The 56,780-nt window shown below is 71.4% G+C and carries 53 protein-coding genes, 1 rRNA gene and 1 pseudogene (1 of these 55 running past the window's edge); 16 read left to right on the top strand and 39 right to left on the bottom strand.

Annotation, left to right across the window (positions count from 1 at the left end; translation table 11 throughout):
- Positions 1–1,560 (top strand): annotated as a pseudogene (gene ctaD / locus POF73_RS18245) (aa3-type cytochrome oxidase subunit I) (its annotated part extends 126 nt beyond the left edge of the window); the annotation flags it as partial.
- Here the strand turns inward: ctaD and POF73_RS18240 are convergent.
- The 4 genes from POF73_RS18240 to POF73_RS18225 form a co-directional block, all read right to left on the bottom strand.
- The gene (locus tag POF73_RS18240) at positions 1,448–2,488 is read right to left on the bottom strand and encodes a helix-turn-helix transcriptional regulator (RefSeq protein ID WP_272116494.1); all 1,041 of its coding nucleotides are present in this window, start codon (positions 2,486–2,488) and stop codon (positions 1,448–1,450) included. The pseudogene ctaD and the gene POF73_RS18240 overlap by 113 nt on opposite strands.
- Positions 2,489–2,495: 7 nt before the next feature.
- A complete protein-coding gene (locus tag POF73_RS18235; protein ID WP_334313610.1) occupies positions 2,496–2,945 on the bottom strand; it encodes a hypothetical protein in 450 nt (149 codons plus the stop codon).
- Between the two features lie 69 nt (positions 2,946–3,014).
- Complete coding sequence (locus tag POF73_RS18230) at positions 3,015–4,307, bottom strand: ABC transporter substrate-binding protein (protein ID WP_272116491.1); 1,293 nt, start codon at positions 4,305–4,307, stop codon at positions 3,015–3,017.
- Positions 4,282–4,848 carry a hypothetical protein gene (locus POF73_RS18225; protein ID WP_272116489.1) on the bottom strand — a complete coding sequence of 189 codons (567 nt, stop codon included), beginning with the start codon at positions 4,846–4,848 and terminating at the stop codon, positions 4,282–4,284. Before POF73_RS18225 ends, POF73_RS18230 begins: the two co-directional genes overlap by 26 nt.
- A 156-nt stretch (positions 4,849–5,004) precedes the next feature.
- Between POF73_RS18225 and POF73_RS18220 the strand changes: the two genes are divergently transcribed.
- The 3 genes from POF73_RS18220 to POF73_RS18210 are packed head-to-tail and all read left to right on the top strand — an operon-like array spanning position 5,005 to position 9,284.
- Positions 5,005–5,481, top strand: coding sequence for a hypothetical protein (locus POF73_RS18220; protein WP_272116487.1), 477 nt, complete (start codon positions 5,005–5,007; stop codon positions 5,479–5,481).
- Between the two features lie 12 nt (positions 5,482–5,493).
- A complete protein-coding gene (locus tag POF73_RS18215; RefSeq protein ID WP_272116485.1) occupies positions 5,494–8,610 on the top strand; it encodes a branched-chain amino acid ABC transporter permease/ATP-binding protein in 3,117 nt (1,038 codons plus the stop codon).
- A complete protein-coding gene (locus tag POF73_RS18210) occupies positions 8,607–9,284 on the top strand; it encodes an ATP-binding cassette domain-containing protein (RefSeq protein ID WP_272116483.1) in 678 nt (225 codons plus the stop codon). The genes POF73_RS18215 and POF73_RS18210 overlap by 4 nt, the downstream gene beginning before the upstream one ends.
- Here the strand turns inward: POF73_RS18210 and POF73_RS46250 are convergent.
- Both POF73_RS46250 and POF73_RS18200 read right to left on the bottom strand, forming a co-directional pair.
- Entirely contained in the window at positions 9,217–9,627 is a 411-nt protein-coding gene (locus POF73_RS46250; RefSeq protein ID WP_443049540.1) for a transglycosylase family protein, read from the bottom strand. The genes POF73_RS18210 and POF73_RS46250 overlap by 68 nt on opposite strands.
- Positions 9,628–9,891: 264 nt before the next feature.
- A complete protein-coding gene (locus POF73_RS18200) occupies positions 9,892–10,560 on the bottom strand; it encodes a LysM peptidoglycan-binding domain-containing protein (protein ID WP_272116481.1) in 669 nt (222 codons plus the stop codon).
- A gap of 540 nt (positions 10,561–11,100) precedes the next feature.
- Between POF73_RS18200 and POF73_RS18195 the strand changes: the two genes are divergently transcribed.
- Together POF73_RS18195 and POF73_RS18190 are read left to right on the top strand one after the other, a co-directional pair.
- Entirely contained in the window at positions 11,101–11,883 is a 783-nt protein-coding gene (locus tag POF73_RS18195) for a hypothetical protein (protein WP_272116479.1), read from the top strand.
- A gap of 161 nt (positions 11,884–12,044) precedes the next feature.
- Complete coding sequence (locus POF73_RS18190) at positions 12,045–12,395, top strand: hypothetical protein (RefSeq protein ID WP_272116477.1); 351 nt, start codon at positions 12,045–12,047, stop codon at positions 12,393–12,395.
- Between the two features lie 50 nt (positions 12,396–12,445).
- Here POF73_RS18190 and der read toward each other — a convergent pair whose 3' ends face one another.
- From der to aroH, 5 genes are all read right to left on the bottom strand, one after another.
- Positions 12,446–13,924, bottom strand: a complete 1,479-nt coding sequence (gene der, locus POF73_RS18185) for a ribosome biogenesis GTPase Der (RefSeq protein WP_272116475.1) — start codon at positions 13,922–13,924, stop codon at positions 12,446–12,448.
- Between the two features lie 80 nt (positions 13,925–14,004).
- Complete coding sequence (locus POF73_RS18180; protein WP_272116713.1) at positions 14,005–14,592, bottom strand: lysophospholipid acyltransferase family protein; 588 nt, start codon at positions 14,590–14,592, stop codon at positions 14,005–14,007.
- A gap of 53 nt (positions 14,593–14,645) precedes the next feature.
- Complete coding sequence (cmk, locus tag POF73_RS18175) at positions 14,646–15,332, bottom strand: (d)CMP kinase (protein ID WP_272116472.1); 687 nt, start codon at positions 15,330–15,332, stop codon at positions 14,646–14,648.
- Positions 15,333–15,441: 109 nt separating this feature from the next.
- Positions 15,442–16,527: a prephenate dehydrogenase gene (locus POF73_RS18170; protein WP_272116470.1), complete on the bottom strand. Its 1,086-nt coding sequence runs from the start codon at positions 16,525–16,527 to the stop codon at positions 15,442–15,444.
- The gene (gene aroH / locus POF73_RS18165; protein WP_272116468.1) at positions 16,524–16,892 is read right to left on the bottom strand and encodes a chorismate mutase; all 369 of its coding nucleotides are present in this window, start codon (positions 16,890–16,892) and stop codon (positions 16,524–16,526) included. The genes POF73_RS18170 and aroH overlap by 4 nt, the downstream gene beginning before the upstream one ends.
- A gap of 241 nt (positions 16,893–17,133) precedes the next feature.
- On the opposite strand from aroH, the gene POF73_RS18160 reads away from it, so the two are divergent.
- The 4 genes from POF73_RS18160 (at position 17,134) to POF73_RS18145 (ending at position 19,675) form a co-directional block, all read left to right on the top strand.
- Positions 17,134–17,808 (top strand): hypothetical protein, encoded by a 675-nt coding sequence (locus POF73_RS18160; RefSeq protein ID WP_272116466.1) that lies wholly within the window; start codon positions 17,134–17,136, stop codon positions 17,806–17,808.
- Between the two features lie 106 nt (positions 17,809–17,914).
- Entirely contained in the window at positions 17,915–18,499 is a 585-nt protein-coding gene (locus tag POF73_RS18155; protein ID WP_272116464.1) for a DUF6529 family protein, read from the top strand.
- Entirely contained in the window at positions 18,496–18,900 is a 405-nt protein-coding gene (locus tag POF73_RS18150) for a Rieske (2Fe-2S) protein (RefSeq protein WP_272116462.1), read from the top strand. Before POF73_RS18155 ends, POF73_RS18150 begins: the two co-directional genes overlap by 4 nt.
- A 22-nt stretch (positions 18,901–18,922) precedes the next feature.
- Positions 18,923–19,675, top strand: a complete 753-nt coding sequence (locus POF73_RS18145; RefSeq protein WP_272116460.1) for a nucleotidyltransferase domain-containing protein — start codon at positions 18,923–18,925, stop codon at positions 19,673–19,675.
- On the opposite strand, the gene POF73_RS18140 is transcribed toward POF73_RS18145, so the two are convergent.
- The 13 genes from POF73_RS18140 to POF73_RS18080 all read right to left on the bottom strand — a co-directional run bounded on the left by POF73_RS18140 (position 19,601) and on the right by POF73_RS18080 (position 34,099).
- Positions 19,601–20,350 carry a nucleotidyltransferase domain-containing protein gene (locus POF73_RS18140; protein ID WP_272116458.1) on the bottom strand — a complete coding sequence of 250 codons (750 nt, stop codon included), beginning with the start codon at positions 20,348–20,350 and terminating at the stop codon, positions 19,601–19,603. The two genes, POF73_RS18145 and POF73_RS18140, sit on opposite strands and share 75 nt — an antisense overlap.
- 3 nt (positions 20,351–20,353) lie before the next feature.
- The gene (locus tag POF73_RS18135) at positions 20,354–21,376 is read right to left on the bottom strand and encodes an ADP-ribosylglycohydrolase family protein (RefSeq protein WP_272116456.1); all 1,023 of its coding nucleotides are present in this window, start codon (positions 21,374–21,376) and stop codon (positions 20,354–20,356) included.
- The gene (locus tag POF73_RS18130; RefSeq protein WP_272116454.1) at positions 21,373–22,110 is read right to left on the bottom strand and encodes an NUDIX hydrolase; all 738 of its coding nucleotides are present in this window, start codon (positions 22,108–22,110) and stop codon (positions 21,373–21,375) included. Before POF73_RS18130 ends, POF73_RS18135 begins: the two co-directional genes overlap by 4 nt.
- A gap of 176 nt (positions 22,111–22,286) precedes the next feature.
- Complete coding sequence (locus POF73_RS18125; RefSeq protein WP_272116452.1) at positions 22,287–22,844, bottom strand: maleylpyruvate isomerase family mycothiol-dependent enzyme; 558 nt, start codon at positions 22,842–22,844, stop codon at positions 22,287–22,289.
- A gap of 238 nt (positions 22,845–23,082) precedes the next feature.
- Positions 23,083–24,210, bottom strand: a complete 1,128-nt coding sequence (locus tag POF73_RS18120; RefSeq protein ID WP_272116449.1) for a pseudouridine synthase — start codon at positions 24,208–24,210, stop codon at positions 23,083–23,085.
- A gap of 11 nt (positions 24,211–24,221) precedes the next feature.
- Entirely contained in the window at positions 24,222–24,866 is a 645-nt protein-coding gene (gene scpB / locus POF73_RS18115; RefSeq protein ID WP_272116447.1) for an SMC-Scp complex subunit ScpB, read from the bottom strand.
- Positions 24,863–26,017 (bottom strand): segregation and condensation protein A, encoded by a 1,155-nt coding sequence (locus tag POF73_RS18110; protein WP_272116444.1) that lies wholly within the window; start codon positions 26,015–26,017, stop codon positions 24,863–24,865. The genes scpB and POF73_RS18110 overlap by 4 nt, the downstream gene beginning before the upstream one ends.
- Before the next feature lie 18 nt (positions 26,018–26,035).
- Complete coding sequence (locus POF73_RS18105) at positions 26,036–26,668, bottom strand: hypothetical protein (RefSeq protein ID WP_272116442.1); 633 nt, start codon at positions 26,666–26,668, stop codon at positions 26,036–26,038.
- Positions 26,653–27,789, bottom strand: a complete 1,137-nt coding sequence (locus POF73_RS18100; protein ID WP_272116440.1) for a ParA family protein — start codon at positions 27,787–27,789, stop codon at positions 26,653–26,655. Before POF73_RS18100 ends, POF73_RS18105 begins: the two co-directional genes overlap by 16 nt.
- A 399-nt stretch (positions 27,790–28,188) precedes the next feature.
- Positions 28,189–29,313, bottom strand: coding sequence for an alanine dehydrogenase (ald, locus tag POF73_RS18095; RefSeq protein WP_272116438.1), 1,125 nt, complete (start codon positions 29,311–29,313; stop codon positions 28,189–28,191).
- 135 nt (positions 29,314–29,448) lie between these two features.
- The gene (locus POF73_RS18090; RefSeq protein ID WP_272116436.1) at positions 29,449–31,536 is read right to left on the bottom strand and encodes a tetratricopeptide repeat protein; all 2,088 of its coding nucleotides are present in this window, start codon (positions 31,534–31,536) and stop codon (positions 29,449–29,451) included.
- Between the two features lie 170 nt (positions 31,537–31,706).
- A complete protein-coding gene (locus tag POF73_RS18085) occupies positions 31,707–32,333 on the bottom strand; it encodes an NUDIX domain-containing protein (protein WP_272116433.1) in 627 nt (208 codons plus the stop codon).
- A 98-nt stretch (positions 32,334–32,431) separates the two neighbouring features.
- Positions 32,432–34,099 (bottom strand): CTP synthase, encoded by a 1,668-nt coding sequence (locus POF73_RS18080; protein WP_272116711.1) that lies wholly within the window; start codon positions 34,097–34,099, stop codon positions 32,432–32,434.
- 496 nt (positions 34,100–34,595) lie between these two features.
- On the opposite strand from POF73_RS18080, the gene POF73_RS18075 reads away from it, so the two are divergent.
- Positions 34,596–36,398 carry a glycoside hydrolase family 15 protein gene (locus POF73_RS18075; RefSeq protein ID WP_272116709.1) on the top strand — a complete coding sequence of 601 codons (1,803 nt, stop codon included), beginning with the start codon at positions 34,596–34,598 and terminating at the stop codon, positions 36,396–36,398.
- 67 nt (positions 36,399–36,465) lie between these two features.
- A complete protein-coding gene (locus POF73_RS18070) occupies positions 36,466–37,848 on the top strand; it encodes an FAD-binding oxidoreductase (protein ID WP_272116431.1) in 1,383 nt (460 codons plus the stop codon).
- Between the two features lie 88 nt (positions 37,849–37,936).
- On the opposite strand, the gene POF73_RS18065 is transcribed toward POF73_RS18070, so the two are convergent.
- The gene (locus POF73_RS18065; protein WP_272116429.1) at positions 37,937–38,458 is read right to left on the bottom strand and encodes an LLM class flavin-dependent oxidoreductase; all 522 of its coding nucleotides are present in this window, start codon (positions 38,456–38,458) and stop codon (positions 37,937–37,939) included.
- Between the two features lie 10 nt (positions 38,459–38,468).
- Positions 38,469–39,974: an APC family permease gene (locus POF73_RS18060; protein ID WP_272116427.1), complete on the bottom strand. Its 1,506-nt coding sequence runs from the start codon at positions 39,972–39,974 to the stop codon at positions 38,469–38,471.
- Between the two features lie 175 nt (positions 39,975–40,149).
- On the opposite strand from POF73_RS18060, the gene POF73_RS18055 reads away from it, so the two are divergent.
- Positions 40,150–41,835 (top strand): PucR family transcriptional regulator, encoded by a 1,686-nt coding sequence (locus POF73_RS18055; RefSeq protein ID WP_272116425.1) that lies wholly within the window; start codon positions 40,150–40,152, stop codon positions 41,833–41,835.
- 15 nt (positions 41,836–41,850) lie between these two features.
- Here POF73_RS18055 and POF73_RS18050 read toward each other — a convergent pair whose 3' ends face one another.
- The 6 genes from POF73_RS18050 to POF73_RS18025 all read right to left on the bottom strand — a co-directional run bounded on the left by POF73_RS18050 (position 41,851) and on the right by POF73_RS18025 (position 48,662).
- The gene (locus tag POF73_RS18050) at positions 41,851–42,987 is read right to left on the bottom strand and encodes a glycosyltransferase family 4 protein (RefSeq protein ID WP_272116423.1); all 1,137 of its coding nucleotides are present in this window, start codon (positions 42,985–42,987) and stop codon (positions 41,851–41,853) included.
- Positions 42,988–43,553: 566 nt separating this feature from the next.
- Positions 43,554–44,321, bottom strand: a complete 768-nt coding sequence (locus POF73_RS18045) for a hypothetical protein (RefSeq protein ID WP_272116420.1) — start codon at positions 44,319–44,321, stop codon at positions 43,554–43,556.
- A 298-nt stretch (positions 44,322–44,619) separates the two neighbouring features.
- A complete protein-coding gene (gene recN / locus POF73_RS18040; RefSeq protein WP_272116707.1) occupies positions 44,620–46,338 on the bottom strand; it encodes a DNA repair protein RecN in 1,719 nt (572 codons plus the stop codon).
- Positions 46,339–46,550: 212 nt separating this feature from the next.
- The gene (locus POF73_RS18035; RefSeq protein ID WP_272116417.1) at positions 46,551–47,456 is read right to left on the bottom strand and encodes an NAD kinase; all 906 of its coding nucleotides are present in this window, start codon (positions 47,454–47,456) and stop codon (positions 46,551–46,553) included.
- A complete protein-coding gene (locus POF73_RS18030; RefSeq protein ID WP_272116415.1) occupies positions 47,453–48,268 on the bottom strand; it encodes a TlyA family RNA methyltransferase in 816 nt (271 codons plus the stop codon). Before POF73_RS18030 ends, POF73_RS18035 begins: the two co-directional genes overlap by 4 nt.
- A 7-nt stretch (positions 48,269–48,275) precedes the next feature.
- Positions 48,276–48,662, bottom strand: a complete 387-nt coding sequence (locus POF73_RS18025) for a hypothetical protein (RefSeq protein WP_443049537.1) — start codon at positions 48,660–48,662, stop codon at positions 48,276–48,278.
- Between the two features lie 42 nt (positions 48,663–48,704).
- Here POF73_RS18025 and POF73_RS18020 point away from each other — a divergent pair, with 42 nt between their 5' ends.
- Complete coding sequence (locus POF73_RS18020) at positions 48,705–49,052, top strand: SCP2 sterol-binding domain-containing protein (RefSeq protein WP_272116414.1); 348 nt, start codon at positions 48,705–48,707, stop codon at positions 49,050–49,052.
- On the opposite strand, the gene POF73_RS18015 is transcribed toward POF73_RS18020, so the two are convergent.
- The 4 genes from POF73_RS18015 to POF73_RS18000 form a co-directional block, all read right to left on the bottom strand.
- On the bottom strand, positions 49,036–49,956 hold the full coding sequence (locus POF73_RS18015) for an ABC transporter ATP-binding protein (protein WP_272116412.1): 921 nt from the start codon (positions 49,954–49,956) through the stop codon (positions 49,036–49,038). The genes POF73_RS18020 and POF73_RS18015 overlap by 17 nt on opposite strands.
- Entirely contained in the window at positions 49,953–51,020 is a 1,068-nt protein-coding gene (locus tag POF73_RS18010; protein WP_272116703.1) for a FecCD family ABC transporter permease, read from the bottom strand. Before POF73_RS18010 ends, POF73_RS18015 begins: the two co-directional genes overlap by 4 nt.
- Positions 51,021–51,052: 32 nt before the next feature.
- The gene (locus POF73_RS18005) at positions 51,053–52,096 is read right to left on the bottom strand and encodes a FecCD family ABC transporter permease (RefSeq protein WP_272116411.1); all 1,044 of its coding nucleotides are present in this window, start codon (positions 52,094–52,096) and stop codon (positions 51,053–51,055) included.
- 105 nt (positions 52,097–52,201) lie between these two features.
- Positions 52,202–53,230 (bottom strand): HAD hydrolase-like protein, encoded by a 1,029-nt coding sequence (locus POF73_RS18000; RefSeq protein ID WP_272116410.1) that lies wholly within the window; start codon positions 53,228–53,230, stop codon positions 52,202–52,204.
- 72 nt (positions 53,231–53,302) lie between these two features.
- On the opposite strand from POF73_RS18000, the gene POF73_RS17995 reads away from it, so the two are divergent.
- Positions 53,303–54,595 (top strand): DUF1015 domain-containing protein, encoded by a 1,293-nt coding sequence (locus POF73_RS17995; RefSeq protein ID WP_272116409.1) that lies wholly within the window; start codon positions 53,303–53,305, stop codon positions 54,593–54,595.
- Between the two features lie 83 nt (positions 54,596–54,678).
- Here POF73_RS17995 and POF73_RS17990 read toward each other — a convergent pair whose 3' ends face one another.
- Positions 54,679–55,434, bottom strand: coding sequence for a hypothetical protein (locus POF73_RS17990; RefSeq protein WP_272116701.1), 756 nt, complete (start codon positions 55,432–55,434; stop codon positions 54,679–54,681).
- Entirely contained in the window at positions 55,326–56,012 is a 687-nt protein-coding gene (locus POF73_RS17985) for a hypothetical protein (protein WP_272116723.1), read from the bottom strand. The genes POF73_RS17990 and POF73_RS17985 overlap by 109 nt, the downstream gene beginning before the upstream one ends.
- On the opposite strand from POF73_RS17985, the gene POF73_RS17980 reads away from it, so the two are divergent.
- Positions 56,002–56,493: a hypothetical protein gene (locus tag POF73_RS17980; RefSeq protein ID WP_272116721.1), complete on the top strand. Its 492-nt coding sequence runs from the start codon at positions 56,002–56,004 to the stop codon at positions 56,491–56,493. The genes POF73_RS17985 and POF73_RS17980 overlap by 11 nt on opposite strands.
- Positions 56,494–56,580: 87 nt before the next feature.
- Here POF73_RS17980 and rrf read toward each other — a convergent pair.
- Positions 56,581–56,697 (bottom strand): 5S ribosomal RNA (rrf, locus tag POF73_RS17975).
- Positions 56,698–56,780 lie beyond the last annotated feature (83 nt).

Below are 56,780 nucleotides of genomic sequence, written 5' to 3'. Positions count from 1 at the left end.
TCGTTCGTGTTCTTTCTGGCCGGCGGCGTGATGGCCCTGCTGATGCGGGCCGAGCTGGCCCGGCCGGGGCTGCAGCTGCTGACCAACGAGCAGTTCAACCAGGCGTTCACCCTGCACGGCACGATCATGCTGCTGCTGTTCGCGACCCCGAGCTTCGCGGGCTTCGCCAACGAGCTGATGCCGCTGCAGATCGGCTCCCCGGACGTGGCCTTCCCCCGGCTGAACATGTTCTCGTACTGGCTGTTCCTGTTCGGCGGCCTGATCGTGATGGGCTCGCTGATCGTGCCCGACGGGCCCGCCGCCTTCGGCTGGTTCGCCTACGCCCCGCTCAACAGCCCGGAGCACTCCCCCGGCATCGGCCCCGACCTGTGGATCATGGGCCTGGCGCTGGCCGGCTTCGGCACGATCCTCGGCGCGGTCAACTTCATCACCACGATCATCGGGATGCGCGCCCCCGGCATGACCATGTTCCGGATGCCGATCTTCACCTGGAACACACTGTTCACGTCGATCCTGATCCTGATGGCGTTCCCGGTGCTGGCGGCGGCGCTGCTGGTGCTGGAGGCGGACCGCCGGTTCGGCTCGGTGGTGTTCGACGCGGGCAATGGCGGGGCCCTGCTGTGGCAGCACCTGTTCTGGTTCTTCGGCCATCCCGAGGTCTACATCATCGCCCTGCCGTTCTTCGGCATCATCAGCGAGATCATCCCGGTCTTCTCGCGCAAGCCGATGTTCGGCTATCTGACGCTGGTCGGGGCGACGATGGCGATCACCGGTCTGTCGATCGTGGTGTGGGCGCACCACATGTTCGTCACGGGCGCGGTGCTGCTGCCGTTCTTCTCCTTCATGAGCTTCCTGATCGCCGTACCCACGGGTGTGAAGTTCTTCAACTGGACCGGGACCATGATCAAGGGCTCGCTGTCCTTCGAGACCCCGATGCTGTGGGCGACGGGCTTCCTGGTGACGTTCCTGTTCGGCGGTCTGACGGGGGTGATCCTGGCGTCGCCGCCGATGGACTTCCACGTCTCCGACTCGTACTTCGTCGTCGCCCACTTCCACTACGTCGTCTTCGGCACGGTCGTCTTCGCGATCTTCGCCGGATTCCACTTCTGGTGGCCCAAGTTCACCGGGAAGATGCTGGACGAACGGCTCGGCAAGATCCACTTCTGGACGCTGTTCGTCGGCTTCCACACCACGTTCCTGGTGCAGCACTGGCTGGGCGCGGAGGGCATGCCCCGCCGGTACGCCGACTACCTGGCGGCCGACGGCTTCACCACCCTGAACACCATCTCCACGGTGGGCGCCTTCCTTCTCGGCCTGTCGACGCTGCCGTTCCTCTACAACGTCTGGAAGACCACCAAGTACGGCAAGAAGGTCGAGGGCGACGACCCCTGGGGCTACGGCCGCTCCCTGGAGTGGGCCACCTCCTGCCCGCCCCCGCGGCACAACTTCACGACACTGCCGCGGATCCGCTCGGAGTCCCCGGCGTTCGATCTGCACCACCCCGCGCACGCGGAGATGGGCTGGTCCCCCGCTCCAGCGAGCGGGACAGCAGATCCCGAGCGCCCCTGATCGCCTCGATGAACTCGGCCGGCTCCAGCACCTCGAACTCGAAGCCGATCATCATGATGTGCAGCACCATCACATCGAGGCTCGCGGCCCCGGTGCGCAGCACGCAGGCGGCGTCCCCGTCGGCCTCCAGCGTGCCCGCGGAGGGCGAGATGCGCTCGGCGGCCTCATGCAGGGGCACCAGCAGCCGGATGACGGCGTGCGAGGCGTACGCGCGCGTGGAGACGCCCCGGGAGACGTAGGCGGCGAGATCCTCGGCGGGCGGGGTGCGCGGGGCGAAGCGCGGGCCGTGCGGCGGCCTGGGGGTGATGCGGTCGACGCGGAACGTACGCCAGTCGTCGCGGTCGAGGTCCCAGGCGACCAGATACCAGCGGCGCTCGCTGCACACCAGGCGGTGCGGTTCGACGGTACGGCGGGTGGGGGCGCCATCGTGATCGCGGTACTCGAAGCGCAGGCGCTCCGCGTCTCGGCAGAGGTTCGCGAGCTCGGTCAGGACGGCCGGGTCGACGGCCGAGGGCTGGGGGCCGCGCAGCATCGGCACGGTGAAGGCGTGGAGGGCGCCGACCCGGCGGCGCAGCCGGTTCGGCAGGACCTGCTCCAGCTTGGCGAGGGCCCGCACCGAGGTCTCGCCGATGCCCTCGATGCCCTGTCCCGCGGCGGTGCGCAGGCCGACGGCGACGGCGACCGCCTCGTCGTCGTCCAGCAGCAGCGGGGGGAGCTCCGCTCCGGCGCCGAGCTGGTAGCCGCCGCCTGTGCCGGGGCTGGCGTTGACCGGGTAGCCGAGTTCGCGCAGGCGGTCGATGTCACGGCGGACGGTGCGTGGGGTGACGCCGAGACGGTCGGCCAGGTCGGCGCCGGACCACTCTCGGTGGGCCTGGAGGAGGGAGAGCAGCCGCAGGAGTCTTGCGGAAGTGTCCAGCATGCGGCGCCTAACAGCTCGGGGGTACGGGTTCTGTGCGCGAGTGCAGGTCCATCGTGGCTGATCGCGCAGTTCCCCGCGCCCCCAAGGGCGTTGCAGCTAACCGGCATTCGACGCTGAGGTTTCCCTGTCGCGTCTCGTACGGGACTCGATCTGCGAGGGGGTGTACGTCCATGGCACCCGGAACCAGACGGTGGTCCGACTCCTCCTCCGTCACGCTGGCGTACGCGTCCCAGTGGCCCTCCGGCAGGGCGACGCTGCTGGGGAGGGCGGCGCGCAGGCGGCCGCGTGCGGCAGGGGTCAGCGGGAGGTTGACCTCCTCGCGGCCCTCGCGGTGGCGCAGCACCAGATGGGCCACGTCGGTGGCGCCGGACGCACTGACGTCGAAGGTCAGTCCGCCGGCCGAATCCGCGATGCAGTCGGCGCGCAGTGGTGCGGCGTGCGACACGTGCGTCGTCATGCGGTGCGGTTCCTCCTTCGGCGTTCTGCTCCGTCAGTTGGACCGGCGATGCGACCTTTTGGTTGCCCCTCACGGCTGATACGACAGCTGCGGGACGTCGAAGCACGTGGTGTTCATGTCTCCCTGCGAGATCCAGCCCCGGCCGTCCTCCCAGCGGGCCACCGACAGACAGGTCCGGCGGCTCTCCGGCGGCTCGGGCAGCCGCTCGAACCTGACCGGGATCAGCAGGCCGTCGGCGGTGTAGCCCTGGCTGCGGTTCATGTGGTCGTCGACGCACGCGCGCGTGACGCCCTGTCCGGCGCACGCCTTCGCCGCGTCCGTGAACCACGTCGCCGCCGCCCAGCCCTCCAGCTGCCACTGGGAGTGCGTCCTGAGCCCCTTGGTGGCATCCCGGAACCCGCGTACGGCGTCCTCGTCCGTGTCCTCGTAGTTGCGGGACGACCCGGTCGCCCACAGGGCGTTGCGGCAGCGCGGGGAGTCCTTGTAGTCCTCGGCGACGGTGGACGTCCAGTTCTGTATGTTCGTGACCTTGGCGGTGACCTCGGCGCCGACGTCGTCCATCGCCTCGCACAGCCGGGCGTTGCCGTGGGTGTCGATGGCGTCGAAGACGAGGTCGGCACCCTGATCCTTCAGATCGGCCGCCACCGCGCGGAAGTTGGGCAGCGCGAAGTCGACCTGCTCGGTGACGACCTTGTAGCCCTCCGCCTTCAGCCCCCGCTCGACGAGGCGGGCGTAGGCGGCGGAGGCGGGCTGGTTGTACGAGACGACGGCGGCCGTACGGGCGCCGTGCTCGCGCTTGAAGTACCGGTAGACCTCGGTGCCGCCGTACTGCTTGCCGTCCCAGCCGGTGGTGCCGTCGCGGGGCGCGAGGCTGCCGTAGATGCCGTACAGGTGCGGGTAGGTGTCGTAGGCGGCCCCGATGGGCTGGCCGCCGATGTCGGGCACGCGCGCGTGGGAGACGCGTGCGGCGCCCGCGTAGTCCAGGGCGGTGGTGGCGACCAGGGCGACGACCCGCTCCTCGTCGATCAGCTCGTGCACGCACTCGTTGTTGCCGACGCCGCTGCCGCCGTCGTCGCACTCGTGCACCTCGACCGGGCGGCCGGCGATACCCCCGCGCGCGTTGAGGTGCTCGAAGTAGGCCTTGGCGCCGTCGCGCGGGCCGGTGAAGGCGTTGCCGCCGACGGGGCTGGTGGCGCTGGTGATGATGCCGACGCGGATCGGGGCGCGGTCCGCCGGCTCCGAGGGAGCGCCCCGGTCGCGGTGCTCGAAGTCGCTCTCCGGCAGCCGGCTGCCGCACGCCGTACTCAGAGCCAGCACCACCACGGCGATCGCCGCCTCAGCACCCCGGGATCGGCGACCCATTGCCGCTCATCTGGACCAGCGCGCACAGGGTCTTCGCGGACACCTTCCAGGTGCCGTCCTGCTCGACCGCGGTCCCGGAGGCGTTCGGCAGGGCGGTCGCGCCCTTCAGGGTCAGGTCGTACGTCACGTTCGCCTCGGTCGGCGAGGTGAACTCGACCTTGGAGACCTTCGCCTGGACCTGCCCGCCGCGCTCGTCACCGCTGAAGGCCTGCAGGACCGGCGCCATCCGCTCGCCGTTCTCCAGGACGGTCTGCTTGTCCTGCATGGACGTGGCCGGGTCGAAGAACTTCTGCCAGTTCTGCTTGATCTCCGTCTCGGCCGCCGCCGCGTCGGCGGGCGCCGAAGCGGCCGGTGAGGTCTGCTCGACGGTCGGTGTCGGCGGGGTCTCGTTGCCGCCGCCTCCCTCGTCGTCACTGCAGGCCGCGAGGGCCGGGGCGAGGAAGAGGAGCAGGGCGGCCGCCAGCGCGGTCCCCCGTCCCGCCGCCCGTGGGCCACGCCCCCTGTGCGCGTTGCTCCGCCTGACGTCGCTCCCGAGAACCATCTGGCTCACCACCGGGTGTCGATCCGGGCCGTGTGCGCCCGGTGCTTTCAGGGTCAGCTTGCAGGAGGCATAGTGCAAGCCATTGGCTGACATGGACAGGCACATGCGCAGAAACCCGCTGTGCATGCACCGAAACCCGACGTGTGGGAGCCGGCGATGCGGACAGCCCGACTACGGACCGTGCACCCCGTGCTGTGGGCCGGCTGGGCCGCGCTCGCGGCCGGTGCGGTGCTGTGCGTCATCGGCTGGTACGGCATCTCCGGCGAGCGGTTCGCCGAGCGGCAGCTGCCGTATCTCGCCTCCTGCACGGTGCCCGGCGCCGCACTGATCATCGCCGGGTCGGTGCTGCTGGCCCATGGCCGGAGCGCGCTCGCCGCCGAGCGCGTGGAGGAGCTGTACGGCCTCCTGGTGGCCGCCGAGCCCGCCGACGCCGAGGAGTCCGGGCAGAGCGCGGCGGCGCCGCTCGCGGTCAGCGGGGACCTGCTGATGGTGCCCGGCGGCACCCTGTGGCACCGTGCGGACTGCCCGCTGGTGGCGGGCAAGGTGGAGGCCGTCCCCGTCGATGCGAAGCTGGTGAGGAGCGGCGAACTGGGCCCGTGCCCGATCTGTGAGCCCACCGAAGCGGACGACTGAGGCGGACGGCTGATGTCCTCCCTGACGTACGACCTCACCCTGGCCGGTCTGTCGGTCGGCAGCGCCGCCGCGCTCACCGGGATCGGCCTGATCGTGACGTACCGCGCGACCGGCGTGCTGAACTTCGCGCACGGGGCGATCGCGATGGTGTGCGCGTACGCGCTGCGCCAGTGCGTCGTGGAGTGGGACTGGCCGCTGTGGGCGGGCGCGGCGGTGACGCTGCTGATCCTCGCGCCCGGTATCGGGCTGCTGCTGGAACGGTTCGTCTTCCGGCCGCTGTCGGTCCTGGGCAGCGACCCGGCGCAGACCCTGGTCGCCTCGATCGGCGTATTCGTCCTGCTGGTGGGCGGTGCGGCGCTGCTGTGGGGCCAGGGGGCGCGCGACGACGCGCCGGAGCTGGTGTCGGCGGACCCCTGGGGTCAGCTGGCGGTGGCGCTGCTGCTGGCGGCCGGAGTGGGCGCGGTGATCCGCTGGACGCGCTTCGGCCGGGAACTGCGCGCGGTGGTGGACGACCGGCAACTGGCCGTCCTCGGCGGCATCGACGCGGACCGTGTCGCGGCGGCGGGTTGGGCGTTCGGCTCGTTCACGGCGGGCCTGACGGGCGTACTGCTGGCGCCGTACGTCCGCCTCGACCCGTACGGCATGCCGCTGCTGGTCATGGAGGTGGTCGCGGTCGCGGTGGCCGCGAGGATGCGCAGCCTTCCGCTTGCCGTCGGGACCGCGCTGGCCATCGGCGTGGCCCAGAGCCAGCTGACCCGCCTGCACCCCTCGGGCTGGGGCGCGCCCCTGGTCCAGGCGGTCGGCACCAACCTCTTCGTGGTGGCCCTGCTGATCGCGGCCCTGGCCCTCCCCGGCGTCGGCACCCGCGACGCCCTCCCCCGCACGGCCACCGCGCGCGTGCCGACCCCGCCGGGCGCCTGGATCGTGGCGGCGGTGCTGTTTCTGCTCCCGCTGGGCTTCGCGGGCTCCGACCTGCATACGTCGGTGCAGGTGCCGGCGCTGGCCGTGGTGCTGCTGTCCCTGGTGGTGGTCACCGGCCGCGGCGGCCAGATCTCCCTCGGCCAGGCGGCGTACGCGGGCCTGGGCGCCCTCTTCACGGCCCTGCTGGCAGCCGGCCGCTTCCCGGGCCTGCCCCACCTGCCGGAGCTGGCGGCCCTCGCCCTGGCGGTCGTCCTGGTGGCCCCGCTGGGCCTCCTCACGGGCTGGCCGGCGATCAGCCGCCGGGGCCTGGCCCTCGCCCTGGCCACCTTCGCGGTGGGCGTCGCGGTGAGCCGCTTCGTCTTCGCCCAGCCGTACGCGATCTCGGGCCTGTCGCTGGGCCGCCCGGCGGGCTTCGAGGGCGACCGCGCGTACTACGTACTGGAGCTGTGTGTCCTGGCAGCCGCGCTGCTGACGACCTGGCTGCTGCGCCGGGGCCGGATGGGCCGGGCCCTCGCGGCGATGCGCGACCACGAGTCCGGGGCGTCGGCGGCTGGCGTCCAGGTCCCCTCCCTCAAGCTCCTGGCCTTCGTCGCGGGCGCCGCCCTGGCGGCCCTGGGCGGCGGCCTGCTCGGCATGGGCCTACGTGCCTTCGACCCCGCCGCCTACGACCCCGTCCGAGGCCTCCTCTGGTTCGCCGCGGTGGTCGTCCTGGGCGCCGACAGCACCCTGGGCGCCCTGCTCGCCGCGGCCCTCCTGGTCGGCCTGGACGCGGGCGCCCGGGGCGGGGTGGCGGCGGCACTGATCGGTGTGCTGGCGGTGCTGGTGGGCCGCTTCCCCGGAGGGCCGTACGAGGCACTGCGAGCGGTGACGGGAAGGCGGCAGGCGAGGCTGGCGACGCTGGGGGCGCGGATACGGAGAAACCTGCGCCCGGTGGAACGAACGGCCGCACCACAGCCGACGTTGACCGGCCTGACGGCCTCGCGCCCCCCGGAGACACCACATCGAGCAGAGCAGACAGCCCCCTTCAGAACCCCACCACAACACCCCGCCGGAACCACCACAGCCACCACAACCACCGCTGCCTCGGACGCCACCAAAGCCGGCACGGCCGCCGACACCGCCGCCACAGCCGCCGACACCGCCGACGCTGACAAAACCGCCAAAGCCACCGGAGCCGCCGCAGCCGCCCACACCACCAAAGCCGCCGGAGACGCGGGCTCAGCCAAAGCCGCCGGAGACGCAGGCACAGCCACAGCGGCCGGAGACGCAGGCACAGCCACAGCGGCCGGAGACGCAGGCACAGCTACAGCGGCCGGAGACGCAGGCGCAGGCGCAGCCGCGGCAGCCGCCGCCGGCACTGGAGCCGCCGCAGCCGCCGACGGCGCTGAGCCCCCACAAGGGCCACCCGCACCCGACAACGAAACTCGCACGGGCGGTGCGGGTGGGAACCCGAACGAGGCCGAAGGCCGAGCACACGCCCACACACCCGCACCCGCACCCGCACCCGCCGCAGCCACCCTCACCACCCACAACCTCCAGGCCCGCTACGACACCTTCACCGCCCTCGAAGACATCACCCTCACCGTCCCACCCGGCCAAGTCACCGCGATCATCGGTCCCAACGGCGCCGGAAAGAGCACCCTGTTCCACTGCCTCGCCGGCACTCACCGCCCCACCCACGGCCAAGTCCTCCTCGGCCCGCACGACATCACCCGCCTCCCCGCCCACGCCCGCACCCGCCTCGGCATCGCCCGCACATTCCAACAACTGGCCGTGTTCCCGTCCTTGACCGTCGCCGAGAACGTCCGCGTGGGCGCCGAACAAGGCCGGGTCCAAGACCCGTCGGCCGTGGAACGCGCCCTCAGACTCCTCGCCCTGGACGGCCCCCTCCGCTCCCTGCCCGCCGCAGCCCTCCCCACCGGCACACTCCGCCGCGTGGAACTGGCCCGAGCCCTCGCCGGCAGCCCGCGCGTACTGCTGCTCGACGAACCCGCCGCCGGCCTCGACACCGCCGAGGTCACCGCACTGACCCGGATCCTGAAGGCCCTCGCCGCCGACGGCACCGCCCTGCTCGTGGTCGAGCACGACCTCGATCTGGTCGCCGACCTCGCGGACACCGTGCATGTCATGGCCGCGGGCCGCATCGTCGCCTCCGGCCCACCGGACCGCGTACTGAACGCGACAGGTATCCAGGAGCCCCCCGCATGACGACGATCTCCCTGCGCCACGCGCGCGTGCGCTACGGCCCCCTGGAGGCCCTCCACGGCATCACGATCGCCGCCCCCGGCCCCGGCCTCACCGTCCTGCTGGGCCGGAACGGCTCCGGCCGTACGACCGCCCTGCGCGCCCTGGCGGGAACGGTGCCCCTGTCCGGTGGCACGGTCGTGTGGGACGGCACCGACATCACCCGGGTGCCCGCCCACGAACGGGCACGGCGCGGACTGTGCCTGGTCCCCGAGCGCCAGGCCGTGTTCGGCTCCCTCACCGTCCGCGAGAACCTCGAACTCGCGGCCCGCGCGTACGACATCGCCCTGGACGCCTACCCCGCGCTCGGGCCCCTCCTGACACGCCGTGCCGGCACTCTCTCCGGCGGCGAGCAGCGCATGCTCGCCCTCGCGCGCGCCCTGCTGGCACGCGCACGCGTACTGCTCGTCGACGAGCCCGCGCAGGGCATGTCGCCCACGGTCGCGGCCCGTACGTACGAACTGCTGAGCGAACTTAACGCCTGCGTGGTCGTCGCCGAGCAACGACTGCCGCCCGGACTGCGCGGCCGGGCGGCACTCGTTCACGAACTGCGCCGTGGCGCGGTCGTGTTCAGCGGAGAGGCGGGTGAATGGGAGCGCCGTGCAGCGCCCCGAACCGGGTCGAGCCCTTCCGGATGAGCAGCGACGTGTGCGAGGTCAGCCGGTCCGTGATGCTGCGCCTGCTCGTGACCGTACGGCCCATGAGCGTGCGGCCGAAGAGCCCGTACCGCCGGGAGCAGTGCGGCCAGGCTCCCCATCCCTGCACGGCCACCACCTTCTTGGCGATCGTGATCTGCTGCTGACGGGTGGCGAGGTCGGCGCGCGCGGCGTACTTCCCGCCGCCGAAGCCCACCCAGGTCCGCTGCGAGAACTGCAGCCCCCCGAAGTGGCCGTTGCCGGTGTTGATGTGCCAATTGCCGCCGCTCTCGCACTGGGCGACGCACCCCCAGGGCCACTGGTCGTTGGTACAGCCGAGCGACATCTGTTTGGGAGGCGGTCCGGGGGCCGGTCTAGGCGGTGCCACTTGGACCGCGTGTGGTGTGTACGGGGCGGGCGCCGCGTGTGCCGTTGCCGGGGCAACGGCAGCGAACAGGGTGCCGGCGATGACGAGCGCGAGCGGTGTGCATTTCATATGAGCACGCTAGGCGGCTTGTTGCGGTCAGCCGCCGAGGCACGTCCGAGGGACCCGGGGCCCCACCCGGTCGGCGGACCGGGTGGGGCCCCGCACCCAGGCAGGGAGTGACGCTCAGAGTTCGAGGCTCTGCCCGGGCACGATCAGATGGGGATCACCGCCGATGACGGCCTTGTTGGCGGCGTAGATCCGCTGCCAGGTGGTCCCGTGCCGGGCGGCGATGCCGCTCAGCGTGTCGCCCTCACGGACGGTGTAGTCACCACGGGACGAGCCGCGGGTCGTGTTGCCCGACGAACGCTCCGGCGTCTGCGACGGAGTCGAGGGGGCCGCCTTGGTGGTGGAGGAGGCCGCCGAACCGGCGGCGGAAGCCGCGGGTGCGCTCCCGTACGCTCCGGCCCGGGCCGAACAGGTGGGCCAGGCGCCCCACCCCTGGGCGCGCTGGACCTTGGTGGCCACCGCGATCTGCTGGGCCTTGCCGGCCCTGTCCGCCGTCGGCGCGTAGGCCGTACCGCCGTACGCGCGCCAGGTGGACGAGGCGAACTGGAGCCCGCCGTAGTAGCCGTTGCCGGTGTTGATGTGCCAGTTGCCGCCGCTCTCGCACTGGGCGATGCGGTCCCACACTCCGCTGTCCGCCGCTGCGGCGTTGCCGGTTGCGGCCAGCAGTCCGAGCGGGGCGAGCAGTGCCGCCCCGGCGAGGACCACCGTCGTACGAGTCCGGCTCCGGTTCGGAGCCTGCTGCGTCTTACGAGCGTTGCCGTGAGTGGTATCGGCACATTCGGACATGTAGTTCCCTCTCGAAGGACTCGGGGTCCCCCAAGACGGAACGCAACTCCGCACGCCGTGTGGCGTGTGGGTCGCGCCCCGCCCCGTCCGCCGGAAGGTCGTGCTGCATGCTGGCTGGTGCGGTCGGCGGACGTTCCCGAGCGGTGCTCGTTGCACACGGCGGAGGAATGTAGGGATGCCGAGCGGGTGCTATCAACCAACTCCTTGTCATTCCAGGCCAGTTCGCCGTTACCTCCGGTATCGGCGATTTCCGGTCACCCACTTCATTCGCTGATTTCCGGATTTGTCGACCAGTCACCCCGACGATCTGTGACGCACCCCACGCAACCAACTCCCTTTGTTATCCACGGAATTGACGGTGAGTAGCCAATTCCGCACACGAGGTGACCGTATGCGTTGGATGGTTCGATTCCGTTCGCCGTGGTGCGTGACTCCCGCCACAGATCGTCCGTTGTCTCCTTCATGAGCCCGGGACCGACCCGGTTCACGGACCGGGAGCCACCCGGCCCCGCCACGCATCACATCCCGAGGGAGCCACCCGTGCCGCGCATGCTCGACGTCAGCGACGAGGTACGTGCCGAGATCGGCGACGAGGAAGCCGACCGGCTGCTCGCCGGAGAGAACGCACCCGGCAGTTACGACTGCACGTCCTGCCGTACCCCTGGCGACTCCGAACAGGAGCGCACCAGCACCGTCCTGTTCATCGGCGACGAGACCGCCGTCCTCGCCTTCGCCCACGCCACCTGCCTGCCCTCGCAGGTCGTCCAGGTCACCGAGGCGCAGCTCCAGGGCGCCGTGAAGTCCATCACCGGCGACCGGGTCGACCTGGAGCCGGAAGCGATCGTGCCCGAGCAGGCGGTGCTCGGAGTGACCAGCGGACTGGTGCTGATCGCCGGGGAGTTGCACCCCGCGCTGGTCGTCGAGCCGACCGGACCCATCGTGCGGCCCGGGGCGACCGGGGCCGGGGACGACTTCCTGCCGCTGCTCATCGAGCAGGGGTTCATGCCGGCGGCGGAGCTCGCCGACGTACCGCCGGTGCTGCACGGCTGGTCCGTGCTGCTGGCCATGGGGCAACTGCACGCGGTGCTGCAGCCCGGCACGAATGGCGGGCAGCCGGTCGCGTGGTGGCAGGCGCATCAGCCGCTGCTGGTGACGGACGGGTGGCGGGCCGCCGCGAACAAGCACCAGCAGGTGCTGATGTTCGCCGCGCCGGTGGGTTCCATCGGGCGCCAGCCCAGGGAGGATCTGCTGCGGGACGCCCTGGACAAGGCCGCGGCGAACGGGAAGTTGGTCGCGGCGGCGCTGCCGCTCGCGGGGACCTGAGGGCACGCCCGTTCAGCGAGGGCTGCGTGTCGTCCGGCGGCCGCGGGCCCCTTCTTGGCCGGTCGCGCCCTCGCGGCGGAGCCGCACTTCGATGCAGCCCCGCGCCTCTAATGGGCGCGACCGAACCGCATCTCATCAAGCCCGGTGTCGTTTGGACATACGTGCATGCATACGACGTTCCCCGCCTTCAGGGCGGCCCATCGGCCACGCCGATCTACGACGCGCTCTACGCCGAGTACGTCAAGTCCTTCCGCTCGCTGCCGGGTGACCGCAGCGGGGAGGAGGATCTGGGGTTCACCGCGTTCGGGAACATTCCGCGGAGTGCGGGCTCGTACGGCGGCCACCGTCCGGGGTCGTTCAGCAGCTCGTACTCCGCCTACAGCGCGGGTGCCCACAGCGCCCGCCACGGCAACGCGCAGCAGCCGCAGTGGCAGCGAGTCGGGCACATCGGCCCGCAGGGCTCGGGGATGCAGCACGTCCCGGCCGCGCTGCCGCCGGCCCGCAGGGGCTGAGCACACGAGTGAGGGGCGGCCCGGTGCGGGCCGCCCCTCACTCGTGTCGGTCACTTCTTCTTGCCGCGCTTCTCGCGCACCCGCACCGAGATATGGATCGGCGTCCCCTCGAAGCCGAACTCCTCACGCAGTCGGCGCTCGATGAAACGCCGGTAGCCCGCCTCGATGAAGCCGGACGCGAAGAGCACGAACCGCGGGGGCTTGGTACCCGCCTGGGTGCCGAACAGGATGCGGGGCTGCTTGCCGCCACGGATCGGGTGCGGGTGGGCCGCGACCAGTTCACCGAGGAAGGCGTTCAGCCGACCCGTCGGGACCCGGGTCTCCCAGCCGGCGAGGGCGGCCTCGATCGCGGGGACCAGCTTCTCCATGTGCCGGCCGGTGCGCGCGGAGACGTTCACCCGCGGCGCCCACGCCACCTGGCCGAACTCGGTCTCGATCTCCCGCTCCAGGTAGTAGCGGCGCTCCTCGTCGAGGGTGTCCCACTTGTTGTAGGCGATGACCATGGCGCGGCCCGCGTCGACGGCCATGGTCACGATGCGCTGGTCCTGGACCGAGATGGACTCGGAGGCGTCGATCAGGATGACCGCGACCTCGGCCTTCTCGACGGCGGCCGCGGTGCGCAGCGAAGCGTAGTAGTCGGCGCCCTGCTGGAGGTGGACGCGCTTGCGGATGCCCGCCGTGTCGACGAACTTCCAGGTGACGCCGCCCAGCTCGATCAGCTCGTCGACCGGGTCACGGGTGGTGCCGGCCAGCTCGTTGACGACGACGCGCTCCTCGTTCGCCACCTTGTTCAGCAGGGAGGACTTGCCGACGTTCGGGCGGCCGATCAGGGCGATACGGCGCGGGCCGCCGATGCCGCCCCTGCCGAACGAATCGCGGGGCGCTTCCGGCAGCGCCTCCAGGACGGCGTCCAGCATGTCACCGGTGCCACGGCCGTGCAGGGCGGAGACGGGGTGGGGCTCGCCGAGGCCCAGCGACCACAGATAGGCCGCGTCCGCCTCGCCGCTCTGTCCGTCCACCTTGTTGGCGGCCAGCACCACGGGCTTGCCGGCCTTGCGCAGCAGTCGTACGACGGCCTCGTCGGTGTCGGTGGCGCCCACCTTGGCGTCGACGACGAACACGACGGCGTCGGCGGCCTCGATGGCGAACTCGGCCTGCGCGGCCACGGAGGCGTCGATGCCGAAGACGTCCTGCTCCCAGCCGCCGGTGTCGACGACCTTGAAGCGGCGGCCGGCCCATTCGGCCTCGTAGGTCACGCGGTCGCGGGTGACGCCGGGCTTGTCCTCGACGACGGCCTCGCGGCGACCGATGATGCGGTTGACGAGAGTCGACTTGCCGACATTGGGCCGGCCGACGACGGCGAGGACGGGCAGCGGACCGTGGCCGGCCGCCTCGATGGCACCCTCGACGTCCTCAAGGTCGAAGCCCTCTTCCGCGGCGAGCTCCATGAACTCCGCGTACTCGGCGTCGCCAAGCTCTCCGTGGTCGTGCTCTTCGAGCGAGCCCTCGGAGTGGATGTGGTCGTTCATGAAGTCCGTACCTCGTCGTTCATCGTGGTGATCGGTGGAACGCCCGGGTGTCTCCCGGTTGATCCACTACTCAGTGTCGCCTAGCGACCGGTCAGTCGCCTGGCGTTTTCCAGGTGCTCGGTGAGCTGCTTCTGGATGCGCTCGGTCGCCTCGTCCAGCGCCCTGCGGGTGCGCCGTCCGCTGCCGTCGCCCGCCTCGAAGGGGTCGCCGTAGACGACGTCGACGCGGTGGCGCAGCGGGGGCAGCCCCTTTATCAACCGTCCCCGCTTCTCGGAACTTCCCAGCACCGCGACCGGAACGATAGGCGCCCCGCCGCGCACCGCGAAGTAGGCGAGCCCGGCGCGCAGTGCGGCGAAGTCGCCCTCGCCCCGGGTGCCCTCGGGGAAGATCCCGAGGACCCCGCCGTTCTTCAGGGTGTCGAGCGCCTGTGTGATGGCGGTGCGGTCGGCGGAGTGACGGTCCACCTTCAGCTGGCCGATGCCGGTCAGGAAGGGGTCGAGCGGGCCGACGAACGCTTCCTTCTTGATCAGGAAGTGCACGGGCCGGGGCGACACGCCCATCACCATCGGCCCGTCGATGTTGTGGCTGTGGTTGACCGCGAAGATCACCGGCCCGCTCGCGGGCACCTTCCAGGCACCCAGGACGCGCGGCCGCCACAGCCCGAACATCAGGCCGACGCCGATACGCCGCCCGACCTCGGCACCCCGCTCCGAAGGAACTGTCACTTCGCGGCTCGCTTCTCCTCGACGAGGGTGACGACGCACTCGATGACCTGCTGCAGCGTGAGCTCGGTGGTGTCCACCTCGACCGCGTCGTCCGCCTTGGCGAGCGGCGAGGTCTTACGGCTGGAGTCGGCCGCGTCCCGCTTCATCAGCGCCTCGCGGGTGGTGTGCACGTCGGCACCCTTCAGCTCACCGCTGCGACGGGCGGCGCGGGCCTCCGGCGAGGCGGTGAGGAAGATCTTCAGGTCGGCGTCGGGCAGCACGGTCGTACCGATGTCACGGCCCTCGACGACGATGCCGTCCCGGGCGCTCTTGGCGGTCGTGCGCTGCAGCTCGGTGATCCGCGCCCGCACCTCCGGTACGGCACTCACCGCGCTGACCTGGGAGGTGACCTCCTGGGTGCGGATCGGACCGGCCACGTCGATGCCGTCGACCGTGATCGTCGGCTTCTCCGGGTCGGTGCCGGAGACGATCTCGGCCTTGCCGGCCACGTCGGCGATCGCGGACGGGTCGTCGATGTCGATCCCGTTGTTCACCATCCACCAGGTGATCGCCCGGTACTGGGCTCCGGTGTCGAGGTAGCTCAGCCCGAGCTGCGCGGCGACGGCCTTCGACGTGCTCGACTTGCCCGTGCCGGAGGGGCCGTCGATGGCGACAATCACGGGCTTGGCGGCACCGTTTTCCACGGGGGGACACCTTCCTGGTGCGGTGTGTCGGGAGTGTGGGGACGCGAGGGCGCCCCGCACAAGGTTACTGGGTACGAGTCACTCGTCCGGCCGCGCGCTGCTCGGCCCCCTACTGCCGGATGGCCCAGCCCCGCTCCCGCAGCCCCGCCGACAGCACCGGCGCGGCCTTCGGCTCCACCATCAGCTGCACCAGACCGGCCTGCTGCCCCGTCGCATGCTCGATGCGTACGTCCTCGATATTGACGCCGGCCCGCTCCGCGTCCGCGAAGATCCGCGCCAGCTGTCCGGGCTGGTCGTCGATCAGCACGGCCACGACCTCGTACACCCGAGGAGCCGCGCCGTGCTTGCCGGGCACCCGGACCTGCCCCGCGTTCCCCCGCCGCAGCACGTCCTCGATGCCGGACGTCCCCTCCAGCCGCTTCGCCTCGTCGGAGGACTGCAGCGCCCGCAGCGCCCGCACCGTCTCCTCAAGATCCCCGGCGACGTCGGTGAGCAGGTCGGCCACGGGTCCCGGGTTCGCGGCGAGGATGTCGAGCCACATCCGGGGGTCGGACGCGGCAATCCGGGTCACGTCCCGAATGCCCTGGCCACACAGCCGTACGGCCGCCTCCTCGGCGTTCTCCAGCCGGGCGGCGACCATGCTGGACACCAGGTGGGGCATGTGGGACACCAGCGCGACCGCGCGGTCGTGGGCGTCGGCGTCCATCACGACCGGTACCGCGCGGCAGTGCGAGACCAGTTCCAGGGCGAGGTTCAGCACCTCGGTGTCGGTGTCGCGGGTCGGTGTCAGCACCCAGGGCCGGCCCTCGAAGAGGTCGCCGGTCGCGGCCAGCGGGCCGGACTTCTCGCGGCCCGACATGGGGTGCGTGCCGATGTACGACGACAGGTCGAGCCCGAGCGCCTCCAGCTCACGGCGCGGCCCGCCCTTGACGCTGGCCACGTCGAGGTAGCCGCGGGCCACGCCCCGGCGCATGGCGTCGGCGAGCACCGCGGCCACGTGCGCGGGCGGGGCGGCGACGATCGCGAGGTCCACGGGGCCCTCGGGCGCCTCGTCGGTGCCGGCGCCGAGCGCGGCGGCCGTACGGGCCTGCTCGGGGTCGTGGTCGGCGAGGTGGACGGCGACGCCGCGCTGGGCGAGGGCGAGTGCGGCGGACGTGCCGATGAGGCCGGTGCCGACGACGAGTGCGGTTCTCACTGGGCGATGTCCTTGCGCAGGGCGGCCGCGGCACCGAGGTAGACATGGGCGATGTCGGCGCGGGGCCGGTCGGACTCGATGTGCGCGAGGACACGCACGACCCGCGGCATGGCGCCCTCGATGTCGAGTTCCTGGGCGCAGATCAGCGGTACGTCGGCGAAGCCGTCGCCGAGCTTGCGGGCGGCGGCCGCCGGGAAGTCGCTGTGCAGATCCGGCGTGGCCGTGAACCAGATGCTGATCAGGTCGTCCGAGCTCAGGCCGTTCCGCTCCAGGATCGCGGTGAGCAGGGCGCCGACCTGCTCGTCCATGTGGCCGGCCTCGTCCCGCTCCAGTTGGACGGCCCCCCGGACCGCTCGTACCGCCACGGCTCTGCTCCTTGCTGCTGTACGGATCGGCTCTACGGCCGTCAAGCCTAGTCAGCCCGCGTACGGCCGGTGCAGGTCGCCCGCCCGCTGAGACACCTCGGCCCGCGCCGGGTCGGCTTTGAGTCAATGTCACCCGTCCGTCCCGATTTCGCTACCGGACCGCGAACGCCCCCGTACGCCTCTGGACGCCGGGCCACGGCTCCGCTCTCATGGGCAGCAAGCTCGCCTCGGGGGAGGCCTCATGAAGCGTCCCGGACCCTTGCTCACCCTTCTCGCGGGACTGTTGGTCGGCGTGTTCATGCTGTCGCTCAACGCGACGACGGGGACGAAGAACGCGTCCTCCTCGTCCGCGGACCGCACGCCGGACACCACGAAACAGTCGCCCGCGGCGCCCCCGTCACCGACACCCGCACGGCCGGCCCCGTCGCCGTCACCGTCGAAGACCCCCGTCCCGGACGCCGGGTACGCCGGCCGTACCGACGACGACTCGTCCGCCGTGGCCGTCACCCTGCGCGACGGCAGGGCGATCGCGTACTTCTGCGACGGCCGCGACAAGGAGTCCTGGCTCAAGGGCGACGTGAACGACGACGGGACCATGCGGCTCACCGGCAAGGACGGTTCCGTCCTGAACGGCACCCTCAAGGAGGGCAAGCGGATCCGCGGCACGGTCGACATCGACGGCGGGCACTACGCCTTCACGGCCGACCGGACGAAGAAGCCGTCGGGCCTGTACCGGGCCACCGCCACGGTGCGCGGCGCCAAGGTCGACGGCGGCTGGATCGTGCTGCCGGACGGCCGGCAGGTCGGCGTCCTCACCCGCGACGGTGAGCCCTCGGCGGCCCCGGAGATCGACCCGGAGACCGGCGCCGTAACGGTCGACGGCCAGGGGCTCACGGCCCGCCCGGCCGCCCCCTGACCTGCCTCTACCTGACCTGACCCGACCTGACCTGACGTCCCTTGACGTCCCTCGTCGTCCCGCTCGACGACGCCCCTCACGATCCCATCCTTCACGGGAGTCGATCATGACCGTCGACCCGAACGCCGTCACCCAGGACTTCCCGCCCCCGCAGCCCGGCCACCGCCGCCCGGGCGCGGCCCGCTATCTGCTCCCGGCGCTGGTCGCCTGCGCGGTCGCGCTGGGCCTGGGGGTCTACGGCAAGCTCCACGACCCGGCGGGCACCGCCTTCAACCTCGCCGGGTTCAGCAGCACGGGCGCGGTGAAGTCATGGCTGGCGACGACCGCGATCTTCCTCGCGCTCGTGCAGCTCGTCTCGGCGCTGATGGTGTACGGCAAGCTGCCGGGCCCGAGCTGGTCGGCGGTGCTGCACCGCTGGTCGGGCCGCGCGGCGTTCCTCGTCGCCGTACCCGTGGCTGTGCACTGCCTGTACGCCCTGGGCTACCAGACGTACGAAACGCGCGTTTTGTGGCACTCCCTCCTGGGTTGTTTCTTCTTCGGTGCCTTCAGTGCAAAGATGCTGTTGCTCCGCTCGGAGCGACTTCCCGGCTGGCTCCTGCCGATCGTCGGCGGACTGGTCTTCACCGCTCTCACGATCATCTGGCTGACCTCGGCCCTCTGGTTCTTCCGCACTTTCGGAGTGACGACATGACCAACCGCCCGACGCGGCGCACGATCCTCCTCGCGACGGGCGCGGCGGCGCTCGCCGTGGGCTGTGGCGAATACGGCGACGACAGCGGCTCCTCGTCCGTGGAGGCCTCCTCCGGCCAGGAACTCGCCAAGACCAGCGACATCCCGGTCGGCGGCGGCAAGATCTTCAAGGACGAGAAGGTGGTCGTGACGCAGCCGCAGGACGGCGAGTTCAAGGCCTTCTCAAACATCTGCACGCACCAGCAGTGCCCGGTGGCCGGCGTGGCGGACGGCACCATCAACTGCACCTGCCACGGCAGCAAGTTCAACATCACGGACGGCTCGGTGGCCCATCCCCCGGCGACGAAGCCGCTGCCCGAGAAGAAGATCACGGTGGACGGAAATTCGATCCTCCTCGCCTGATCCGCCACGTACGCTCCGGGCCATGCACCCCGAGACCCCGGAGAGCCTGGTCCGCGACCACACGATCTACGCCTGCGTGATGGGTTCGCGCGCCTTCGGTCTGGCGACGGACGCCAGCGACACCGACCGCCGGGGCGTGTTCGTGGCTCCGGCCCCGCTCTTCTGGCGTTTCGAGAAACCGCCGACACATGTCGAGGGCCCACTTCAGGAGCAGTTCAGCTGGGAGCTGGAGCGCTTCTGCGAGCTGGCGCTGCGCGCCAACCCGAACATCCTGGAGTGCCTGCACTCCCCCCTGGTGGAGTACGTCGACGACACCGGCCGCGAACTCCTCGCCCTGCGCGAGGCGTTCCTCTCCCGCCAGGCCCACGAGACGTTCGCGCGCTACGCCCTGGGCCAGCGCAGGAAGCTGGAGGCCGACGTCCGCAACCACGGCGCCCCACGCTGGAAGCACGCGATGCACCTGCTGCGCCTGCTGACCAGTGCCCGCGACCTGCTGCGCACCGGCCGTCTGACGATCGACGTGGGCGAGGGGCGCGAGTCACTCCTCGCGGTCAAGCGCGGCGAGGTCCCCTGGCCGGAGGTCGAGTCCCGGATGACCCACCTGGCGAGCGCGGCGGAGGAGGCCGCCCGGCACAGCCCGCTCCCGCCGGAACCCGACCGCCGCCGCGTGGAGGACTTCCTGATCCGCGTCCGCCGCGCCTCAGCTCTCCAGCCGGATCCGTACGACGAAGGCGTGCAGGGCGCCGTGGACGCTCGGGGCGTCGGGCAGCACTGAGGCCGCCTGCGCCTCGTCCAGCACGGCGTGCAGCCGCTCCACGTCGGCCGCCACGCGCGCGTGGTCGACGTCGGCGGCTCCGTGCTCCTGCTCCGCCTTGGCGGTGATCAGCTCCGGCACATAGGCGGGGGCGTCGACCTCCCCGATCAGCGTGGGCAGATGCGGCTGCACCTCACCGCTGCGCATCAGGTGGATGCCGGTGAGCAGCACCCGGAAGGTGTACAGCAGCGGCTTGAGCTCCCCGGTCTTCTCGAACAGCCGCCACTGCGTCTGCGCGAACCCTCGATAATGATGGGCGTGGTGGCCGGTGAGCACGCCGGGCGCGAGGTCGGCCAGCTCCCGGTGGGAGTCGGTGGTGTGCACGACGAGCGGCGAGAGCAGCTGCTCCAGGACGTAGCCGTTGCGGCGCAGCATCAGCCGTACGAACTTGCGCAGGTCGTGCGTCACCAGGTCCATCTCGACGCCGTCCCGCACCCACATCCGGGACCGCGTCTCGTCCGGCTCCCGCAGCCCGACGAGGTCGGCGGTCGGGAGCAGGTGCACGCCCCGCAGGTCCACGTCGGAGTCACGGGACGGGAAGCCGTACAGGTGCGCGCCGGAGACGGTCGCGAACAGCACCGGGTCGGGCTGCTCGGCGACCACGGGTGCGAGGTCGATGTCCAGGGCCTCGATCATCCGTCAAGCGTCCCAGAGCGCTCCGAGGGTCATCAGGTCGCCCCCGTACTCGATCCGGTCCGCCCACTCGGTCGGCCAGGCTTCGTCCCCCAGCCAGGCGCCCGCGAAGGCGCCCGTCAGGCATGCGATCGAGTCCGAGTCGCCGGAGGTGCAGGCGGCCCGGCGCAGGGCGGTCAGGGGCTCGTCGGCGAACCACAGGAAACACAACAGGCCGGTGGCCAGGGCCTCTTCGGCGATCCAGCCCGCGCCGGTGGCCAGGCACGGGTCGGTCTCGGGCGAGGCCGTGTGCACGGCGTCCTGGAGGCGGTCCAGGATCTGAAGGCACTCGTCCCAGCCGCGCGCGATGAAGTGCTCGGGCGTGGGGTCCTGGCTGCGGGTCCACAGGTCGCCGAGCCAGCGCTCGTGGTAGCGGGCGCGGTTCTCCCGGGCGTACGCCCGCAGCAGCCCGACCAGTCCGGCCGGCTCGGTGCCCTGCGCGAGCAGGCGTACGGCGTGTGCGGTCAGGTCGGACGCGGCGAGCGCCGTCGGATGCCCGTGGGTGAGGGCGGACTGCAACTGGGCGGCGCCCGCGCGCTGTTCGTCGCTGAGGCCGGGGGCGAGCCCGATCGGTGCGACGCGCATGTTGGCGCCGCAGCCCTTGGAGCCGATCTGGCTGGCGTCCTGCCAGAGCCTGCGCTCGTCCTTCAGCAGATTGCAGGCGACCAGGCAGGTCCGGCCCGGCGCGCGGTTGTTCTCCGGTGACTGGTACCAGTCGACGAACTCCTCGCGCACCGGCCGTTCCAGCCGCTTCGGCGCGAGCAGGCCCCGGTCCATCGCCGTGCGCAGCCCCTTCCCCAACGCCAGCGTCATCTGTGTGTCGTCGGTGACGATCGCCGGCGTCGGCAGCTCCATCTCGCGCCAGGGACCGCACTTGGCGAGGATCGACGGCACGTCGTTGAACTCGGTCGGGAAGCCGAGCGCGTCCCCGAGGGCGAGGCCGAGCAGGGAGCCGGTGGCGGCGCGCTTGCGAACGGTGGTCATGGTCATGCGGGGCGTCCTTCCGGGGTCGGCCGAAGCAGGGGCGGGTGGAGGGCGGTCGCGGTGCCCGCGCGGTACAGCGCGGCCGGTTTGCCGCGGCCGCCGGTGAGCCGGGCGGCGCCGGGCACGGGCTCGACGAAGCCCTGCGTGGCGAGCACCTTGCGGCGGAAGTTGGGCCGGTCGAGGACGGTGCCCCACACCACCTCGTACACGTGCTGCAGCTCGCCGAGCGTGAACTCGGGCGGGCAGAAGGCCGCGGCCAGACTGGAGTACTCCAGCTTGGCGCCGACGCGGTCGTGGGCGTCGGCCAGGATCCGGTCGTGGTCGAAGGCGAGCGGCCCCGCCTTGCCGTACGGCACCCAGCGGGCCTGCGCCGCGTCACTGCCGCCGTGCGGTTCGGGCGGGTGCGGCAGCAGCGCGGCGAAGGCGACCGTCACGACCCGCATCCGGGGGTCGCGGTCGGGCTCGCTGTAGGTCCGCAGCTGCTCCAGATGCAGACCCGAGACGTCCGACAGGCCGGTCTCCTCGGCGAGTTCACGCCGGGCCGCCGTCTCCGCCGACTCGTCCGGCTGCACGAAACCGCCGGGCAGCGCCCAGTGGCCCTTGTACGGCTCCTGCCCGCGCTCGACGAGCAGCACCTGCAGGACGCCGTCGCGAATGGTGAGGACCGCGAGGTCGGCGGTGACGGCGAAGGGCTCGTGGGCGTGCTTGTCGTAGCCCTCGGGCACGGTGGGTCCCGGCATACCGCTCACCTCTTTTATAGTCAGCATGACTATTAGTCACTCCGACTATAAAGAGGCCGGACGGGTTGCACAACCCAACGGAAGGCAAATCCACGCCACCCCGCCGGGAACCGTGTCACCGCGCCGAGGAACCGTGCCACCGCGCCGAGAAGCCCTGCCGTCCGCCGACGAACCCGTCACCCCGCCATCGGACCGCGCCGCCCCAGAAAGGCCAGCAGCCGCTCCTCAGGGCCCGCCCCCGCCGACACGGCGACCGGCGCGCCGAACCGCACGCCCCGGTCCGCCTCCGCGACCACGCACCGCGCGACGGGCAGCAGCTCGGCCGCGAGCGCACCCGGTATCGGCCGCGGCCGCCCGCAGGACTGGGCGACGTCCCACCCGTGCACGGCGATCTCGACGGCCCCCACGGCGGCCATCACCCGCATGTCCAGCGGCCGTTCCCCCACGAGCGCCGACTCCGGCGGCCCGGCCGCCCAGGCACCGAGCACCGCGCACGCGCGCGTACGGAAGCCACAGGCCCGGTCGGCGGCGCCCGGGATCAGCCCGATCCGCCCGCCGGTCAGGCCCTCGTACAGCGCGTCCAGCGAGTCGTCGAGGTGCCCGAGCAGCTCCCTCAGGTCCCACCGCGCGCACGGCGTACCGCGCCCCGGGCTCACGCCGTCCGCATCGGCGACGCTGCGGAGCGCGTAGGCGAGCGAACGCTCCAGGAGCTCCCCGGACTCCCCGGAGTTCATGACAGGCCCCACAAGGCCCTCTGGGGCCCCTCAGGGGCCGTCTGGGAGGCAGCCTGGACGGCCTCCCGGTTGTTCTCGGGCGCAGCGAACTCCTCGCCGCCCGTGTCGGTCGTCCTCATCCCCGCTCCCTCCGTCACGGATCGTCATGAATACAGACCGTCCGGGAGGCGAAAACGAATCGGCCGGCCCCGGGCAACACCCGGAACCGGCCTCCACACGCGCGTACGCCTACGGCGCCTTACAGATCGACTTCCTTCATCAGCATGCCGACCTCGGTGTTGGACAGCCGTCGCAGCCAGCCCGACTTCTGGTCGCCCAGGGTGATGGGACCGAACGCGACCCGCACCAGCTTGTCGACCGGGAAGCCGGCCTCGGCGAGCATGCGGCGCACGATGTGCTTGCGCCCCTCGTGCAGCGTGACCTCGACCAGGTAGTTCTTGCCGGTCTGCTCGACGACCCGGAAGTGGTCCGCGCGCGCGTACCCGTCCTCCAGCTGGATGCCGTCCTTGAGCTGCTTGCCCAGGTCGCGCGGGATCGGGCCCACGATGTGCGCGAGGTAGACCTTCTTCACGCCGTACTTGGGGTGGGTCAGCCGGTGGGCCAGCTCACCGTGGTTGGTGAGCAGGATGACGCCCTCGGTCTCGGTGTCGAGCCGCCCCACGTGGAAGAGCCGCGTCTCCCGGTTGGTGACGTAGTCCCCGAGGCACTGCCGGCCCTCGTTGTCCTCCATCGTGGAGACGACACCGGCGGGCTTGTTCAGCGAGAAGAACTGGTACGACTGCGTGGCGACGGTCAGCCCGTCGACCTTGATCTCGTCCTTCTCGGGGTCGACGCGCAGGCCCTGCTCGGTGACGATCTCGCCGTTGACCTCGACCCGGGCCTCGTCGACCAGCTCCTCGCAGGCCCGCCGGGACCCGTAGCCGGCCCGCGCGAGCACCTTCTGCAGCCGCTCGCCCTCCTGCTCGGCGCCCGGGAAGGTCTTGGGCAGCTTGACGTCCTTCTTGCCCGCGTAGCGCTCACGGTTGCGCTCCTCGGCGCGCGCGTCGTACTCGCGGGAGGTCGCCGGAGCCCAGCGGCCCCGGCCGGTGCCGCGCTGCTGGCCCTGCTTGGGCCCGCCCTTGGCGCCTCCGCGCGCGGAGGCACCGCGCCCGGACTTCGGGCCGTCCTGCGTCCCCCCGGGGCCCACGTCGTAGCGGCGCTCCTCGGGGCGGGGCTTCCGCGGCCGGCCGCCCTGCTTGTCGTCGCGGGCGTTACCGGCGCCACGGTAGTTACCGCGGCCCCCGCTGCTCCCGCCGCGGCCGCCGCTGTTGCCACCACGGCTCCCGCCGTTGTTTCCGCTGCTGTTCCTGCCGCTGCTGCTTCGCATCAAATTTCCGTCTAGTTGTCGTCTGCGTCCTCGGAATCCGGAGCGTCCGGATCGAACGACGGCACGCCTTCCTGGGTCTCGGCCTCGATCGCCTCCGCCTCCGGGAGGAAGGGCGCGAGCTCCGGGAGCTCGTCCAGACCGCGCAGGCCCATCCGCTCCAGGAAGTAGTTCGTCGTCCTGTACAGGATCGCACCTGTTTCGGGTTCCGCGCCCGCCTCCTCGACCAGCCCGCGCTGGAGGAGGGTGCGCATGACACCGTCGCAGTTCACTCCGCGCACGGCCGAGACCCGGCTGCGGCTGACCGGCTGACGGTAGGCGACGACGGCCAGCGTCTCCAGGGCGGCCTGGGTGAGGCGTGCGGTCTGCCCGTCCAGGACCAGGCCCTCCACGGCCGCGGCGTACTCGGGGCGGGTGTAGAACCGCCAGCCGCCCGCGACGAACCGCAGCTCGAAGCCGCGGCCCTGGATGACGTACTCGTCGGCGAGCTCCCTGAGGGCCCCGGCGATCTGCCGCTTGGGCCGCTCCAGGAGCTTCGCGAGGTGCTCCTCGGTCGCGGGCTCGTCCACGACCATGAGCATCGCCTCCAGGGCGGGCTTGAGGTCGAGGTCGGCGACGGTACGCAACCCGGCCGGAAGCTCGGTGGTCTCCTCACTCACGCCTTCTTCTCCTCCTTCGGCTGCTCGGGCGGCCGGTCGAACTCGTCGGTCACCAGGGGTGCGTCCTCCCCGTCCCCACCGGTCCACCGCACGACGAGCTCCCCGAGCGCCGTCTCCTGATCGAGGGCCACGGCCTTCTCGCGGTACAGCTCCAGCAGCGCCAGGAAGCGCGCCACGACGGTGAGGGTGTCGTCGGTGTCCTCGATGAGCGACCGGAAGCTGGCCTCGCCGAGTTCCTTCAGCCGCGCGACCACGATCCCGGCCTGTTCCTGCACGCTGACCAGCGGCGCGTGGATGTGATCGACGTACACCTGCGGCTTGGGTTTGGGCTGCATCGCCTTGATGGCGAGCTTGGCGAATCCTTCCGCCCCGATGCTGATGACGACCTCGGGCAACAGCTCGGCATGATGCGGTTCGAGCCCGACGGTCCGCGGATAGCGCCGCGCCTCGTCGTCGAGCCGCCGGCTGAAGATGTCGGCGATCTGCTTGTACGCCCGGTACTGCAACAACCGCGCGAACAACAGGTCCCGCGCCTCCAGCAACGCGAGGTCGGCCTCGTCCTCCACCTCGGCCGAGGGCAGCAGCCGGGCCGCCTTGAGGTCGAGCAGGGTGGCCGCGACGACGAGGAACTCGGTCGTCTCGTCCAGGTCCCAGTCCGGCCCCATCGCCCTGATGTGCGCCATGAACTCGTCGGTCACCTTGGACAGGGCGACCTCGGTGACATCGAGTTTGTGCTTGGAGATCAGCTGGAGGAGGAGGTCGAAGGGGCCCTCGAAGTTGGAGAGCCGGACCTTGAAGACACCGTCGTCACCGTCGTCACCGCTGTCGCCACCGTCACCGGCCTCGGTCTCGCCCTCCTGGGCAGCGGGCTCGGCGACGGAAGCCTCATGCGCCGGTTCCGGCTCGGGCTCGGCCGCCTCGGGCCCGGAGCCGGCCGCCTCGTCGGGCTCGGGCTCCGCTTCCGGTACGACGACCTGCGGCTCCGGCTCCGGTTCTGGCTCCGGGACCACGATCTCGGGAACCTCGGGCGCCGGCTCCGCGGGAACCGCGACCGGCACGCCCACGGGCGCCGCGCCCGGTCCTCGCCCCAGCGCACGCCGACGGCCACCGGAGGTACCGGTGCCGCGTGCGGGAACGTCGTTCGAGGTCATAGCCCCCGCAGGCTACCGCTACCGCCCGCGAAGCCGTCGTACGAGGATGCTGGCGTCGCCGCGGCTCTCCAGATCCGCGAGCACCACGGCCACCGCCTCACGGACGATCCGCCCGCGGTCCACGGCCAGCCCGTGCTCGCCCCGGAGCACCAGACGCGCGTGCTCCAGGTCCATGAGCTCCTCGGCGGAGACGTACACGGTGATCTTCTCGTCGTGCCGCTCTCGCCCGCTGGGCCGCCGCGCCGCCGCCCGCCCACGCTTGCGCGGCGCGGCGGAGGCAGCTGCAGAAGCAGCGGAACCGGACGGGGCGGAACCGCCGGAGGCATTCGCACCGGAGGAACCGGCAGAACCTTCCTGCGCCTCCTGACGCCGGGCGGAACGCTCCGCGGCGACAGCCCGGATGCGCGACTCCCCGGCGTCGACGGACTCCGTGTCGGCGGCCACATGCTCCGCACCGTCACCGTCGCCGCCCTGCACGGGCACCGACTGCGGCGCGTCCTCAGCGGCGGCGGCCGCGTCGCCCTCCCCCGCGGGAGCCGGCACCCGGGCCTCGCCGTTGACCGGGCGCCGGGGAGTGGACGGCTGGAGCGCCATACCCCCTGTCGTACGGAACAGTTCGTCGGCCCCCGGCAGACTCACTCGGCGTGACACCGGGCGAGCACCTCCCTGGCGAGCTGGCGATAGGCGGCGGCGCCGACGGAGTTGGAGGCGTACGTGGTGATGGGCTCACCGGCGACCGTGGTCTCCGGGAAGCGGACCGTGCGCCCGATGACCGTGTGGTAGACGTGGTCGTCGAAGGCCTCGACGACGCGCGCGAGCACCTCACGGCTGTGCACGGTGCGCGAGTCGTACATCGTGGCCAGGATCCCGTCGAGCTCCAGCTCCGGGTTGAGCCGCTCCTGGACCTTCTCGATGGTCTCGGTCAGCAGCGCCACACCACGCAGCGCGAAGAACTCGCACTCCAGCGGCACGATCACCTTGTGGGCGGCCGTCAGCGCGTTGACCGTGAGCAGGCCGAGCGAGGGCTGACAGTCGATCACGATGAAGTCGTAGTCGGGCAGCAGCGGCTTCAGGGCACGCTGGAGCGTGGACTCGCGCGCGACCTCGGAGACGAGCTGGACCTCGGCGGCCGACAGGTCGATGTTGCTCGGCAGCAGGTCCATGTTGGGGACCGCCGTCTTCAGGAGCACCTCGTCCGCCGACATACCCCGCTCCATGAGCAGGTTGTAGACGGTGAGGTCGAGCTCCATCGGATTGACGCCGAGACCGACCGACAGCGCGCCCTGCGGATCGAAGTCGACGAGCAGGACCCGGCGCCCGTACTCCGCGAGCGCGGCACCCAGGTTGATGGTCGACGTCGTCTTGCCGACGCCACCCTTCTGGTTGCACATCGCGATGATCTTCGCGGGACCGTGGTCGGTCAGCGGACCCGGGATCGGGAAGTACGGCAGCGGACGCCCGGTCGGGCCGATGCGCTCACGGCGCTGCCGGGCAGCGTCGGGCGCGAGCGTGGCCGCGTACTCGGGGTCGGGCTCGTACTCCGCGTCGGGGTCGTAGAAGTGCCCTTCGGGCAGTTCGTCGTAGTCGGCGAGTGGGTTGTGGGGCGCGCCACTTCCGTCGCCGGCCATGGCGTTCACGTGATGGCCATCCATGCTCTGGTTTGCTGACAGAGCCGTGCGGGGGCTGGTCTGGCTCTGCTGGGCTGCGAAGGTTCGGACAGCGACGGAGCCGACAGCCTCGAATCCCGCGGGACCCTGGCCCCGTACAGGCATTCCTGGTTGACCACCCCCGGGAGAAAATGTCGACTCATTCACAAGTCGTCTTACCTCCTTGGTGACCAGGAAACTTCTAGACAGGTCAGCGTGGCACCATGCCGACAGCTGGCGACTCTATGGCGTGTCGGCGGTCCGCAGCAACACAATCCGCCGGACCGGGCAGATGTGTCGACAATGAAACATCCCGCTGTCAAGGGCGTACGGCCGTCGCACGGCAGGTTTCACCGGTGTGCGAATCGGTCGAAGCGTTGCGTTCGAGGCGAGTTGACCGAGAGTCGCAAAGTGACCATACACACATCCGGCCGGACCTTTTCGGGCAAGGTCCGGCCGGGTGTGTGCGGTTGACGACTTGTGTTGACGTATCGCCTTTACCAGAAAGTGACTTAGCCGATCGACTCAGCCGAGCAGCGTTTCGAGCTCCACGTGCTCCAGGCCGTGCGCCTCGGCGACCTCCCGGTAAACCACCTTGCCGTCATGCGTGTTGAGGCCCTTGGCCAGCGCCGGGTCACGGCGCAGCGCCTCGACCCAGCCCTTGTTCGCGAGCTCGACGATGTAGGGCAGCGTGGCGTTGGTGAGCGCGTAGGTGGAGGTGTTGGGCACCGCGCCGGGCATGTTGGCGACGCAGTAGAAGACCGAGTTGTGGACCGGGAAGGTCGGCTCGGCGTGCGTGGTGGGACGCGAGTCCTCGAAGCAGCCGCCCTGGTCGATCGCGATGTCGACAAGGACACTTCCCGCCTTCATCCGGGAGACGAGCTCGTTGGTGACCAGCTTCGGGGCCTTGGCGCCCGGGATCAGGACGGCGCCGATGACGAGGTCGGCCTCCAGGCAGGCCTTCTCCAGCTCGAAGGCGTTGGAGACGACGGTCTGGATCTTCGTGCCGAAGACCTTGTCCGCCTCCTTGAGCTTGTTGATGTCCTTGTCGAGCAGGGTCACGTGGAAGCCCATGCCGATGGCGATCTGCGCGGCGTTCCAGCCGGAGACGCCACCGCCGATGACGACGGCCCGGCCGGCCAGCACGCCCGGGACACCGCCCGGCAGCACACCGCGGCCGCCGTTGGCGCGCATCAGGTGGTAGGCGCCGACCTGCGGGGCCAGGCGGCCCGCGACCTCGGACATCGGGGCGAGCAGCGGCAGGGCGCGGCTCGGCAGCTCGACGGTCTCGTAGGCGATCGCCGTGGTGCCGGACTCGATGAGGGCGTCCGTGCACTCCTTGGAGGCGGCCAGGTGCAGGTAGGTGAAGAGCGTCTGGTCCTTGCGCAGGCGGTGGTACTCCTCGGCGATGGGCTCCTTGACCTTCAGCAGCAGGTCGGCGGTGGCCCACACCTCGTCGGCGGTGCCGAGGATCTGCGCGCCTGCGGCGACGTACTCCTCGTCCGGGATCGACGAGCCGACACCGGCGCCGCGCTCGATGACGACCTGGTGGCCATGGCGCACCAGCTCGTGCACACCGGCGGGGGTGATGGCCACCCGGAACTCGTTGTTCTTGACCTCGCGGGGGATGCCGACCTTCACGTCGATCACGGTCCTTGGCTCAGAGGGTGTGGGGGCATTACAAGACATACCCAGGCATGCAGGACGCACCGGGATACACCGCAGGAGAAGGTGCGGCAGAGCCAGTCTAATGAAGGTGTTCCCGCTGTCTAGCCTTTCAATGCATCAATCTTCAGCGGATGTACTACGGATTTCGCAGGCGTTACGGTCGTTCTCCGGCTCGAATGCATCTTGCTCGGGCCCCGGCACCTGCGCATCTGCCTCCTCGGGCTCCTCCCCCAGCATCCGCCGGGCGGCGCCCCGGTGCAGCTGCGCAGCCGCGGGATCGCCCAGGTGGTCCAGGGTGTCGGCGAGCCGCATGTACAGCGCCGCGTGCAGCCGTGGGTCCTCGGCGCGCCGCGCCCACTCCACCGCCTCCCGGCAGGTGCGCAGCGACTCCTCGGGCCGCCCCGCGTACTCCTGGACCCGCGCCAGCTCGCTCAACGCGCGGGCGTGAGCGGCGAGGTCGCCGTTCTTGCGGTGCCCGGCGACCGCGGCCCGCCAGTGCCGCAACGCCTCGCCGTACCGGCCCGCGAAGGTGTGGGCGGCGCCGATACGGCCGTACAGCCGGGCGGCGTCCGCGCGCTCGTCGCGGGCCAGCCGCTGGGCCAGCGCCCGGCCGAACCAGTCGGCGGCCCGGTCGTAGTCCCCAAGCTCCAGATGGGCGCCGCCTACGGATTCCATCGCGCGGCCGGTCGCGTACGGGTCGTTCGCCTGCCGTCCGGCGTCCAGAGCGGCCCGGTAGCGCACCAGCGCCGCCTGCGTACGGCCGGTCCGGGCGTCGACGTCACCGAGGTTCAGCAGGGCCGCGGCCTTCTCGCGGGGCAGGTTCCGGCGCTCGGCCACGTCGAGGACCAGGCCGTGTACGGCATACAGGTCGTCGGCGGCCGCCTGGGTGCCGACGTGCGCGACCAGCGCCTTGACCAGCTGGGACATCAGGCGCCGGGCGACCGTGTCGAGCTCCCCGTCGGCGACCGCGGCCCGGGCCGAGGCCAGCAGGGCCGGCCTGCGGATGTTCAGCCAGTCGGCGGCCGCGCGCGGGTTGGGGAAGCGCAGCGCCTGGGGCATGCCGAGGAGCTTCTGGCGGGTCTCGGGGGTGTCGGTCTCGGTGATCGCCCGGCAGGACTGCAGCAGCCGCACGCACCGCTCCAGCATGCGGGCGCGGGCGAGCTGCAGCTCGGCGGGACGGTCCTGGGTCTCGGTGAGGGTCTTGAGGTACGGATGCAGACAGGCCGGCACCTCGTACTGCGGCAGCGGCGAGTCGACGGCGTGCAGCAGGCCGTGGGCGGCGAGGGCGTCCAGGGTGGTGCGGGCGCTGTCGACCGAGGAGCCGGCCAGCGCGGAGGCGGTGTGCGGGTCGACGAGGATGCCCGGGGCGAGGGAGAGCAGGCGCAGCATCCGGGCGGCCGGGGTGGACAGGGACGCGTAGACGAGGCGGAAGACCCGGCTCAGCGCCGTGCCCTCCTCACCCTCGGCGCGCAGCTGCTTGGCGAGGTCGGCGACGGCCGCCTTGGGCCGGGCGGCGAGCCAGCCACCCGCCAGCACCAGCGCGGCGGGCTGTCCCTGGCACACCTCGACCAGTCCCTCGGCGGCCCTCGGGTCGACGGTGATGCGGACCGAGCCGGCCTGCCGGGACAGCAGCTCCACGCCCGACTTCGTGTCCAGGCCGCCGAGAGTGCAGGGCCGTACGTCGGAGATCCCGGTCAGCGGTCCGCCGGAGACGGCGACGACCAGGCACTCCGGGGCGTCCGGCAGCAGGGCGTCGACCTGCTCGGCCTCGGCCGCGTCGTGCAGCAGGAGCAGTGCCCGGCGCCCGGCGAGGGCCTTGCGCAGGGCCGCCGTGAGGTCGTCCTCGGCGGCACCGGGCGGGATCGGCCGGTCCAGGGCGCCGAGCAGTTCGCGGGCGGCGCGCTCGACGGGGACGGGGGTGCCGTCGGGCTCGCTCAGGCGGGCCCGCAGCACGCCGTCGGCGTAACGGTCCGCCACCTGCCGTACCAGTTCCTCGGCGAGCGCGGTGCGGCCCGAGCCGGGGCGCCCGGCGATGAGCAGTACGCGCGCGCGTGGCGCCTTGCGGCCGGAGATGGTGTCCAGGCCCGCGCGCTCGATGTCGGCGCGGAGCTCCTTCAACTCGCGGGTGCGGCCCAGGAATTGGTTCTCGCCGGACGCGTGTGCCGACACCTGTACGCCGCCTGTGTCCACCACCTGATCCGTCACGGGCCACGCTCCCGTCCCACCACACGCGCAAGCCCGCCGGGACTCCGGTTCGGGCGTGTTCAGAGCCTAGTTCACGCTCTGCTACGTTCCGTGCGGAGCACGGCGGGCACGACGAGGACATCCCCCGACCGGATCAGCCGATCTTCACACTGACGGGTGGATGTACCCGTTCAGGACTCGAAGGGGCGCGCCGGCCAGGGTGCCCCCGCCGGGCGGAGCGCGTCGAGTCCGTCGCCGCTGCGCGCGGCGACCAGCGACAGCACGCCCACGACGAGGCAGTTGTTGTGCAGCTCGCCAGCGAGCACTCCCCGGACGAGTTCGTCGACGGGCACGCGCGCGTGCTCCATGTCGGCCTCCTCGTCCTCCACCTCGAAGCGCTCGCCCTCGGCCTCGGACAGGCTGCGGGCGAGGAAGACCCGTACGGCCTCGTCGCAGCCGCCGGGGGTGGTGTAGACGTCGGTCAGCACCCGCCAGTCCTCCGCCTTGACGTGGGCCTCCTCGTACAGCTCGCGCTGGGCGGCGTGCAGCGGGTTCTCACCGGGGATGTCGAGCAGCCCGGCCGGGATCTCCCAGAGCTTGTGCCGCACCGGGTGGCGGTACTGCCTGATGAGCAGGACACGGTCCTCGTCGTCGAGGGCGAGGACGGCCACCGAGCCGGGGTGGACCTGGTAGTCGCGCCCCACCACCGAGCCGTCGGGCATGACCACGTCGTCCGTGCGGACGGAGGTCTTGTTGCCCACGAACGGGGTCTTCGTCGCGCGGATCTCCCACTCCTCCGGGGTGTCCTTGATCGTCATGCCCTGCCCTTCCACACGCTGCAAAAAGAACCCGCCAAACGAAAACCGGGGCGCCAACCTTTGAAGGTTTGCACCCCGGTCACCGTACAACTCTCGTGTTACTTCGAATTCTTGCGCTCGACCGCGGCCTTCACGAGGCCCGCGAACAGCGCGTGCGGGCGCGTCGGGCGCGAGCGCAGCTCGGGGTGGGCCTGGGTGGCCACCAGGTAAGGGTGGACCTCGCGCGGGTACTCCACGTACTCGACGAGCTTGCCGTCGGGCGACGTGCCGGAGAACAGGATGCCCGCCTTCTTCTCCAGCTCCGCGCGGTAGGCGTTGTTGACCTCGTACCGGTGACGGTGGCGCTCCTCGACGTACTCCTTGCCGTCGTACACCTCGCGCACGATGGAGCCCTCGGCCAGCTTGGCCGGGTACATGCCGAGCCGCATGGTGCCGCCCATGTCACCCTCACCGGCGACGATGTCCAGCTGCTCGGCCATGGTGGAGATGACCGGGTGGGAGGTCGCCGGGTCGAACTCGGTGGAGTTGGCGTCCGAGATGTCGGCGAGGTTGCGGGCCGCCTCGATCACGATGCACTGCAGGCCCAGGCACAGGCCGAGCAGCGGGATCTTGTTCTCACGGGCGTACTTGATCGCGCCGACCTTGCCGAGCACACCGCGGTCGCCGAAGCCGCCCGGGATGCAGATGCCGTCCACGTCGGCGAGCTGCTGCTTGGCGCCGGCCGGGGTCTTGCAGTCGTCGGAGGTGACCCACTTGATCTTCACGCGGGCCTTGTTGGCGAAGCCGCCCGCGCGCAGCGCCTCGGTCACCGAGAGGTAGGCGTCGGGCAGGTCGATGTACTTGCCGACCAGCGCGAGGGTGATCTCGTGGTCGGGGTTGTGGACGCGGTCGAGCAGGTCGTCCCAGGTCGTCCAGTCGACATCGCGGAACGGCAGGTCCAGCTTGCGGACGACGTAGGCGTCCAGGCCCTCGCCGTGCACGGTCTTCGGGATGTCGTAGATCGAGCGGGCGTCCGGGCAGGCGACCACGGCGGCCTCGTCGACATCGCACATCAGCGAGATCTTGCGCTTGATCGCGGTGGGCACCTCGCGGTCACAGCGCAGCACGATCGCGTCTGGCTGGATACCGATGTTGCGCAGCGCCGCAACCGAGTGCTGGGTCGGCTTCGTCTTCAGCTCTCCCGAGGGGCCGATGTACGGCAGGAGCGAGATGTGGACGACGAAGACGTTGTCACGACCGACCTCGTGACGGACCTGGCGGACGGTCTCCAGGAACGGCAGCGACTCGATGTCACCGACCGTGCCGCCGACCTCCGTGATCACGACGTCGACCTCGTCCGTCGCCATGCGGCGGATGCGGTGCTTGATCTCGTTGGTGATGTGCGGGATGACCTGCACGGTGTCGCCGAGGTACTCGCCGCGCCGCTCCTTGGCGATCACGGTGTTGTACACCTGGCCGGTGGTGACGTTCGCCGAGCCGTCCAGGTCACGGTCGAGGAACCGCTCGTAGTGGCCGATGTCCAGGTCGGTCTCGGCGCCGTCGTTGGTGACGAACACCTCGCCGTGCTGGAAGGGGTTCATCGTGCCAGGGTCGACATTGAGGTAGGGGTCGAGCTTCTGCATCACGACGCGCAGACCCCGCGCCTTGAGCAGCATGCCGAGGCTGGAGGCCGTCAGGCCCTTGCCGAGCGAGGAGGCGACACCCCCGGTGACGAAGATGTGCTTGGTCGTCGTGGCTGCGTTGGTTCGAAAAGCAGCGGGCGGCATGGCCAAGAGGGGGCTCCCGTGGTCGCGATCTTGAAGTGCGGTTCGGGGGTCTGTACGCCCACCGGTCCACGGGCTACCAGGGTATCAGCGACAGGGACCGATGGCTTCCGGCCACGCTCCGCACATGAGCCGACACGGATCCGCACGCTTCACCGATTTCCCGCGCATCGGTCACCCATTGCTCACCCGTTCGGCCGACCCGGGTTGCCCGGACCGGCACGCAGATCATCTACGTGCGTCGTATCCTGCTCGGACATTCGCTGCCGAGCCCGGCCGGCAACACGGCACCACCCCTCGCCCGTAACCACCGGAACAACGAGAGCTCGTCAGTTCGTTGAGCAGAGATTGTTGAGAAGAGACTGTCGTTTTGCCTCACGGCCGAGACGACTGCTTTGCTTCACGGCTCAACGACGCTTTACAACCACCCCTTGACCGCACTAAGCGAGAGCCCCCTTTCCACACAGGGGGTGACGTGGCCGTTCGACTGGAGTTGCACGTGGCCGGGCGCATCGAAGACTACGCACTCATCGGAGACATGCAGACCGCTGCACTGGTCTGTCGGGACGGCACAGTGGACTGGCTGTGCCTGCCCCGCTTCGACTCGCATGCCATCTTCGCCGGTCTGCTGGGCACGGAGGAACACGGCTTCTGGCGGCTCGGCCCCGCCCACGCCTCCGACGCCCCGCCGCCCACCGCGGCCCGGCGCAGCTACCGCGGCGACTCCCTGATCCTGGAGTCCGAGTGGGACACGCCACGCGGCACGGTCCGGGTGATCGACTTCATGCCCCCGCGTGACGGCGCGCCCCAGCTGATCCGCATCGTCGAGGGCGTCTCGGGCCGGGTGCCGATGCGCTCGACGCTCAGGATGCGCTTCTCGTACGGCCGGGTGGTGCCCTGGGTGCACAAGCACGAGGGCCGTACGGTCGCCGTGGCGGGCCCGGACTCGGTGTGGTTCGACACGGAGGCCGAGACCTACGGCAAGTCGCTGACGACGTACTCGGACTTCACGGTCGCCCCGGGTGAGCGGATCGCGTTCACGATCTCCTGGGAGCCCTCGCACAAGCAGCCGCCGGCGCTGCCCGAGCCGGAGCAGTCGCTGGAGGCGACGGAGGACTTCTGGCGCGAGTGGGTCGAGCACTGTACGTACCACGGCCCCTACCGCGAGGCGGTCATCCGCTCGCTGATCACCCTCAAGGCCCTGACCTACGCCCCGACCGGCGGCATCGTCGCGGCCCCGACGACCTCCCTGCCCGAGGACATCGGCGGCGTCCGCAACTGGGACTACCGCTACACCTGGCTGCGCGACGCGGCCATCACCCTGTCCTCGCTGCTGCGCACCGGCTACCGCGAGGAGGCCCGCGCCTGGCGCGAGTGGCTGCTCAGGGCGGTCGCGGGCGACCCGGAGAACCTCCAGATCATGTACGGCATCGCCGGCGAGCGCGAGCTGGGCGAGGCCGAGCTGGACTGGCTGCCCGGCTACGAGAGCTCCGCGCCGGTGCGGGTCGGCAACGGCGCCGCGCACCAGCTCCAGCTGGACGTGTACGGCGAGGTCACCGAGGCCCTGCACCTGGCGCACATGACGGGCCTGGCCCGCAACGACTACGCCTCGCTGCTCCAGCTCAAGCTGATCCGCTACCTGGAGGACCACTGGGACGAGCCGGACGAGGGCATCTGGGAGGTGCGCGGCCCGCGCCGCCACTTCGTGCACTCCAAGGTGATGGCCTGGGTCGCCGTCGACCGCACCATCAAGCTCATCGAGTCCGGCGACGCGGACGGCCCGCTGGAGCGCTGGCGCGAGCTGCGCGACGACATCCACCGGGACGTGTGTGAGAAGGGCTACGACAAGGAGCGCAACACCTTCACGCAGTCGTACGGCTCGAAGGAACTGGACGCCTCCCTGCTGTTGATCCCGCAGATGGGCTTCCTGCCGCCGGACGACAAGCGCGTCATCGGCACCATCGAGGCGATCCAGCGCGAGCTGTCCACCCCGGACGGCTTCATCCTGCGCTACCCGACGCAGGGCGAGCACGAGGGCGTCGACGGCCTGCCCGGCGACGAGGGTGCCTTCCTGGCCTGCTCGTTCTGGATGGCGGACGACCTGGCGATGATCGGCCGCGTCGACGAGGCCCGCAAGCTGTTCGAGAAGCTGCTGTCGCTGCGCAACGACCTCGGACTGCTGGCCGAGGAGTGGGACCCGGTCCACCAGCGCCAGGTCGGCAACTTCCCGCAGGCCTTCAGCCACGTTCCGCTGATCGACACGGCACTGCGCCTGACGGCGTCCGGGGCGTACGGCGGCTGAACAGGACCGTCGGCCGAAGCCTGCCTACGCTGGGATCCATCAGCCCCTGTACGGAAGGGGGCGCCCCATGGCCTCCCCATCGAAGGCGGGCGCGGCCCTCACCGCGCTGCGCGAGGATCTGGTCGGCGACGTGTTCGCCCCGGGGGATCCGGGCTACGACGAGGCCCGGGCCGTCTTCAACACGATGATCGACCGCAGGCCCGCGGTCATCGCCCAGTGCGTGGACGAGGACGACGTCGTGCGGGCGGTGCGGTTCGGCAGGGAGCTGGACCTCAACATCGCGGTGCGCGGCGGCGGGCACAGTGTGGCGGGCATGGCGCTGAACGACAACGGTCTGGTCGTCGACCTGCGCCATATGCGCGCCGTCGCCGTCGATCCCGCGGCCGAGGCGGTGCGGGTCGCGGGCGGCGCCACGATGAGCGACCTGGACCGCGCCTGCCAGCCGCACGGCCTCGCCACGACCGGCGGCCGGGCTTCCACCACCGGGGTCGGCGGTTTCGTCCTTGGCGGCGGTACGGGCTGGCTTGACCGCTGGTGCGGGCTCGCCGTGGACAATCTACTCGGTGTGGAGCTGGTCACCGCCGACGGCAGCCGGGTTCATGCCAACCCGGACGAGAACCCGGACCTGTTCTGGGCCCTGCACGGGGGCGGCGGCAACTTCGGCGTCGCCACCGCGATCACCCTGAAGCTGCACGAGCTGCCCGACTTCGCCATCGCGATGCTGCTGTACCGGCCGGAGTTCGCGCCGGAGGCCGTCCGCACCTTCCGTGCCGTGATCGAGTCCGGCCCCGACGAGGTGGGCGGCGGCGTCCTGCACTTCACCGGCCCGCCCGAGGAGTTCGTCCCGCCGCCCCTGGTCGGCAACCTGGTGTGCGGCGTGCTCCTGACGTACGCCGGTACCGAGCAGGACATGCGCAAGTACGCCGAGCCGCTGCTGGCGCTGCCGCACGAGGCGGAGATCGTGGGCGCGATGCCGTACGCCGATGTGCAGTGCATGATCGACGATCCGCCCGGGATGCGGCACTACTGGTCGGCGGAGTATCTGACGGGCGCGCCTGACGACTTCGTCGACGTCTACTGCGCGGCCGGGCGGTCCATGCCCGTGCCGACGGGCACCCAGCACGTCCTCATCCCGCAGGGCGGCGCGATAGCCGCCGGGCCGCGCGAGTTCCCGGTGCCCTACCGGGACGCGCTGTGGGCGGTCCATCCCTACGGCATGTGGGAGGACCCGGCGGACGACGAGCGGTGTGTCCGGTGGGTCCGTGACGTCCGCACCGACGTCCGGCCGTGGAGCACCGGCGCGGTCTATCTGAACTTCATCGGCGACGAGGGCGCGGAACGCGTGGTGGCCGGTCTGGGCGCCGAGAACACCCGGCGGCTGGCGGATCTGAAGCGGCGGTACGACCCGGACAACGTCTTCCGCTTCAACCACAACATCAGGCCCGCCTGACGGTCCTGGACTTCAGCCGGCCTGACGGCTCAGGGCTTCAGCCCACCTGACGGCGCAGGACGTCATGGGCCGCGACACGGCGGCCCGGTCAGGCCCGCACGAGCGCCGTCAGCGTCCGCTCCCCGCCCGGATCGCCCGCCGTCGCCGGGACGAGGGCGATCTCGTCGAGCCCGGCCTCGGCGTACTCCTCGGCACGCGCGCGTACGGCGTCCAGGTCGCCCACCAGGCCGACCGTGCCCGCCGCCGCGGCGGGCAGCGCCCGCACCAGCGTGCCGGAGTCGGCACCGGTACGGGCCAGTTCGACGGCCTCCCCGAATCCGGCCGCCTCGAACATGTCGCTGTAGCCCGGCACGGTCAGATACCCGGCGATGCTCCGCAGGACCTGCGCGAGGGAGTCCGGGTGCACCGACACCGCCACCGGCCCGGCCGTCAACGCCTCCCGTTCGGTGTCCCGCCCGATCGCCGCGGCGAGGACGAAGGAGTCCCAGGTCGGCCCCTCCCCCGCCCACACCTCGCGGTACCCGAGCCGATCGGCGACCACAGCCACCCGCAACGGCTCCTCGACCGGACTGTCGTCCTCCCGTGCCACGGCGACCACGCTGAAGTCCATGCGGGCGCCGCTACCCCGCCGCACGCGCGGTAACCGGGTCCTCCTCCCGCTCGGCCGAGTCCTCCAGCACGATCCGCCCGATGACGTCGTACCGCTCCGGCCGCCGGGCCCTCAGATAAAGCCCCAGCCCGAGTCCCCCGACGAAGACCAGCCCCACGATCCACGGGATGGCCTTGAAGAACAGCGAGCCGGCCGCCGTACCGGCGGCGGTGTCCAGGTTGGTCACCAGCAGCCCCACGACCGCGAGCATCCCGATGCCGCCGAGCAGGGGGGCGGTGAAGGTGCGGAACCAGTGGCGGTCCTCGGGGTGGTTCCTGCGGAAGTAGCCGATGACCGCGAAGGAGCACAGGGTCTGCACGACGAGGATCGCCATCGTGCCGAGGATCGCCAGCAGTGTGTAGAGGTGGACGTAGGGGTCCTGCCCGGTCAGCCAGAAGGCGCCGACGAGCCCGACCGCGATCACCGACTGCGCGAACGACGCGATGTACGGCGACCCGTGCCGGGCATGCGTCCGGCCGAGCGCCGGATGAAGGAAGCCCTCGCGGCCGACGGCGTACAGATAGCGCGCCGCGCACTGGTGGAAGGCCATTCCGCAGGCGAACGAGCCGGTGATCAGCAGCCACTGGAAGGCGTCGACCGCCCAGGCGCCGATGTAGGTGTGGGCCGGGTGGAAGAACAGGTCGAGCGGGCTGGTGCCGGAGGAGATCTGCACGGAACCCTTGAGGCCGTTGCCGGCGATGGTCATCCACGAGACGTAGATGTAGAAGATCCCGACGCCGATCACCGAGATGAGCGTCGCGCGCGGGATGACCCGCTTGGGGTCGCGGGACTCCTCGCCGTACATCGCCGTCGACTCGAAGCCGACCCACGACCAGAAGGCGAAGAACAGACCGAGACCGGCGGAGGCTCCGGTGAAGGAGTTCCTGGGGTCGACGGGCTCGACGGGGATGCCGTCCGGGCCGCCGCCGTGCAGCAGTACGGCCGTGGCGACCGCGAAGAGGACCGCGATCTCGGCGATGAGCATCACGCCGAGGGCCTTCGCGGTGAGGTTGATGTCGAAGAAGGCCAGGACCCCGGTGACCAGCAGCATCGCGGCGGCGTAGAGGATCCAGGGCAGGTCGAGGCCGAGCTGGTCGTGGACCGTCGTCTGCGCGAAGTAGGAGAAGACGCCGACGATGGACGCCTCGAAGACGACGTACGCCAGTACGGCGAGCATCCCGGACGCCATGCCGGTGATCCGGCCGAGCCCGTGCGAGATGTAGCCGTAGAAGGCGCCCGCGGCGGTGATACGGCGGGCCATCGCGACATAGCCGACGGAGAACACCGTCAGCACGAGCGTCGCGAAGAGATAGCCGGCGGGCGCGCCCGTGCCGTTGCCGAAGCCGACCGCGATGGGCAGGTTGCCGGTCATCGCGGTGATCGGCGCGGCGGTGGCGACGGCCATGAAGACGACGCCCACCAGGCCCACGGAGTTCGCCTTGAGCCGGTGTACCTCCCGCGCGGGTGTTTTTGTCATTCCATCCCTCTCAAGGTGCCTTCGCAACGAAATCCGAAGGTGAAAGCTCGTCCGGCTTCGGATACGCCAGTGTGGCGGCGGGGTGACGTATGCCACAACAGGCAGGGCGCCGTTGATCGTCTCCGTGACCGCCTGGCTATGTCGGGGAAGCGGGCGCGCGGGTAGCGTCCGGTTCATGGACAGCGGTACGGGCGGTACGGGCAGCGGCAAGGACGGCAGGGACGGCGGTACCGGTGGCGGATTCGGCACCCACGGCGCCGGCATCACCGTGCGGCGGGCGCTGGAGCTGCCCGGGCTGCGCAGCGGGCTCCCCGAGATTCTCGCGGGGGCCGACCGGCTGGGGCGGTCCGTGCGCTGGGTGCACGCGGGCGAGGTGCCCCACATCGCCTCCCTGCTCAAGGGCGGGGAACTGCTGCTGACCACGGGCTACGGCCTCGGCACCCGCCCGGCCGACCAGCGTGCGTTCGTGCGCACCCTGGCCGAGCGCGGCATCGCGGCCCTCGTCGTCGAGCTCGGCCCGCGTTTCACGCGGCTGCCCGCCGCGCTGGTCGACACGGCCCGTACGGCTGGTCTGCCGCTGGTCCAGCTGCATCGCGAGGTGCCCTTCGTGACGGTCACCGAGGAGATCCACACGGAGATCGTCAACGGCCACTACGCGCTGCTGCAACGGGCGGAGGAGGTGCACCGCCGGTGCACGGAAGCACTGCTCGGCGGCGGTGGTGTGCCCCAAGTGCTGGGCATCCTGGCCGACTTCAGCGACAACCCGGTCTTCCTGGAGACGACGGACGGCCGGCTGCTGTACGCCGCCGGGGCCGGCCCCGAGGGCGCGGATCCGTTGCAGGTGTGGGAGGGGCTGCGGGGGCAGCACAGGGACGCGCCGCCGCCCGCCGGGTCGGTGCTGGTGGACGTTCCGGGCGGCGGCGCCGGGGCGGGTTCGGTGCGGGCACGGCTCGTGCTGCTGCCCGTGCGGAGCCCGCTCACGCCCGTGCATCGCATCGCCGCCGAGCGGGCCGCGGGCATCCTGGCCGTGGTGCTGATGCAGGCCCGGCAGGAGGAGGAGCTGGCGGCACGCGGGCGTGGCGACTTCCTGACCGACCTCGCGGAGGGCCGTGTCTGCGCCGAGGACGCCCCGGCGCAGGCGCGCGTGCTGGGCTTCAAGCCGGGTGACAGCCCGCTGCTGCCGGTCGTGATGCGGCTCGGGGACGTGTTGTCGCCGGGCGGCGGCTGGGCGGTGCTGGCGCGCGCGGTCGCCGAGGAGCTGGCGTCCGTGGGAGTTCCGGTGCTGCTGGGCGTACGGCCCGTCGAGGGGCGCGTCCCCCTGCTGCTGGGCCTGCGTTCGGAGTCGGAGCGGTCGGCGGTCGCGGACCGGGTCGCGGCAGCGCTGCGGGCGGGTGTGGAGCGGGCCGGGATCCAGCGGCCGGGGACGCCGCCACCGGTCGTGGTCGTCGGGGTGGCCGGCGGCTGGGCCGCGGCCTCGGCGAGCCTGCGGCACGCGGCGGAGACGGCAACGGCGGCACAGGGACTGCCGGACCGCCCCTGGTACGACGCCCGGCGCCTGGACATCGACCTGCTGCTGTGGCGCCTGCGCGACCATCCCGACCTTGCGGCCTTCGTGGACCGCGCGATCGGCCCGCTCCGCGACCACGACCACCGCTCCCGGCCGCCCCTGCTGCCCACCCTGGAGACGTACTTGGCGCATGCGGGCCGCAAGGCGGAGACGGCCCGCGAGCTCCACCTCAACCGCCAGACCCTCTACAACCGCCTCGCCCGCATCGGCGAGTTGCTCGGCACGGACCTCGACGACCCGCAGACGGTGCTGGCGTTGAGCCTGGCACTACGGGCGCGGCGGCACGTGTCCTAGGACCTCTCCGGTGGCCTAGATCATGGGCTGCGGCTGCGTCAACTCGTCGTAGACACTCAGCACCTGGGCGACGGTCTCGTCCTCGGTCGGCCAGGTGGCCACCTGCCGCACGCCCCGCTCCTTGAGAAGCTCCTGCCGTTCCGGATCGCCGAGCAGCCGTACGACGGCGTCGGCGAGCGCCTTCGCGTTGCCGTACGGGACGAGTTCGGCGGCGTCGCCGACGAGTTCCGCCATGCCGCCGACATCGGTGGCGACGAGCGGCACGCGTGCGTGCAGCGCCTCCTGGGCCAGCACGGACCGCGACTCCCAACTGCTGGACAGAAGCGCGATGTCGGCGGCGGCGAGCAGTTCGGTGACGTCGTCACGCCGCCCGATGAGCCGCACCGGCAGCCCTTCGTCCTCGATACGGCGCTGCAGATCGGCCCGCAGCGTCCCCTCCCCCGCGATCACGACCAACGGCACCGGATCGAGCCGCCGCCACGCGCACGAGGCGTCCAGCAGTACGTCGTATCCGCGATGGCGCTCCAGTGAGCCGACGGCGATCAGCAACGGGCGCCCGGTGGCGCCGAGTTCGGCACGGACCTTGGGCCGCAGCCGGTCGGGGTCGTCGTGCGTGACGGCACGGCGGGGCACGGGCAGCGCGACGGCGGCCAGACGCGCGTCCCGCGCGCCGGTCCGGCGGGCCCGGTCGACCAGGGCCGAGGTGGACCCGAGCACGACGGAGGCGGCCTTGACGACCCGCCGCTCCAACAGCCGTACGAGATGGGCGCGGGCGCCCTCGGCGTGGGCCCGGTCGTGCCAGGTGACGACGAGCGGAGTACGCCGTCCGCTCAGCGCGAGCACGGCACGGAAGGAGGCGTGCAGCCCGTGCGCGTGCACCAGGTCGGCGTCCGCGCACGCGGCCCGCAGGGCGGCCACCGAGCCGGGGTCGCTGCTGCGCGGCACGTGCACGTGTTCGGCACCGGCGCCCGTGAAGTCATAGAGGTGATCGGCCTCGACGGGGGCGCACACGGTGACCCGCACGCCTCGCGCGACCAGCCCCGAGGCCAGCGATCGCACATGCGCACTACTGCCGGCGTTGCCGCCGCCCAGCACCTGCACGGTGCGCAGCGACGACTGGCCGTGCGGTGAGTGGCTGCTCACGGGGGTCACGTGGCCGGGGCTCCTGGGTTTTGGGTCGGGCGGTCACGAAGAAAGTACAGAAGGATCGGGCGGAGGGGGTGTACCGCGAGGATCCCTACGCATGCGACGTGTTTACGCCAAGGATGCCAGCACGTACGGGTGTTCCGGGACCGCCGGGTGGACGGCGACCGGTCGACACGGCGAGCCGAGTCACCTGCATGGGTGAGGAAGCCCACGTTCCACCCGAACACACACACGTGGCGTACGCCCCGCCGGACAACGCGATTCAATGCGCCGGGCTGGGATCGACGGCGGACACATGCCCCGGTCCGACGTGGCGCTTCAGGGGCCGGTGGCCAGGGGCGCGGTGGGCGTCGGGAGGGGCACGGTGGAGGGCGTCGGGGGTATGACCGGCAGGCTCTGTCGGGGGGTGGGACCGGCAGGCTCTGTCGGGGGGTGGGACCGGCAGGCCCTGTCGGGGGGTGCGACCGGCAGGCCCTGTCGGGGGGTGCGACCGGCAGGCTCTGAGGTGTGTGCGGTGGCCGTCGGGATCACGTTGGCCGACTCACGCCTGACCGCCCGTCCCCCACATCACCTCACCGCCCACCCAGCCCCCGCGCCGCCACCCCGCTCACCTGGTCGCCATACACCGCCGCGGCCACAAGCGCGGCAGCGTGCGCGACCAGCCCCGCCCGGCCGTTCCCGGCGACGACGGCGGCGCCCAGGGCCGCACCCAGGGCATGGGCGCCGGCGTCGCCGATCATCGCCCGCTCGCCGTGGTCGTCGGGCAGCACGGCCGCGGCGGCGCCCATGGCGGTGGCCGCGATCCCGGCGCCGGGCCCCTCACGGAGCAGCCCCGGCGCCCCGAGCGCGAGCACCGCGCCGGCGGCCCTGCCCGGGCGCACGTCCACGAGGTTGACGAAGTGCGCGGCCCCGGCGATCACCACGCCCGCGAGCAGCTTGTCCACCGGCCGCTCCTTGAGGAGCGCCCCCGCGACGAGCCCGGCGGCGGATATCCCGAACAACTTGACCGCACCGCTGGTGACTTCGCCGTCCCGGAGGGCGGAGAGATGCGCCCGGAACCCACGCCGAGGATCACCGGCCCCGGCGACATCGTCGTACGCCCCGCACGCCCCGGCGACGGCCACCGCGACTCCGACGGCCGGCCGCACCCGTCCCGTCCCGACCGCGGTCGCCAGGGCGGAGGCGGCACCGGCGTACAACTCCACGGTCCGGCCCGCGTAGTTCTTCCGCTCCCAACGGCCACGCCCGCCGGGGGCCTTGGCGCGCAGCGCGGCGACGGTGGCGCGGGTGAGGGCGGCGGAGAGGCCGAAGGCAGTGGTCCTCGGAGCTCGTTCGATCATGCGGCCACCCTACGAGCCAGCACTGACAATCCCCGCCACAGCCGCCGCCCGGCCGCGACCGACAGCCGCGCCACCGCTGACAGCCCGGTCCGCGACGCTCCCCGTCCCGACACAACATCCCGCGCCCCAGCCGACGCATCACCACACGCCCCAACCCGGCAGCACCGCCTCGCGGAACGGCCCGGCAACCACTGCCCTCGCAGAGCAGCCCACCAACCGCAGCCCTCGCAGAGCAGCCCGACAACCGCAGCCCTCGCAGAGCAGCCCGACAGACCGCCCACCCTCGCGGAGCGCCCCGCTAGACGTCCGCCCGAGCGGTCGCCAGAAGCTCCTCCGCATGCGCCCGAGCAGTCTCCGAGTCCTCCTGCCCGGCAAGCATCCGCGACAGCTCCCGGACCCGTTCCTCGCCCTCCAGGACCTTCACCCCGGACCGGGTGACCGACCCGTCGTTGGTCTTCTCGACGAGCAACTGCCGGTCGGCGAAGGCGGCCACCTGCGGAAGGTGGGTCACGACCACGACCTGCGCGGTCTTCGCCAGCCGCGCCAGCCGCCGCCCGATCTCGACCGCCGCCTTGCCGCCGACACCGGCGTCGACCTCGTCGAAGAGATACGTCGGCACGGGATCCGTCCCCGCGAACACGACCTCCACGGCGAGCATCACGCGCGAGAGCTCACCGCCGGACGCCCCCTTGGCGATGGGCCGCGGCGGCGCCCCCGGATGCGGGGCGAGCAGCAGCTCGACCTCGTCGGCACCGGCCGGCCCGTACGCGACCGTGCGCCCGCCGACCTCGACGCCCTCCGGGTCCTCGGTCTGCCGGATGTCGAAGGACACACGCGCGTGCGGCATCGCCAGCGAGGCCAGCTCGGCGGTCACGGCGGCGGCGAACCGCTCGGCGGCCTCCGTCCGCGCATCGGTGAGCGCCTGCGCCAGCCCGCCCAACTCGGTCCGCAGCGCGTCCCGCTCGGCGGTCAGCTCGTCGATCCGCTCGTCGTCGCTGTCCAGTTCGGTGAGCCGCGCGGCACTGCGCTCGGCCCAGGCCAGCACCGAGGCGACGTCCTCGCCGTACTTCCGCGTCAGCGCGCCGAGCGCGGCCCGCCGCTCCTCCACGGCCGACAGCCGCAGCGGATCGGCGTCCAGGTCGTCGGCGTACCCCGCCAACTCCCCGGCGACATCGCCCAGCAGGATCCCGATCTCCCCGATCCGGTCGGCCAGCGCGGCCAGCGCCGGATCGTGCGACCGCACGGCCTCCAGCGCCCGCTGAGCGCCCGCGACGAGCGTGGCGGCGTCGATGCCCTCGGGATCCTCGGGGTTACCGGCGAGGGCCGCATGAGCGGCCGTGGCGGCGGACGACAGCGCCTCCGCGTGCCCGAGCCGCTCGGCCTCCTCGGCCAGCTCCACGTCCTCACCGGCGCGCGGCTCGACCCCCGCGATCTCGTCGAGCCCGTACCGCAGCATGTCGGCTTCCTGGGCCCGTTCACGCGCGCGCGTGACGATCTCCTCCAGCTCCACCGACACGGCCCGCAGCCGCCGGTAGGCCTCGCCGTACTTGGCCAGCGGCCCGGCGACGGCGTCCCCGGCGTACCGGTCGAGTGCCTGCCGCTGCCGGGAAAGCTTCAGCAGCCCCTGCTGATCCGTCTGCCCGTGCACGGCCACCAGATCATCCGCGAGGTCGGCGAGCAGCCCCACGGGCACACTCCGCCCGCCCACATGCGCCCGCGACCGCCCCTCGGCGGAAACGGTACGGCTGATCAGCAGCGCCCCGTCGTCGAGCTCGGCCCCGGCCTCCTCGGCACGCACCACGGCCGAGGCGTCAGCGGGCACGGTGATCCGCCCCTCCACGACTGCCTTGCCGGCCCCGATCCGCACGAGCGCCGGGTCGGCACGCCCACCCAGCAACAGCCCGAGGCTGGTGACCACCATGGTCTTGCCCGCACCCGTCTCACCGGTGACGGCGGTGAACCCGGGCGACAGCTCGACGACCGCATCGTCGATGACTCCGAGCGACCGTATCCGCATCTCCTCCAACACGGACACGACCTTACGAGGTCGGGGGCGGAGAGTGCGACGGCCCCCCGGCCTCAGTCATGTGAAGGTCCAGGTGACGAATGTGTATTGGCAGCACATTGTCACCCAGGCGAGTGTCACGCCCCAAGGGGCGCGGGGAACTGCGCGACAGGCCACGACGGACCCGCAGCCGCCATGAGTCCCACGCCACCCCCTACGAACCGCTAATGAGGCGCCCCCCGCCATCCAGATACCGGCAACGCGAACTTGGCGACCAATCGATCAGTGAACGAAGCATGATGCAGCCGAGCCAACCGCACCGGCACAGCTCCCCGCCGTACCTCGACCCGTGCCCCCGGCGGCAACTCGACGGTCCGCCGCCCGTCACACCACAACACACCCGGCGGAATATGCGGCAGAACCTCCACGGCGAGCACAGAATCCGGCGACGTCACCAACGGCTTCGCGAACAACGCGTGCGCACTGATCGGCACCATCAACAACGCCTCGACCTCGGGCCACACCACCGGCCCACCGGCGGAGAACGCATACGCCGTGGACCCCGTCGGAGTGGACAGCACGATCCCGTCGCACCCGAACCCGGTGACCGGCCGCCCGTCGATCTCCAGCACGACCTCAAGCAGCTTCTCGGCCCCGGCCTTCTGCACGGCCGCCTCGTTCAGCGCCCAGTCGGTGTGCACGACATCGCCGTTCTGATGCACGACGACATCGACGGTCATCCGCTCCTCGACCTCGTACGCCTTGGTGACGACCCGGTCGACAACCTTGTCGAGATCGTCCCGCTCGGCCTCCGCGAGGAACCCGACCCGGCCGAGGTTCACGCCCAGCATCGGCACTCCGGACGCCCGCGCGAACTCGGCGCCGCGCAGCAGCGTCCCGTCACCGCCGAGCACAATGAGCAGCTCACACCCGTCGAGGCACTGCGGAGTAGCCTCCCCGATGAGCTGCACCTCGTCGGGCAGCGGCAGATCCTCCGCCTCCGCCTCCAGCACCCGTACGCCGATCCCCGACCGCAGCAGCCCCTTCACCACGAGTTCGGCGCTGCGGATGGCCGCAGGCCGCCCGGTGTGGGCGAGCAGGAAAACAGTACGAGCTCGGTTCTGCATCAACGCGGCCCCTCCGCCACTGCACGGTCAACGTCGGCCGGGTCCAGAGCGGGCGCCCCGGCACGCAGCCACAGAAAGTACTCGACATTCCCCGAGGGTCCGGGCAACGGACTCGCCGTGACCCCGTTCACCCCGAGACCGAGTTCCCATGCCTTCTCGGCAACTGCGCGCACGGCCTCCGCCCGCAGCTGCGGACTCCGTACGACTCCCCCACTGCCCAGCCGTTCCTTCCCCACCTCGAACTGCGGCTTGACCATCATCACCAGGTCGGCGTCCGGTTTCACGCACCGCGCCAGGGCGGGCAGCACCAGGCCGAGCGGGATGAAGGACAGATCCCCCACGACAAGATCCACTGGCTCCCCATCGATCGCTTCGAGCGTCAACTCGCGTACGTTCGTACGGTCCTTGACGGTGACGCGTTCATCGCTTTGGAGAGTCCAGGCGAGTTGTCCGTATCCGACGTCGACGGCGACGACATGCGCGGCCCCCGACCGCAGCAGCACATCGGTGAATCCCCCGGTGGAGGCGCCGGCGTCCAGCGCCCGCCGCCCTTTCACCGCGAGCCCCTGGGGCACGAACGCCGCCAGCGCGCCGGCGAGCTTGTGCCCGCCCCGCGAGACGTACTCGGGATCGCTGTCGTCGGCCCGGACGACGATCGCCGCCGCCGTCTCCACCTGCGTGGCGGGCTTGGTCGCGACGGTCTTGCCGACGGTGACCCGCCCGGCCGCGATCAGCTGGCTGGCGTGCTCACGCGAGCGCGCGAGCTTCCGGCGGACCAGCTCCGCGTCCAGACGGCGACGTGCGACTCCTGCCACGTTCGGTTCAGCTCCTAGTGCCATACGAGGGTGAAGGCGCCCTCTGGTCATACGACGGTGAGGGCGCCGGAGGTCCCGGGCGGGCGTCGAGCGCGGTGAGCGCGTCGCGCAGCCCCCGGTGTACATCCTCGTACACCTCGATGTGCCCGTCCGTGGCGAGGTGGTCGGCATCACCAAGCCGCTCCAGCTGGGCGTCGACGTCGGCGTCGCCGGTGGGCGTGCGGGGAACGTTCAGCGGGGCGGGGGCGGCGGGGTCGTACTCGGACTCGATCGCGAGCCCGGCCTCCGCGGCGGCCTCCCCCTCGACGCCGTCCTCCGGCATCCCCGCCCCGGGGATCTCCGCCTCGGGGATCCCCGCATCCGGGATGTCCGTCTCCGGAACTGTGTCGCTCATGCCCAGACGCTACCCCGAACAGCTGGGGTACCGTCGATCGCGATGGCCACGATCGAGGAGTGCCGCGCCGCACTCGAAAAGCTCTCGGACAACATGCAGCGCGCCGAAGGGGACGCCCGCACGGCCGCGGCCCTGGACCGCTCGGTGAGCTGCCACATCACCGACCTGGACGTCACGTTCGCCGGCCGTATGACGGGCGGCCGGATCCACGTCCACGAGACACTCCAGGGCCCGCCCCGTGAGAAGGCCCAGATCAGACTGAGCATGACCGGCGACGACCTGATCGCCCTGGTCGGCGGCGAGCTGCACTTCGCCAAGGCCTGGAGCTCCGGCCGGGTGAAGCTGCACGCGGGCGTACGCGACCTGCTGCTGCTCAGGAAGCTTCTGTAGCCGCCACCTTGCTGAGGCCCTTGGCGTCCTTGGCGTCGGGCTTGTCCCCGGCCCGCGCCTTCCGCGCGGCCGGCACCACCAGGGGCGTCCCGGTCTCCGGGTCGTCGATCACCTGGCACCGCAGCCCGAAGACCTCCTCGACCAGCTCGGCCGTGACGATGTCGTTGGGCGCGCCCTCGGCGATGATCTCCCCGCCGCGCAGGGCGATGAGGTGCGTGGCGTAGCGGGCGGCGTGGTTGAGGTCGTGCAGCACGGCGACCAGCGTGCGCCCCTGCTCCTCGTGCAGCTCGGCGCACAGGTCGAGGACGTCGATCTGGTGCTGGATGTCGAGGTAGGTCGTCGGCTCGTCGAGCAGCAGCAGCGGTGTCTGCTGGGCGAGCGCCATGGCGATCCACACGCGCTGGCGCTGACCGCCCGACAGTTCGTCGACATAGCGATCCGCGAGCTCGGCGACCCCGGTCTGCGCCATCGACTCCTGGACGACCCGCTCGTCCTCGGTCGACCACTGGCGCAGGATCCCCTGGTGCGGGTACCGGCCACGGCCCACCAGGTCGGCGACGGTGATCCCGTCGGGCGCGATCGACGACTGCGGCAGCAGCCCCAGCGTGCGGGCGACCTTCTTCGCCGGCATCGACTGGATGACCTGCCCGTCCAGGAGCACCCGGCCCTGGCTGGGCTTGAGCATCCGTGACAGTGCCCGCAGCAGCGTGGACTTGCCGCACGCGTTCGGGCCGACGATCACGGTGAAGGAGTTGTCGGGTATCTCCACGGACAGCTGCTCGGCGATGACCCGCTGGTCGTAGGCGAGGGTGACGTTGTCGGCGGACAGGCGGTTCACAGTGCTCCTTCGGTTGTTCAGCCCGTTGTTCGGCCCGCTGCTGCTCGTGTCGCTACCGGCGCTCATATCCGGCCCGCCCTGCGCTCTGTGACCAGCAGCCAGAGCAGGTACACGCCGCCGAGCACGCCCGTGACCACGCCCACGGGCATCTGGTCGGCGCCGAAGACCTGCTGGGAGACCCAGTCGGCGATGACGAGGAGAGCGGCGCCCATGCACAGGGACGGCAGCAGGTTCGGCCCGGGCGAGCGGGTCAGACGCCGGGCGAGCTGCGGAGCGGTGAGCGCCACGAAGCTGACGGGACCGGCGGCGGCGGTGGCGGCCGCGGTGAGCAGCACGGCGGACAGCATCAGCAGCAGCCGTACGCGCTCGACCCGCACCCCGAGGGCGTACGAGACGTCGTCGCCCATCTCCATCATCCGCAGGTCGCGCGCACTGGCGAGGACGAACGGCACGAGGACGGCGCACAGCCAGAGCAGCGGCCAGACCTGGGCCCAGTCACGGCCGCTGAGGGAGCCGGTCATCCACACGAGCGCGCGGGCCGCGTCGACCAGGTCGGCCTTGGTCAGCAGATAGCCGTTGACCGCCGTCATGATCGCGGACATTCCGATTCCGACCAATACCAGTCGATAGCCGTGCACGCCCCGCTTCCAGGCAAGCAGATAGATGGCCAGCCCGGTCCCGAGTCCGCCCGCGAGTGCCCCCACGGTGACCTGCCCGGACCCTCCGGAGAACACGACGATCACCACGAGCGCGCCGGCCGTGGCTCCCTGTCCGAGGCCCAGGATGTCGGGACTGCCGAGCGGGTTGCGGGACAGCGCCTGGAACAGCGCACCACCGAGGCCGAGCGAGGCCCCGACCAGGAGCCCGACCAGGACCCGCGGCAGCCGCAGCTCGTTGACGATGAACTCCTGCCCCGCATTGCCGTCACCGACCAGCGTCCTGAGTACGTCGCCCGCCGGGATCGGGAAGTCGCCGGTGCCGATCAGCAGCACGCTCGCGGCGAGCGCGGCGACCAGCAGCAGGACGACGACGGTCAACGCCCGGACGTCCAGCCGGACCGAGAACCCGCCCGGTGTCCGCACGGCACGGGTGGCCCGGGTGGCCCGGGTGTCCTTCGCTGCGGCCTTCACATCGCTCTCCGTCGCGTTCTTCACTGCGGTGCTCACAGCTGCGCCGTCCTCCGCCGTCGTACGAGAAAGATGAAGACCGGTCCGCCGAGGATCGCGGTGACGATGCCGACCTGGAGCTCGGAAGGCCGGGCCACCATCCGGCCGAGGACGTCGGCGCCGAGCAGCAGCACGGGCGACAGGACGGCCGCGTAGGGCAGGATCCAGCGCAGGTCGGGCCCGGTGAAGGAGCGCACGACGTGCGGCACCATCAGGCCGACGAACACGATCGGCCCGCAGGCCGCGGTCGCGGCACCGCACAGCACGGTCGCGGCGAGCATCGACAGCACCCGGGTGCGGGTCAGATGGGCGCCGAGGGCCCTGGCGGTGTCGTCGCCCATCTCCATGGCGTTCAGCGGCCGGGCGAGGGCGAGCGCGAGGACGGTGCCCGCGAGCAGGAACGGCAGCACCTGGGTGATGGTCTCGTCGTTCGCCGAGGACAGCGAACCGACCGTCCAGAAGCGCATCTTGTTGAGCGCCACGTCGTCCGTGATCATCACGGCCTGGAGATAGCCGTAGAGCGCGGCGCTGATCGCCGTACCGGCGAGCGCCAGCCGCACCGGAGTGGCCCCCCGGCTGCCGCCGAGGAACCACACCATCGCCCCGACCGCGGCCGCGCCGAGGAAGGCGAACCAGACATAGCCGCTCAGACTCGTGACGCCGAAGAAGGTGATGGCGGTGACGACGGCGGCGGAGGCACCCGCGTTGATGCCGAGCAGACCGGGATCGGCGAGCGGGTTACGGGTGAGCGCCTGCAGCACGGCCCCGGAGAGGCCGAGGGCGGCGCCGGCGAGCAGCCCGAGGACGGTGCGCGAGATCCGGTCGTCGACCACGACGTCGCCATAGGTCCCGGACGACTCGAACAGGCCGTGCCAGACCTCCCCGACGGACAGCTGTTTCGCCCCGATCGCGATACTCGCCAACGCGACGACCACCAGGATCAGGACAGAGACGAGCAGCCCAACGGCACGTATCGCCCGTCGGGTTGGGGGCGCGGACTCGGGCTCCGCACGCTGTTCGGGAGGACTGTCGACCAACACGCAGTTAGGTTAGCCTACCCTCCCATTCGGCCACGATCCCGCTGCATGCCCGCGCCCGGCCTCACACCGCGACCGCACGACAGCCGTGCGACAGCCGTACGCCCCTCACAACCCCAGCCGCGCCAGCGCCTTCCCCGCATCCAGCGCACACGAGCCCTCCCCGGCCGCGGTCCAGGCCGCCGCGCACAGCGCCCGCAGCCCGTCCAAGGCCGCACCGTCACCATCGAGTTCCAGCCGCTCTGCCCCGGCGCTCGCCGTCCAGCCACCGCACCGGTAGCCGGGCCCGTCCGCGACGACCTCCGGCTGCCCGGTGAGCAACCCCCGCAGATCGGCGTCGACATACGTCGGCCGGTGCTGCGGCGGCGCGGCCAGCAGCTGCGCCCCGTCGGTCACCCCGGTCAGGACGAGCAGCGAGTCGACATCCCCGTTGAACGCGCCCTCGATGTCCGTGTCCAGCCGGTCCCCGATCACCAGCGGGCGCTCGGCGCCGGTCCGCAGGATCGTCTCCCGGTGCATGGGAGGCAACGGCTTGCCGGCCACCTGCGGCTCGGCGCCGGTGGCTATCCGTACGACCTCCACCGCGGCCCCGTTGCCCGGCCCGATGCCCCGTGCGCCGGGGATCGTCAGGTCGGTGTTCGACGCGAACCAGGGCACCCCGCGCGAGACGGCGTAACAGGCCTCCGCGAACCGCCCCCACGGCAGCTCGGGCCCGCCGTACCCCTGCACGACCGCCGCGGGATCGTCGTCCGCCGACTCGACCGGCTCCAGCCCTCGCTCCCGCAGCGCCACCCGCAGCCCTTCCCCACCGATCACCAGCACCCGGGAGCCCTCCGGCACCTGCTCACTGATCAGCCGCGCGACCGCCTGCGCCGAGGTGATGACGTCGTCCGCACCCGTGGGTATCCCCAGCGCGGTCAGATGCGCGCCCACGACGTCAGGGGTGCGGAGGGCGTTGTTCGTGACGTAGGCGAGATGCATCCCGCCCGCACGGGCCTCGGCCAGCGACTCGACGGCATGCACGATCGCATTGCCGCCCGCGTACACCACACCGTCGAGGTCGAGCAGCGCCGTGTCGTACGCCTCGCTCAGGGCCTGGCCACTGCCCTCGGGCCTCGTCCTGACGCTCTGGCTCATTCCGCATCGCTCCTCGTTCGACGGCTTTCCCCCGATCATCCCCCATGCCACTGACACCCGTACGATGCCGGGATGAACACAGCAGGTCACCCGGAAGCAATGGAGCGCCGAGGCCTCGAACTCACCCCGTTCCGAGGTCTTCGTTACGACCCCGACCGGGTCGGCAGCCTGGCCGCCGTGACTTCACCGCCGTACGACGTCGTGGTCCGCCCCGACGGCCTGCTCCATCTTGAGTCGGCCGACCCGCACAACATCGTCCGCCTGATCCTCCCCCAGGCCGACACCCCCAGCTCCCGCAACGAACAGGCGGCCCGGACCCTGCACCGCTGGCTGTCCGACGGCGTCCTGACCGCCGACCCCGAGCCCGGCCTGTACGTCTACGAACAGCACGACGGCAACGGCATGCTGCAGCGCGGCATCATCGGTGCCCTGCGCGTGACGGAGCCGTCGGAGGGCCTGGTCCTGCCGCACGAGGACGTCATGCCGCATGTGGTCGCCGACCGGGCGGCCCTGATGCGCGCCACGTCAGCGAACCTCGAACCCCTCCTCCTGACCTACCGCGGCAACGGCACGGCGGCCGACACGACCGCCGTCATCGAGCGCACGGTCGAAAGCCCGCCACTGCTGTCGACCACCACGGAGGACGGCTTCAGCCACCGCCTCTGGTCGATCACCGACCCCGCCGACATGGCCGGCATCCGGTCCGACCTGACCCGCCACCAGGCCCTGATCGCCGACGGCCATCACCGCTGGGCGACATACCGCCGTCTACGCGCGGAGCACTCCTCACCCAGCCCCTGGGACTACGGCCTGGTCCTCCTGGTCGACACGGCCCGCTACCCCCTCCGCGTCCGTGCCATCCACCGCCTCCTGCACGGTTTGTCCGTGCCGGACGCCCTGGCCTCCCTCGACGGCCTGTTCCGCGTACGCCGCCTCGAAGTCCCGCTGCCCGAGGCCCTGGAGGCGCTGGCCGACGCGGCGTGCGCGAGCAACGCGTACCTTCTCGCCGGAGACGGCGCCTTCCACCTCGTCGACCAACCGGACCAGGCCCTCCTCGCCCGCACGGTGCCCGCCGACCGCCCCGCCGCCTGGCGCACCCTGGACGCGACCGTCCTGCACGCCACACTCCTCGCCCACGTCTGGCACATCCCCGAGGACGACCCCACTCGGATCGCCTACATCCACGACACCGCCGCCACCGTCACCAAGGCGGAACGCGACGGCGGTACGGCCGTCCTGATGCACCCGGTCCGCGAGGACGTCGTACGCGACCTGGCCCGCCAGGGCGTCACGATGCCCCGCAAGTCGACGTCGTTCGGCCCGAAGCCGGCCTCGGGCCTGGTCCTGCGCGCACTGGACCTCTAGAAACGGGCCTGTAGAACGCCGAAGGGGCGGGCCCCCGACCGGGATCCCGCCCCTCACTTCATACGTGGCTCACTCTGCGTGGCTCACTCCTGGTCGCCCTCATCGGGCCGAGCCTGAGCCTGCCCCTCGCTGCCGCCGTCCTCGGCCTCGTCATCGTCCTCGTTGAAGGCATCGACAAACTCGACACCGTCCATCTCGGCAAGCCGGTCGGATGCGTCCGTGCTGCCGTCCTTGTCGGCCTCGACAGCCTTCGCGAACCACTCCCGCGCCTGACCCTGCCGCCCGGCGGCAAGCAGCGCATCGGCATACGCGTACCGCAGCCGCGCGGTCCACGGCTGTACGGCGTTGGAGGCCAGCTCGGGGCTCTGCAGCGTCACGATGGCCGCGTCCAGCTGCCCCATGTCACGCCGGGCGCCGGCCGCGACCAGCCGCATCTCGACCTGCCCGGCCTTGTCCAGCTTGTGCACGTCGGGCGCCCCGGCCATGTCCAGCGCCTTCTCCGGCCGCCCGAGCCCACGCTCGCAGTCGGCCATGACCGGCCACAGATCGGTGTTCCCGGTCATCCGCCGAGCAGCCCGGAACTCGGCGAGAGCCTCGGCGTACTTCTGATTCGCGTACGCCGCGAACCCGGCCGCCTCGCGTACGGCCGCGACACGCGAAGCCAGCCGCAACGCCACCTTGGAGTAGCCGTAGGCCCCCTCGGGGTCCTCGTCGATGAGCCGCGCGACCATCACCAGGTTCTTGGCGACGTCCTCCGCGAGCGTCTTGGGCAGGCTCTGCAGCTCCTGCCGTACGTCTTTGTCGATCTCGTCGCCCGTGACGTCCTCGGGGATCGGCAGCCGCTTGATCGGCTCGCGGTCCCCACGGTCCCGATCCCGCTCGTCACGGAACCGCCCGCCACCACGCCGGTCGTCCCGGCGGTCGTCACGCCCACGGAACCCTCCGGGACGCCCACCTCGGTCGTCGCGACGGGGCCCCCGGCCACCACGGTCGTCCCGGCCCCGGAACCCACCGCGCTCACCCCGGCTGTCATCACGCCGGAAGCCACCACGATCACCGTCGCGCCGCTCATCACGCCGATCGTCCCGCCGGAACCCACGGTCCCGGTCACCACGGTCACCACGGTCACCCCGGTCATCTCGACGGTACCCACGGTCCCGATCGCCACGGTCACCACGGTCATCCCGACGGAACCCACGGTCCCGATCGCCACGGTCGTCACGCCGGAAGCCACCCCGATCACCGTCACGACGGTCATCACGGCGATCATCACGACGGTCATCACGGCGATCATCACGACGGTCATCACGGCGATCATCACGACGGTCATCACGGCGGAAGCCACGGTCCCGGTCGTCACCCCGACGGTCGTCACGACGGTCATCACGGCGACCGTAGCCACCGCGTTGGTCGTCACGCCGGAACCCACCACGGTCGTCGTCCCGACGCTCTCCGCGGTCGTCACGACGGTACGAGGGACGATCGCCGTCCCTCCTGAACCCACGCTCGCGATCCCGATCGTCCCGACGCGGCCCACCGAACCGATCGTCACGACGGAACCCAGGCCGAGACCCACGGTCACCATCGCGCCGGTCGTCACGGCGGTCGTCTCGACGGTCGTCACGGCGGTCGTCACGGCGGTCGTCACGTCGATCATCGCGCCGGCCACCGTAGCCACCACGGCTGTCGTCGCGACGATAACGACCGCGGTCACCACGGTCGTTGTCACGACGATCATTGTCGCGGCGGTCGTTGTCACGACGGAAGCCACCGCGATCCCCGCCACGGTCCCCGCCGCGGTATCCGCCTCGATCCCCCCGGTCGTTGCGGTCACCACTGTCCCGTCGCCGCTGGTCGCGCTCCGGTCGGTCGTCGGGAGAGTTGGTGGACATCGGTGACTCCTGTCTTCGGTACCGCAAGCATTGTAAAAACAAAAGGACCCCTGGTCCCAGCTGAACGCTGGGACCAGGGGTCCTCCAAAGATTGTTCGGCGGTGTCCTACTCTCCCACAGGGTCCCCCCTGCAGTACCATCGGCGCTGTAAGGCTTAGCTTCCGGGTTCGGAATGTAACCGGGCGTTTCCCTCACGCTATGACCACCGAAACCCTAATGGTTTCGAGCGAACAAGCACACTCTTCTTTTGTCTGTTCAACTCAAAGCCGACAACGGTCGTTGCCTCAGAACTG

Source organism: Streptomyces sp. HD (assembly GCF_028369295.1).
Lineage (GTDB): Bacteria > Actinomycetota > Actinomycetes > Streptomycetales > Streptomycetaceae > Streptomyces.
This window is presented reverse-complemented; position numbering and strand designations above follow the sequence as displayed.

Coding starts and splice junctions, on each gene's coding strand:
- POF73_RS18240 (WP_272116494.1), bottom strand. CDS start 2,488: ATGCTGGACACTTCCGCAAGACTCCTGCGGCTGCTCTCCCTCCTCCAG.
- POF73_RS18235 (WP_334313610.1), bottom strand. CDS start 2,945: ATGACGACGCACGTGTCGCACGCCGCACCACTGCGCGCCGACTGCATC.
- POF73_RS18230 (WP_272116491.1), bottom strand. CDS start 4,307: ATGGGTCGCCGATCCCGGGGTGCTGAGGCGGCGATCGCCGTGGTGGTG.
- POF73_RS18225 (WP_272116489.1), bottom strand. CDS start 4,848: ATGGTTCTCGGGAGCGACGTCAGGCGGAGCAACGCGCACAGGGGGCGT.
- POF73_RS18220 (WP_272116487.1), top strand. CDS start 5,005: ATGCGGACAGCCCGACTACGGACCGTGCACCCCGTGCTGTGGGCCGGC.
- POF73_RS18215 (WP_272116485.1), top strand. CDS start 5,494: ATGTCCTCCCTGACGTACGACCTCACCCTGGCCGGTCTGTCGGTCGGC.
- POF73_RS18210 (WP_272116483.1), top strand. CDS start 8,607: ATGACGACGATCTCCCTGCGCCACGCGCGCGTGCGCTACGGCCCCCTG.
- POF73_RS46250 (WP_443049540.1), bottom strand. CDS start 9,627: ATGTCGCTCGGCTGTACCAACGACCAGTGGCCCTGGGGGTGCGTCGCC.
- POF73_RS18200 (WP_272116481.1), bottom strand. CDS start 10,560: ATGTCCGAATGTGCCGATACCACTCACGGCAACGCTCGTAAGACGCAG.
- der (WP_272116475.1), bottom strand. CDS start 13,924: ATGAACGACCACATCCACTCCGAGGGCTCGCTCGAAGAGCACGACCAC.
- POF73_RS18180 (WP_272116713.1), bottom strand. CDS start 14,592: ATGTTCGGGCTGTGGCGGCCGCGCGTCCTGGGTGCCTGGAAGGTGCCC.
- POF73_RS18160 (WP_272116466.1), top strand. CDS start 17,134: ATGAAGCGTCCCGGACCCTTGCTCACCCTTCTCGCGGGACTGTTGGTC.
- POF73_RS18155 (WP_272116464.1), top strand. CDS start 17,915: ATGACCGTCGACCCGAACGCCGTCACCCAGGACTTCCCGCCCCCGCAG.
- POF73_RS18150 (WP_272116462.1), top strand. CDS start 18,496: ATGACCAACCGCCCGACGCGGCGCACGATCCTCCTCGCGACGGGCGCG.
- POF73_RS18145 (WP_272116460.1), top strand. CDS start 18,923: ATGCACCCCGAGACCCCGGAGAGCCTGGTCCGCGACCACACGATCTAC.
- POF73_RS18140 (WP_272116458.1), bottom strand. CDS start 20,350: ATGATCGAGGCCCTGGACATCGACCTCGCACCCGTGGTCGCCGAGCAG.
- POF73_RS18135 (WP_272116456.1), bottom strand. CDS start 21,376: ATGACCATGACCACCGTTCGCAAGCGCGCCGCCACCGGCTCCCTGCTC.
- POF73_RS18130 (WP_272116454.1), bottom strand. CDS start 22,110: ATGCCGGGACCCACCGTGCCCGAGGGCTACGACAAGCACGCCCACGAG.
- POF73_RS18125 (WP_272116452.1), bottom strand. CDS start 22,844: ATGAACTCCGGGGAGTCCGGGGAGCTCCTGGAGCGTTCGCTCGCCTAC.
- POF73_RS18120 (WP_272116449.1), bottom strand. CDS start 24,210: ATGCGAAGCAGCAGCGGCAGGAACAGCAGCGGAAACAACGGCGGGAGC.
- POF73_RS18110 (WP_272116444.1), bottom strand. CDS start 26,017: ATGACCTCGAACGACGTTCCCGCACGCGGCACCGGTACCTCCGGTGGC.
- POF73_RS18100 (WP_272116440.1), bottom strand. CDS start 27,789: ATGCCTGTACGGGGCCAGGGTCCCGCGGGATTCGAGGCTGTCGGCTCC.
- POF73_RS18085 (WP_272116433.1), bottom strand. CDS start 32,333: ATGACGATCAAGGACACCCCGGAGGAGTGGGAGATCCGCGCGACGAAG.
- POF73_RS18080 (WP_272116711.1), bottom strand. CDS start 34,099: ATGCCGCCCGCTGCTTTTCGAACCAACGCAGCCACGACGACCAAGCAC.
- POF73_RS18070 (WP_272116431.1), top strand. CDS start 36,466: ATGGCCTCCCCATCGAAGGCGGGCGCGGCCCTCACCGCGCTGCGCGAG.
- POF73_RS18065 (WP_272116429.1), bottom strand. CDS start 38,458: ATGGACTTCAGCGTGGTCGCCGTGGCACGGGAGGACGACAGTCCGGTC.
- POF73_RS18060 (WP_272116427.1), bottom strand. CDS start 39,974: ATGACAAAAACACCCGCGCGGGAGGTACACCGGCTCAAGGCGAACTCC.
- POF73_RS18055 (WP_272116425.1), top strand. CDS start 40,150: ATGGACAGCGGTACGGGCGGTACGGGCAGCGGCAAGGACGGCAGGGAC.
- POF73_RS18045 (WP_272116420.1), bottom strand. CDS start 44,321: ATGATCGAACGAGCTCCGAGGACCACTGCCTTCGGCCTCTCCGCCGCC.
- recN (WP_272116707.1), bottom strand. CDS start 46,338: ATGCGGATACGGTCGCTCGGAGTCATCGACGATGCGGTCGTCGAGCTG.
- POF73_RS18025 (WP_443049537.1), bottom strand. CDS start 48,662: ATGAGCGACACAGTTCCGGAGACGGACATCCCGGATGCGGGGATCCCC.
- POF73_RS18020 (WP_272116414.1), top strand. CDS start 48,705: ATGGCCACGATCGAGGAGTGCCGCGCCGCACTCGAAAAGCTCTCGGAC.
- POF73_RS18015 (WP_272116412.1), bottom strand. CDS start 49,956: ATGAGCGCCGGTAGCGACACGAGCAGCAGCGGGCCGAACAACGGGCTG.
- POF73_RS18000 (WP_272116410.1), bottom strand. CDS start 53,230: ATGAGCCAGAGCGTCAGGACGAGGCCCGAGGGCAGTGGCCAGGCCCTG.
- POF73_RS17995 (WP_272116409.1), top strand. CDS start 53,303: ATGAACACAGCAGGTCACCCGGAAGCAATGGAGCGCCGAGGCCTCGAA.